The sequence below is a fragment of the Micromonospora halophytica genome, from assembly GCF_900090245.1.
In the GTDB taxonomy this organism is placed as follows: domain Bacteria; phylum Actinomycetota; class Actinomycetes; order Mycobacteriales; family Micromonosporaceae; genus Micromonospora; species Micromonospora halophytica.
This window is the reverse complement of record NZ_FMDN01000006.1, coordinates 57,672-115,342: the sequence shown is the minus strand read 5'-3', so window position 1 is coordinate 115,342 and position 57,671 is coordinate 57,672. Positions and strand designations below refer to the sequence as shown.

Sequence of the window (57,671 nt, the reverse complement as noted above, 5' to 3'; positions counted from 1 at the left end):
GGCGGGCACCGAGTCGACCGCGAAGACCACGTCGGTGGCGAGGACCGCGACCACCACGAGCGCGAGCGGGGTGAGCGCCCGCCTCCCGTTCTGCCGGACGATCATCTTCGTGCCGTGGTACTCCTCCACCACCGGCATGAACCTGCGCAGCAGGCGCACCGACCGCATCTTGCTGATGTCGACCTCCTGCTCGTGCCCGGAGAGGGCGTCGCGCAGCAGCTTGACCGCGGTGACGATCAGGATGACGGCGAAGAGCAGGAAGGCGAAGTCGAGGGTCTGCAGGGCGGCGGCGCCCAGGGCGATGAAGACCGCGCGGAGCGCCAACGCGCCGGTGATGCCGAAGAGCAGCACCCGCTGAGCCAGCACGGACGGGACCGCGAAGGCGGCCAGCAGCAGCATGAAGACGAAGAGGTTGTCGACCGAGAGGGACTTCTCCACCAGGTAACCGGTGAGGTACTCCACTCCCTGCCGCGAACCCCAGCGCGACCAGACCCAGGCGCCGAAGGCCAGCGGCAGCGCGATGTAGAACGCCGACCAGCCGAGGGCCTCCTTGATCGAGACCTCGTGCGGGCGGCGGGTCACCAGGAAGTCGAGCACCAGCAGGGCGAGCACGCCCGCGATGGTGACCGCCCAGAGCGTGGGCGTGCCGACCGAATGTAGATCGGCGGCCAGGTACGACACATCCGTCATGGAGCCTCCTCGAACACCGTGCCATGTTCGAGGTCTCCTTCACCCACACTTCGTGGGCAACCACCCGAGGCGTGCCTGGAGCACGCCGTACTGACCGGCATGGTTCGTGGGAAGTACTCCCCTCGTGCGGACCAGATTAGGGCAGGCTCAGACCGCCCGCCAATCCGGCACACCATCTGGTTGCCCTGGTCAACGGCTGTGTGCTGGCCCACGCGCCACCCCTGCGGTGCGCGCTCAGGCGCGGCGCAGCACGCTCGCGCCGGGGGCGAGCGCGGGTTCCACCATCTCCCGGTAGTCGCGCGGGAACTGGCCCACCATGTCGTCGAACTCACCACCGCTGACCGCCTCGCGCAGGGTGGTGAAGACCGCCCGTACGGCGTCACGGGCCGCCATCTCGTCGATCCCGGCCCGCCGCCCGACCCGGGCGACGAACTCGGCGGCGCCGAACCGGTCGGCCGCCTCGGTGCTCGGGGTGGGTTTGAGGACCAGTTGCAGCGGCGTGGGCAGCTGGGTGGCGAGGTCGAGCACCTCCCCCCCGGTGAGCCGCTCGGTGAGGGTCTCCAGGGTGGCGTGGATCAACTCCACGGCCCGCTCGGAGTCGACCCGGGTCCGCCGGGCCACCTGGTCGACGAAGGTGTCGTAGTTCATCGGGGCGCGCTCCCTTCGGCGTCGGAGGGGTCGCGTACCCGCCGCGCGGGGCCGGAAACGGCGCGAATTTCCGCCCGGACGGCGCGTGAGGCCGGGCCGAGGGGGTAACCGCCGCCGGTCGTGACCGGATATCGAGGCGGCGAGGGAGCTCACGCCATGGCGAGTTACACCGACGTCCTGCAGTACCTGTCCAGCCTGGACTACCCGGCGGAGAAGGACGACGTCGTGCGCGAGGCCGAACGGGAGGGCGCACCGCCGGAGGTGCTCCAGGCGTTGCGCGCACTGCCCCCGGTGGACTACGCCAACGGCACCGAGGTGGCCCGCTCGGCCGGCATCGACGCCGCGCCGGAGGTCGACGCCTCGCAACGGGCCGCCCAGGCCCGCGACCGGCACCCGCGGGTGTCCCAGCACCTGCGCGGCATCTGACCCGCCTGCGGTGACCACGGGCAGCGCGCCGGCGGCGGACGGCGGGCGACCCGGAGGGCGGAGGTGATGCCACGGGGACCGCACGGGCACACCCCGGCCGCCGTCCAGCTGACCGTGATGGGCGTGGTCGGGGTGGTGGTCGGCGGGCTCTTCGCCGCGCTGGTCTCCCCCGGCCTCGGCCCGCTCGTCGGCTGGGACGCGGCGGCGGTGAGCTGGCTGGTGCTGGTCTGGCGGACGCTGTGGCCGCTGGACGCCCGGCGCACCGGTGAGCTGGCGGTGCACGAGGACCCGAACCGGGCCGTGCGCGACGTGCTGCTGCTGGTGGCGTGCCTGGCCAGCCTGCTGGCCGTCGCCCTGGTGCTGATCGGCGCCCGCACCGCGCAGCCGGTGCTGTCCCGGGACCTGTACGGCGCGCTGGGGATGGCGAGCGTGCTGCTGTCCTGGTGCGTGGTGCACACCGTCTTCACCACCCGGTACGCCCGGCTGTACTACACCGGCCCGGACGGCGGCATCGAGTTCAACCAGCCGGGACAGCCCTGCTACGCGGACTTCGCCTACGTCGCGTTCACCGTGGGGGCCACGTTCCAGGTCTCGGACACGAACCTGACCAGTCATGAGATGCGTCGGACGGTGCTGCGGCACGCGCTGCTGTCGTACCTGTTCGGCGCGATCATCATCGCGGCGACGGTGAACCTGCTCGCCGGCCTGGCCCGCTGACGGGGCGCAACAGGCGGGCGCCCCCGGCCACGAACCGCGACCTGGGGCGCCACACGTACCTGTCGCTGGCGGGTCCACGCCCGAACCGGGTCGCGTACCGCCAGGCGGTGGATGTTCACCCGAACCGGGCGGGCATCACTGCCACGACCACCATACGGTACGGCATCCTCCGTACGGCTGATTTTCGGCCAAGTGTGGGCGGCGCCTCACCGCGACACCTCGGCGTACCGCTGCTCCAGGTCCACCCGGGCGAGCGCGCCGACCAGCCACGCCAGCCGCTCCGACTCCCCACTGCCGGCCAGTTCGGCCAGGTCGTCGGCGGAGCGCCCCAGGCCGAGGCGGCGGGCCGCGACGAGGGCCCGCCGGTCGGCGACCGGGGCCACCTCCCGCCACAGCGCCTGCGTCTCGCGCAGGAACAGGTCGGCCACCTGGGCGTCCACCCCGGGCAGCGCGGTCAGCAGCGCCCGCTCCCGCGCCGGGTCGTGTCCGGCGGTGGCGCGCAACCGGCGCAGGTCGCCGCGGTAGCGCTCGACGACGGTACGGGCCAGGTCGCCGAGCAGGTCGGCCAGCGCGTCGACGTCGCCGCGCTGACCGGCCTCGCGCAGCACGCGTACCCGGTCGGCGTGCAGCGAGCGGGCCAGCCGGGCGGCGCTGTCCCAGCCGCTGTCCGGCAGGGCGTGGGCGGCGTCCAGGGCCCGGCGGAAGTCTCCCCGGCGGGCCAGCAGCACCGCCAGGCAGAGCAGCTGGAACAGGCTGGACGGATTGTTGGTGACCCGGAAGCCGTACTGCTCGGCGAAGCCCCGGCCACCACCGGCGAGCCGGCGCACCAGGCGCTTCCGGTCCTCGGTACGCGCGATCACACTCGTCATACCGGCGACTACCCGCCCCGACGGTGGGTACTCCTGCCGGTCAGCCGCGCAGGCCGCCGTGCCGGTCGCGGGCCTTGAGCCGGGTGGTCGGCATCTCCGGGGCGGGCAGCGGCGGGGCCGCGTCGTCGGCGACCGTGCCGAAACGGCGGCCGGCCATCCAGTCCTCCCGGGCGGCGGCCACCTCCTCGTGCGAGCGCCCGACGAAGTTCCACCACATCACCAGCGGCTCTTCGAACGGCTCGCCGCCGAGCAGCATCAGCCGGCTGCCCGGGTCGGCGGCCAGCGCCAACCGGTCCCGCCCTGCGCCGAGGTAGAGCAACGCGCCCGGGGCGAGGGCCCGCCCGTCCACCTCCGCCGCGCCGGACATCGCCAGCAGGCCGTACTCGAAGTCGGGGCGCAACGGCAGCGTGGCCCGCGCCGGCCCGCGGGCCTCCAGTTGCGCGCCGAGCAGCGGGGTGTGCACCACCGCCGGGGAGCGTTCGCCGCCCCACTCGCCGACGAGCAGGGTCAGCTCCAGCTCGCCGTCGCGCCAGCGGGGCAGCTCGGCGTGGTGGGCGAAGCCGGCCGCGCCGGCCCGCGCCGGATCGGGCAGCGCCACCCAGAGCTGCACCCCGTGCATCACCGGCGGGTGGGTCGCGGGCGACCGCTCGGAGTGTGCGATGCCGTGCCCGGAGGTCATCACGTTGAGCTGGCCGGGGCGGATGGGCCGCACGTTGCCGAGGCTGTCGCGGTGCACGATCTCCCCGTCGAGCAGCCAGGTGACGGTCTGCAGGCCGGTGTGCGGGTGCGGCGGGACCTCCATGCCGGGCCGCTGCGCCACGTCGTCCGGGCCGAAGTGGTCGACGAAGCACCAGGCGCCGACCATCCGGCGCTGCCGCTGCGGCAGCAGCCGACGCACCGTGGTGTAGCGCCCGAGGGGAACGTCGTGGCCGGGCAGCAGCACGCTGCCCGGGTCGGCTGGAACCACACCGGGTGGTCGGGTCTGCGCCGGCAACGATTCGGTACGGTCCATCGCCCGACTCTATGCCGGGAACGCGGATCACGACGCGGACCGGATCAGGCGGCGCGGACCGTGACGGTGTGGGCGCCCGCGACCAGGTCGACGTACACCCGCCCGACCGAGCGGTCCCAGTTCGGGGAGCTGATGATCTCGCCGGGGCCCACCCCGTCGCGCCGGTCGTCGTACACGGTGACGCCGCCGGCGCCGGAGCCGGCGCGGACCCGGACCGGCGGCCGGCCGGGCGCGTGGACCACGAACTGGTCGACCCCACCGGTCATCCGCACGGTGAGGGTGCCCCGGGTCTCGGGCAGGCGCAGGTCGATCCGGGCCGCGCCGCCGATCACCTCCACCCCGGACAGCCGGGCGGAGCTCAGGTCGAGCAGGTGTTCGCTGACCCCGCCGACCAGGCGCAGCCGCCAGGTGACCCGGGAGGTGAGCACCACGTCGACGACGCCCCTGCCGGCACGGCCGCTCTCGACGAGGCGCACCTGCACCCGCTCGCCCAGCAGCTCGGGCCGGGGCAGCACGCCGGAGTCGGCCGGGCTGCTGATCTGGTACAGGTCGTCGCCGAGGTCCCCGGTGCGCAGCCGGAACGAGGTCAACCCGTCCGCCAGTTCGAAGGTGGCCCGCCGCCGGCCGGCCAGCGGGGCCGTCAGCGCCTGCTCGGCCGCCGCGGCCCGGGCCGTCCCGCCCCGGCCGGGTGCGGCGGGCGCGACCGTCGGCGCGGTCGGCCGGGCCCCGGAGAAGGCGACCCCGAGCCGGTCGGGGTTGGCCAGGGTGACGGTCACCGCCAGCGCGCCCAGGGCCAGCACCATGATCGCGGCGGCGGCGAGCAGTCGGGCCCCGCTCTGCCACGGCGACCGGTGCGGCGGCTCGTCCGCCGGCTCACCGGTGACCTGCACGACCGGCGCGGCGGACGCCCCGGTCGGCTCGACGGCCGGCGGCGTGTGGCCCGCCGCCTCCCCCGCCGTCGGACGATCGCTGCGATCCGGCTCCGCCATGTGCGCCCCTCTCACGGTCCCCACCGGGCAGTACGTGCGCGACGGACGATCGGATCACCCGCCCCCCGGCCGGGCAGCGGGTCGCGTCCGAGGTCGGCGGCGTCGCGCCCGTGCCGCGCGGACCGCACCCGGCACCGGCCGCGATGTCCCTGCCCCGCACGCTGAGGGCGTTGCGGGCGGCGGCGGGGCCGGGTCGGCCGGCAGCGCCCCCGGTCAGAGACCGGCGCAGGGATCACCGTCGACGGTGCAGCCGCGCGGCGACCGGCTGAGGGGGTCGCCGTCGCGGACGTCGAAGCTGATCGTCCTCGACCGCCCGGCCGGGACGGGCGTGCCGGTGAAGGTGACGGTCCGGCCGTCCTGCCGCCAGTCGGCCCCGCTGGCGCCGGTGACCGTGCCGGACGTGGCGAGCGTGACGACCACGGTCCAGCCCGTCGCCGGGGCGTCGCCGGGATTGTCGAGCACCACCTCGCCGGTCCAGCCGAACAGGCGGGTCGACGCGGTCTCGTAGCGGGCGGTCATCCCGGGGGGCGGGGTGACCGGTGCGGGGGTGCGGGAGGCCCGTGGCGAGGCGCTGCGGCTCGGGCGGGCGGTCGCCGCGCCGACGGAGCGGCCGGGGGTGGCCGGCCCGGAGGTCCGGGGCGGCCGGCTGGTGGCGCCGGCCACGGCCGGCGGCGGCAACGGGTCGACCCCGGCGGCGCGCTCCGGGGGGCCGGGCAGCACGGCCCACACCGCCACCGCGCCGGCGACCAGGACCCCGACCACCGCGCCGGCGACCCACCCCACCGCTCGCCGACTGCCCCGTCGCGCCGGGTGGTACGCCGGCACCAGCGGCAGCTCCGCCGTCGCGGCGCCCTCGCCCCGGCGCAGGTCGACCTCCCGGAAGGCCAGCCAGTCCAGGATGGCGGGCAGCCGCACGGTGAGGGCCTGCTCGTGGTGCCGCTCCCGGTCGGCGTGCAGTCCGGCGGGCCACCCGCCCTGTTCCAGGGTCTCGGTGACCGACAGCCGGCAACCCTCGGCGGTGGGGACCACGACACAGCTCAGGCGGCTGCGCCGGCCGGCCTCGTCGCACCGCAGCACCAGCGATTCCGGCGCCCGCCGGTCGACCACCTCGGCGTCGACGGCGACGTCGAAACCCGGTAGCCCGGCGGTGTGCAGCAGCAGCCGCTCCCCGGGCCCGGCGTCGACCTCGGCGAACCAGCGGGCGAGCAACTCCCGGTCCGTCAGTGCGCGCCACACCCGGTGCGGAGGGTGGGCCAGGTCGACCCGCGCGCCGATCTCGATCACGGCGCGACTCTACGGTAGAGCGTCCCCGGCCCGGCCCCGCGCTCTCCACCGCCACGACACCCCACGGCACCTCGCGCAGTTCGGACCCACCGGGAGGGCCCCGCCGTGCGTACACCGCTCACCATCGCCGTCGCCCGGCCGCCCTGTGTGCCGTACGACGTCGCCGACGCCCCGGATGGTGGTCTTCCCCGAGCTCTCCCTCACCGGGCACGAGCTGGACGCCGCGCCTCTCGACGGCCGCCTGCAAGGACACCGGCGTGGCCGAGCAGGCGGCGCGAACGGTGGCGCTCGGGGCCGGGCGCGGGACGGCGCGACGGCGCTGGTGTCGCCTACGGTGGACCGGTGACGGTGACCGGACAGCTGAGGCAGTTGTGGCGCTACCCGGTGAAGTCGATGCTCGGCGAGGCGCTCACCGGCGCCACGGTGGACGAGCGCGGCGTCGCCGGGGACCGCCGGTACGCCCTGCTGGACCGGGAGACCGGGCGGGTGGCCAGCGCCAAGCAGCCCCGGCTGTGGCGGCGCCTGCTCACCGTGCGCGCGTCCGGCGCCGCGCCCGACGTGGTCCGGCTCGACCTGCCCGACGGTGCCGCCCGATCCACCCGCGACGCCGACGTGGACGCCGTCCTGTCCCGGCTGCTGGGCCGCCCGGTCACGCTGACCGGCGACCCGCCGCCGGACGCCGTGCTGGAACGGGCCGACCCGGAGGCGGTACTGGCCGCCGGCCTCGACGCAACGGTGCCGACGACGCACGGGCCGGTGGGTGCCGCCGCCCCGCCGGGCAGCCTGGTCGACTTCGCGCCGGTGCACCTGCTCACCACCGCCACCCTGGCCGCAGCCGGCGGGGCCGACCCGGTCCGCTACCGGCCGAACCTGGTCGTCGAGAACACCGACGACGGGTTCGCCGAGAACGACTGGGTGGGCCGGGAACTGCGGATCGGCCCGGAGCTGGTGCTGCGAGTGCTGGCGCCGACGCCCCGCTGCGCGGTGCCGACCCTGGCGCACGGTCCGCTCCCCCGTGACCCGGAGGCGCTGCGCGCGCCGGCCCGGCTCAACCGGGTCGTCCCGCTGCCCGGGCTGGGCCCGCAGCCCTGCCTCGGGGCGTACGCGGCCGTGGTGCGGCCCGGCCGGGTCACGGTGGGCGACCGGGTCGAGCTGGGCTGAGCCGGGTCAGTCGTCGTCGGTGCCGCGTGAGCGGGGCCAGACCGCGAGCAGGTCCCGCAGGTCGGCGGCCGTCCCGTCGTCGATCCGATCCTTCTCGACCGCCTCGGCGAGCTTGCCGGCCAGCTCCCGCAGCCGCTTGATCCGGTCCTTGGGCTTGCCCTCCTCCAGCTCGGACAGCCGGTCGCGCAGTTGCTCGGCCGTCCCCGGGTCGACGTCGCCGGCCGCCTCGGCCCGGTCGAGCAGCGCCGCGAACTCGGCGGCGAGCTGGCGGGCCGTCCGGGGCGCGGGCCGCTCACCGCGCGACGGGGCGCTGGTGGTGGGTGGGGGCGCTTCGACGCTCGTCGGCTCCTCCGCCGGTGTCGCGGGGGCCGGGGCGGCCGGGGTGCGCCGGTCGGGCTCGTCGTCGAGGGCGAGCACGCCGACCAGGCCGACGAGCAGGGCGACACCGGCGGCGACGAGCACACCGAGGGCCTGGTTCGACCGCCGGGCGGCCGGGGCCGGCGGCGCGACACGGCCGGTGACGGGACGGGCCGCAGCGGCGGAGCGGTCGATCAGGGTGGGCGGATGGGCGGGCCCGGGCACGGTCGGCAGCAGCGCGGTCGGCGGGTCGGCCGGCGGGGCGGTGCCGAACCGGCCGGCGAGCTGTGCCGCGGTGGGCCGGCGGGCCGGGTCGGCGGCGAGGCAGGCCATGGTCAGCTCGGCGACGTCGGCGGGCAGCCCGGGCACGCGCAGCGGCGGCACCGGTGTCCGCGCGGCGTGCACCTCCAGCGCGTCCTCCCAGGTCTGCACGGGCAGCGGGGGCCGGCCGGTGAGGGCGCGGTAGAGCAGTGCCCCGAGGGCGTACACGTCGCTGGCCGGGTTCGGCGGGCCGGGCGTCAGCCGCTCCGGCGCGAAGTAGGCCGGGGTGCCCATCATCAGCGCACCGTCGGCTCCGGTCAGCGGGTGCCGGGGGCCGACCAGGGTGGCGATGCCGAAGTCGAGCACCTTCGCACCGGTCTCGGTGAGCATCACGTTGGCCGGTTTGACGTCGCGGTGCACCACACCGATCCGGTGCGCGGCGGCCAGGGCGGCGGCGACCTGGCCGGCGGTGCGGACCGCGTCCGGCCAGGCGAGCGGGCCGCCGGTGAGCCGGTCGGCGAGGCTGTGCCCCTTCACCAGCTCCATCACCAGGTACGGCACGACGACGCCGCCGGGCAGGCTGGCCTCGCCGTAGTCGTAGACCTGGGTGACGTGCGGATGGGTGAGCCGTGCGGCGGCGCGCGCCTCACGCTGGATCGCGGCGCGCAGCTCGCGGTCGCTGGCGAGCTGCCCGGCGAGCGCCTTGACCGCGACGGGCCGGTGCAGCACCTCGTCGTCGGCACGCCATACCTCGGACATCCCGCCCAGGCCGATCCGCTCGACCAGGACGTAGCGGTCGTGCAGGCGCAGGGCGGGCGTGAGCGACGACATGGTGGTCCAGTCTGCCTGCTGCGGTGATCGCGCACCAACCGCCGTGCCGAGTGACGACCCGGATGGGCGAAGTTTCCCGGATGTTCCGGGTGCCCGGGTCGTCGCCGCCGGTGCTCCGAGGGGTCAGGGCTTGCGGGCGACCCCGCCGTACATGCTGACCTCGACCACCGACGGGCGCGGCTGCGGCTCGGACTCGGCCCGCCACTCGGCGACCGAACGGATGCCCGGCTCGACCACGTCGAGGCCCGCGAAGAAGCCGGTGAACTCGTCGAGGGTGCGCAGGTTGATGATCCCGTGCGGGCCGCCGCCCTTCGCCGCCGCCTTCGCCTCCTCGGCGACCTGCGGGGGGAGGTACTCGTGGGTGGCGTGCGAGGCGGCGAGGTAGCTGCCGGGCGGCAGCGCGTCGAGCAGCCGGCGCACCGCCGCGTACGGGTCGTCGGAGTCCGGGACGAAGTGCAGGATCGCCACCAGCATCAGCGCGACCGGCCGGGACAGGTCGATCGTGCGCCGCAGGTCGGGGTGATGCAGGATCTTCTCCGGATCGCGCAGGTCGGCGTCGATGTAGGCGGTGGCGCCCTCGGGCGAACTGGTCAGCAGCGCCCGGGCGTGCGCGAGGACGATCGGGTCGTTGTCGACGTAGACCACCCGCGACTCGGGGGCGATCCGCTGGGCGACCTCGTGGGTGTTGTCGGCGGTGGGGATGCCGGTGCCGATGTCGAGGAACTGCCGGATGCCGGCCTCGCGGGCCAGGTAGCCCACCGCCCGCTGGAGGAACCGGCGGTTCTCCAGGGCACTGATCCGGATGGTCGGGAAGCGCTCGGCCATCGCGTCCCCGGACTCCCGGTCGGCCTGGAAGTTGTCCTTGCCGCCGAGCCAGTAGTTGTAGCGGCGGGCCGGGTGCGCCACCGAGGTGTCGATCCGGTCGCTCGGGTGGACGGGGCCCGGGGTGACACCCGGGGCGTCGGTGCTCACAGCTGCCTCCACGACTGTCGCTCCGCCTGCGACGACGACGTCCGTCCACTGTCGGCGGTCGCGGACCATCGTAGAGGCACCCGAGGCGTCGGCGTCGCCCTGGTCGGTCAGGCCGGGTAGAGCTCGTCGCGGATCCGGGCCAGGATCTCCGGCGTACGTTCCGGCGGCGCGGCCTCCACGCAGAGCCGCTCCATCGCCACCGCGTAGTAGTCGAGGTCCTCGCGCTTGTCGAGGTAGATGGCGCTGGTGAGCTGCTCGATGTAGACGATGTCGGGCAGGTCGTCGTCACCGAAGCGCAGGATGGTGAAGGCGCCTCCGGCGGCGGCGTGCCCACCGGCGTCGAACGGGATGATCTGGAGCCGGACGTGCGGCGAGCGGGTCGCCGCCGCCAGGGCGTCGAGCTGCTCGCGCATCACCTGCGGCCCGCCGATCGGCCGGCGCAGGGCGGCCTCGTCGACCACCGCCCACAACTGCGGCGGCTGGTCGCGGCGCAGCAGCTGCTGGCGGCGCAGCCGCAGCTCCACCCGCCGCTCGACCTCGTCGGCGGTGGCGTGCCGGTGGCCGAGCAGCACGACGGCGCGCGCGTACCCGGCGGTCTGCAGCAGCCCGGGGACGAACTGCACCTCGTAGGTGCGGATCAGCGACGCGGCCGCCTCCAGCCCGAGGTACGACTGGAACCAGCTGGGCAGCACGTCGCCGTAGCGGTGCCACCACCCGGGGCTGTTCGCGTCCCGGGCGAGCTTGAGCAGCGCCTCCCGCTCCTCGGGGGCGTCGACGCCGTAGAGGGTGAGCAGGTCGGCGACGTCACGTTCCTTGAAACCGACCCGACCCAGCTCCATCCGGCTGATCTTCGACTCGGAGGCGCGGATCTCCCAGCCGGCGCCCTCCCGGGTCACGCCGCTGGCCTCGCGCAGCCGCCGGAGCTGGGCGCCGAGCAGCATGCGCAGCACGGTGGGTCCGGTGGCCGGACCCCCCTCCGCGGTAGCCATCGCCACGTGCCGCCCTCCGCGTGCGCGCCCTGAGTCGAGCGGACAGCCCGACCCGACCGACGTGTAAGCATGCCATGGACCCACGGTGAGATGTACTGGCCCACGCGGATGATTCCGTCCCGCCTGCGGGAGTCGACCGGGTCAGTTGATCAGGTTGTCGAAGTCCCCGTCCTGAGCGCCGAGGACGAAGGCCGCGATCTCGGCCACGGTGTAGATCAGCGCCGGCCCTTCCGGGTGGCGCGAGTTGCGGACGGCGATGCCGGCCCCGCCGGGGAGCGCGGCCAGCTCGACGCAGTTGCCGCTGGGGTTGCTCCGTCGACTCTTCTGCCACCGCAACGGCGGTAGCTGGGTGACCGGTACGCCATTCTCAGGCTGCTGCATGAGGGGTCTTTCTGTGCGGTGAAGAGCCCGCCGGCGTCACATGTGGACGGTGAGGCGGCGAGAGGGTCGCGACGCCGGACCGGGCCGTGCTGCACGTGCATCTGCTATTGCATCTGCATCGGACAGCGAGCATGATAACGCACATGAACGGTACCCAGCCGTTCACTGTCAGTTACCCCGCCCGGGCAGCCACCTGGGGAAACGACGGCCCGGCCCGGCTCGACGGCCGACGCCGCCCGGCCGTCGACGACGCCGCGAGGGAGGTCTCGTGCCGGATCCGTTGAGCTTCGCGTCCGGCATCTCCGCGGCAGGCGCGCTGGTCTCCGTGTGGCAGCTGCGCCGCCGGGCGCTGCGGGCGGAGGCCGAGATCGCGTACCTGCAGGCCGAGCTCGCCGCGGAACGTCACGCCGCCAGTCACGACCCGCTGACCGGGCTGCCCAACCGTCGGGCGTTCCACCGCATCGCGGCGGCCCTGCTCACCGACGCCGGCGGGCAGCCGCTGATCGCCGTGGTGCTCGACCTCAACGACTTCAAGCAGGTCAACGACCGCTACGGCCACGCCGCCGGTGACCAGGTGCTGATCAGCGTCGCGCAGCGGCTGACCGCCTTCGCCGGGGACAACCTCGTCGCCCGGCTCGGTGGCGACGAGTTCGCCGGGCTGCTCAGCACCCCCTCGGTCGACAGACGCTGGATCGATCACGCCACCCGGCGGCTCTGTGAGGCGATGGCCGCCCCGATCCCGCTGGCCGGGTGCAGCGTCCGGGTCACCGCCTCGGTCGGACTGGCCCCGGTCACCGGCCCCACCCAGCTCACCGAGGCGCTCTGCGCCGCCGACGCCGCGATGTACCGGGCCAAGGGCGTCACCGGCCGCCGGGCGCCCCGGCAGCTCGTCGACGCCCCCCGCCTCGCGGAGTGCTGAGCCGGCCGGGGCCGCACGCCCAGGGCGCGTCCGGGGTCAGCGCCAGCCGTAGCCGGCGCGCAGCGCCCGGCCGACCCGGTCGAAGCGGTCCCGGTCCAGCACCGCGCCCTCCCGGCGGATGCTGTCCTCCCGCATGGTGAGCACCCGGTCCAGCCGTACCCAGCTCGGGCGGTTGTCCCGGTCCCACTCCCCCGGGCCGAGCGCCAGCCAGTGCCGCTGCCCGTCGCGCTCGCCCTGGCTGGAGAGCATCAGGCCGAACAGTGTCCGGCTGTGCCGGCCCACCACCAGCACCGGGCGGTCCTTGCCCTGCCGGGGGTCGTCCTCGTACGGCACCCAGGTCCACACGATCTCGCCGGGGTCGGCGTGGCCGTCCAGCTCCGGGGCGTACGTCAACTCCCGGCGCTGCAACGCGCTGACCTGGCGCCGACGGGCCACCTGGGCCGGGATCGCCCCCGGCGATCCGGCCGGCGCCACTCTCCCGGCGACCCGGCCGAGCCGGACCGCGACGTTTCTCAACAGACCTGCCACGGCGGGCAGCCTAGCCGTACCCGGGCCGGAACGCCGCCCGGCCGCCGTCCCGCCGCGCCGGTCAGCCCGGGCGGCGGGCCAGCACCAGCGTGGTGCGCAGGTCCAGGGTCACCGTGCCGCCGAACCCGTCCACCGCCGCGCCCACCACCGCCAACACCCGCTCCCGCAGCGCCGGCGGGCGACGCAGCTGCGGGGAGAAGGTGCTGACCAGCCGCCGGTAGGCGGCCGTGGACAGCGGCTCGTCCCGACGGAACGACTCGGTGCGCACGTCGGTGAAGAGCCCGCTGGCGGTGATCTCCGCGCCGAACCAGCCGTCCGGACGGTCGGACTGCCGGACCGGGTCCGCCGACTCGAACGCCGCCCGGATCGCCGCGCCCTGGGCCGGGTCGACGTAGTCGTAGCAGTGGGCGAGGACGGCCAGGGTGCCGCCCGGTGCGAGCGCGTCGCACGCCCGGACGCACCGGGTCGCCGGGTCGAGCCAGTGCCAGGCCATCGCGCAGACCAGCACCGGCACCCCGCCGGGCGGCGGCGTCCACGCCTCGAACCGGGCGCGCACCACCTCGACGGCCGGGAAGCGGGCCGCCAGCACCTCGGCCATCCGCCGGTCGGGCTCCACACAGGTGATCGGCGCGCCCACCGCGAGCAGGGTCCGGGTGGCGAGCCCGGTGCCTGCCCCCACCTCGACCAGCCGCGACGGCGTCCGGCGGTGATAGGCGAGGATGGTGTCGGCGACCGCGGCCGGATAGCCCGGCCGCGCCTCGTCGTAACTGGCCGCGACCTCACCGAAGACATCCGCCACGACCACCATCCTGCCAGGGGTCGGGCGGGCCAGGGGGACCCATGATCGAGCTGCCGGGCGATCTGCCCGTGGTCGAACGCACCGCCGTGCGACTGGTGGTGCGCGACGCGCGGGGGCACATCCTGCTGTTCCACACCCGCGACCCGGAGCACCCCCGGCTGGGCACCTGGTGGGAGCTGCCGGGCGGCGGCGTCGACCCGGGCGAGACGTACACCGAGACGGCCCTGCGTGAGCTGCGCGAGGAGACCGGGTTCGTGGTCACCGTCGACCGGCTCGGGCCGCCGTCCTGGCGACGCCGGGCCAGCTTCGTCCACCGGCAGCGGCGGCACCTGCAGGACGAGGTGGTGATGACGGTACGGCTCGACGCCGTCGCCCCGGACGTCGACGGCGCCGACCGGCTGGACTACGAGGTCGAGGACTACTTCGGGTTCCGCTGGTGGCCGGTCGGGGAGGTGGTGGCCGGCCGGGACCGGTTCTACCCGGGCCGGCTGCCCGAGCTGCTGACCCCGTTCCTGACCGGCGACCGGATCGACGAGCCGTTCGAACTCTGGTCCTGACCGGGATGCCGACCGGGCCACGGGCGGGCACAGTGGAGGGCATGACGACGACCCTGCACGCCCCGCTGGCCCGGTACGCCGCCCGGCTGCACGCCCGCATCGGTGACCGGCACCAGGTGGCCTCCCCGCTCGGCGCCTGGCTGCTGCTGGCCCTGGCCGCCCCGGCCGCCACCGGCGGGCTCCGCGACGAACTGGACGACGTCCTCGGCGTGGACGCGGTGACCGCCGCCGGGCTGGCCACCGCGCTGCTGGACGCACCACACCCGCTGGTGCCCTCGGCGACCGCGGTCTGGCACCGCCCGGGGACCGAGCCGGCAGGGCTGGACGGGTGGCGGGCCGGCCTGCCCCGAACGACCGCGACCGGCCCGCTGCCCGACCAGGCCGGGCTGGACGCGTGGGCCCGGGAGCACACCCTCGGCCTGATCGACCGCTTCCCGTTGACCGTCACACCCCTGGTGCTGGTGATGCTGGCCAGCGCCCTGGCCACCCGGATCTCCTGGGCCGACCCGTTCGACCTCGCCCCGGGTGCGGCGCTCGGCGGAGCCGGGCCGTGGGCGGGACGGCTCGAACGGGTGCTGCGCGCCCCGGAGTACGGTCACCGGGCCTGGATCGCGGCGACCGGTCCGGCGGGCGACGTCGCCGTGCACGCGGCATCGGCGGTGGAACGCGACGGGGCCGGGCTGGTGGTGCTGTCGGTGGCCGCCGACCCGGCCGTCGCCCCGGGCGACGTGCTGGCCGCCGCGTACCAGCTGAGCGGCGCGGCGCTCGACGGCGACGACCTGCCGGCGGACCGCCGGTCACTGTTCGACCTGCCGCTCGGTGCCGGGCCGGCCTGGTCGCTGCGGGAGGACAAGGTGCCCGTGTGGGCCCGCGACGGCCGGGAGGAGCGGCACGAGGCGGTGCTGCCCTGCTGGTCCGCGCGGGACGAGCACGAGCTGACCGACCCGGCGCTGGGCTTCCCGGCGGCGGCCCGGGCGCTGGGCGGGCTGCTCGGCGTGGCGGATCCGGGCGTCGAGGCGCGGCAGGCGGCGATGGCCCGCTACGGCCGGTACGGCTTCGAGGCCGCCGCGGTCACCGGGATGGCCGTGCTGGAGAGCCTGCCCCCGGACGGCGTACGCCGCACCGCCGAGCTGCGCTTCGGCCACCCGTACGCGGTGGTGGCGGTGGCCACCGACCGGCGGGGCGGGACGGGGCCCTGGCACGGCGTGCCGGTCTTCTCCGCCTGGGTGGCCGAGCCGGAGGAGCCGGCGACGGACGACCTGACGGACCCGCCCGTGCCGTGGTGAGGACGGGAGGTGGGGATCCGGGTCCCGGACGGATCCCCACCTCCCGTCCGGCTCAGGCGGGCACCGACTCCCGTTGGCGGTCGGCGGTTCGCGTGGCGAGCCGGCGTTCCCGCTCCTGCGCGCCGATCAGGTCGTCGGGCAGGGAGTCCGGCACCTCGATGTCGAAGCGGCGCAGCATCCGGGTCGCGAAGCCGCCGAGAGTGATCAGGACGAGGACCAGCCCGAAGCAGACGTACGCGAAGCCGATGCCGCGGCCCTCGCCGGTGCCGATCACCGCGCCCACCGACCCGGCGAGCGCCCCGTTCGGGGCGAGCATCGGTTCGAAGAGCCCGGTCGCCACCGGGGCGAGGACGGCGAAGCCGATCGGCAGGGTGGACCAGGAGATGGTCTGGTTCAGGCTGAACACCCGGCCGTGGAACCGCTGCGGCACCTTGACCTGCACGATCGTCGCGTAGATCGACTGCGCGGTGGTCATCGCCATGGCCAGCCAGAAGAAGCCGACGCAGACCATGGCGAGCGAGGCGTCCAGGCCGACCAGCACGCAGCCGACCGCGGTGCCGAGGTTGCCGATCAGCACACCGATCATCCGCCGGTGCCGGGGGCCGCCCCAGACCGCCATCAGCACGCCGCCGGCCACCGCGCCGACCGCCTCGGCCAGAGCGACCTGGGCCACCTGCGTCGCGGTGCCGAAGGAGAGCACCAGCGGCGTGGTGAGCACCAGCGCCGGGGCGAGGAAGATGTTGCCGAGGGCGAAGTAGCCGAGCATCAACCGGAACCCGCGGTGCTGCCACGAGTAGCGCAGACCGTTGGCGATGGCCACCAGCAGCCGTTCCCGGGGTCGCCAGCCGAGCAGGTCCGGGAACCGGACCACGGCCAGGGTCACCACCGCCACCAGGTAGCTGGCCACGTCGAGCAGGAGGATGCCCTTCAGCTCGATCGCGGCGAGCAGGCCGGCGGCGAAGACCGGCATGAGCAGCATCGCCACGCCGGTGGAGAGCTGGGTGATGCCCATCGCGTGGCCGAGATAGCGCTTCGGCACCAACTGGGGCACCGCCGACTGGAACGCGATCCGCTGGAACGACGCCGCCACCTGGCCCAACGCGACGAGGGCGTAGATGTGCCAGAGGGCGAGGGTGTCGCTCCAGAGCAGCCCGGCGAGCGCCAGCTGGACCGAGCCGGCGGTGCAACTCGCGATCATCATGATCTTCCGCCGGCTGATCCGGTCGGTGACCGCGCCGGCCACCGGCAGCATCAGCACGCCGCAGATCAGCGCCAGCGCCCAGAGCAGGCCCAGGTCGGCCACCGAGCCGGTACGGGTGAACAGCCAGATCGGCAGGGCGAACGCGGTCAGCGCCGAGCCGGTGGTGGAGACGAGCTGACCGACGGTGACCGCGACGAACCGGGCCATGCTCGGCTGCACCACCGGCCTCGCCGGCCCGTCGTCGACGCCGACCCGCTGATGGTCGGCGACCACCCAGCCGGCGTCCTCGCCCCGGGCGGCCGGGCCGAGCGCGGAGACGTCCCCGGCGGCCACGGCCGGGTGCGCCCGGGTGACGATCTCGGCCAGCTCCTCGGCGCGGTACTTGAGGAAGAAGTGCCCGGCCTGGTCGAGCACCACCAGGCCCAGCGTGTCGCTGAGGAACTGCCACTCGGCGTACCGCTCGGTGTGGTAGTCGGTGACCGGGTCCTCCGAGCCGACCACCGAGATGATCGGCGCGCGCAGCTTCGCCGCGCCCCGGTCGAGCAGGCCGGTGAAGTACTCCTCCGAGGCGCGGGAGTCGGCCCGCATGTTGCTGATGATCCGGTCGGCCTGCTCCGGGTCCAGCTCGTCGGTGTCCACCCCCATCGACTTGAGCCAGCTGGCGTAGTGCCGGTTGCTGCGCAGCCGTTCGAGCCGGGTACGCAGGGCGGCGAAGGCCCCCTTGGGACGGGCGAAGGGGAACATCGCACCGATGTAGAGGGCTTCCAACTCGCGACCGGCGGCCTCCACCTTGCGGGCCACCTCGGCGACGATGGCGCTGCCCACGCCGCAGTGGCCGTAGAGCGCGATCGGCCCCTCGACCCGTTCCAGGATCTCGTCGGCGACCCGGCGGGTCAGCTCCTCGAACGGCAACGCGTCCTCGGACAGGCCCACGTCGTGGCCGGGGATGGCCAGTGACCAGAGGGCGTGGCCGGCGGGCAGCGCGTCGGCCAGCGGCTGGTAGACGATGGCGCTGCCGCCGCCGTACGGGACGCAGACGTAGCTGAGCACCCGCTGCGCGGCGGGGATCGGCCTGGTCAGCTCGTAGAGCAGCCGGCGCGGTTCGTCGCCGCCGTCGCCGCCGCCGGTCATGAACGCGGCCAGGTCGCGGATGGTCCGCTGCTGGAACAGGTCCATCACGCCGACGGCGCGCCCGCCGTGCTCCGCCTTGCGGATCCGCGCCACGACCTGGGTGGCGAGCATGGAGTGCCCGCCGAGGTCGAAGAAGTCGTCGTCGATGCCGAGGGTGTCGACGCCGAGCACCTCCCGCCAGATGCCGGCGAGCAGCCGTTCGGTGTCGTCGCGCGGCTCGACCAGCGCCACCGACGCCTCCCGGGTCACCACCGGGGCCGGCAGCGCCCGGCGGTCGAGCTTGCCGTTGGGAGTCAGCGGCAGGGCGTCCACAGTGACGAACGCGGCCGGCACCATGTACTCGGGCAGGGTCTCCTTGAGCGCGGCCCGCAGCGCGGCGTGCTCGGCCGCCCCGACCAGGTAGGCGGTGAGCCGCTTGTCGCCGGGGGTGTCCTCGCGGACGATCACCACGGCCTCGGTCACCTCGGGCTGCTCGCGCAGCGCGCTCTCGATCTCACCCAGCTCGATGCGCAGGCCGCGCAACTTGACCTGGTGGTCGATCCGGCCGAGGAACTCGATGACGCCGGCGGGCCGGCCGCCCGTCGCGGCACCGGGTACGGCCGGGGCGACCACCCAGCGGGCCAGATCGCCGGTGCGGTAGAGCCGCGCGCCCGGCTGGCCGGAGAACGGGTCGGGGACGAACCGCTCGGCGGTCAGCGCCGGCCGGCGATGGTAGCCGCGGGCCAGCCCCACCCCGCCGATGTGCAGCTCCCCGGCCACCCCGACCGGGCAGGGGTCGCCGCGCTCGTCCAGCACGTGCAGCCGCAGGTTGGCGATCGGGCCGCCGATCGGCACGCCGGTCAGGCCGGACAGCAGTGCCGGGTCGCAGTGCCAGGCGCTGACGTCGATGGCCGCCTCGGTCGGGCCGTACAGGTTGTGCAGCTCGCACCAGGGCAGCCGGGAGGTGAAGTCGACCGCCGAGGCCAACGGCAGCTCCTCACCGGAGCAGATCACCCGGCGCAGCGCGGTCGCCGCCTCGACGCCCTCCTCGGCGAGGAAGACGGTCAGCATCGACGGGACGAAGTGGGCGGTGGTGACCCGCTCGGCGACCAGCAGGTCCCGCAGGTAGCCGGCGTCCTTGTGCCCACCGGGCCTCGCCAGCACCAGTCGGGCGCCCTCGCGCAGCGGCCAGAAGAACTCCCAGACCGAGACGTCGAAACTGGCCGGCGTCTTCTGCAGCACCGCGTCGTCGGCGCCGAGCCGGTACGTCTTCTGCATCCAGTCGAGCCGGTTGACGATGCCCCGGTGGGTGTTCGGCACCCCCTTGGGCCGACCGGTCGAGCCGGAGGTGTAGATGACGTACGCCAGATGCTGCGGGCCCGCCGCCGGAAGCGGATCGTCGGTGGGCCGGTCCGCCCAGACGGCCTCGTCGTCGAGGGCGAGCACGGTCGCGCCGGTGTCCGGCAGCACGTCGCGCAAGTGCCGCTGCACGAGCACCACCGGGGCGGCGGCGTCATCGACCATGAAGGCGAGCCGGTCCGCCGGGTACTCCGGGTCCAGCGGCAGGTAGGCCCCGCCGGCCTTGAGCACGCCGAGCAGACCCGCCACCAGCTCCACCGACCGCTCGGCGCAGACCCCGACCAGGGTCTCCGGCCCGACGCCGGCCGCCCGCAGCCGGTGGGCGACCCGGTTGGCCGCCGCGTTCAGCTCGGCGTACGTCGCCGACCGGTCGTCGATGGTGACGGCCACCGCGTCCGGGGTGGCCGCCGCGCGCTCCTCGATCGGCCCGTGCAGGGTCTGCGTGGCCGGGAACTCGGCGGCGGTGTCGTTCCAGGCGGCCAGCAGCTCCCGCTCGTCCGGGGCGAGCAGGTCCAGCGCGGAGACCGGGGTGTCCGGGGCGACGACGACCGACCGCAGCAGGGTGACCCAGCGCCGGGCCGTCCGCTCGACGGTCTCCCGGTCGAACAGGTCGGTGTTGAAGACCAGCTTGCCCCAGATCCCGTCGGTCACCTCGACGGCGTGCAGCTCGAAGTCGAACCGGGTGGCCCGCAGCTCCATCGGCGTCCACCGGAAGGTCACGTCGGCGCTGTCGGAGACCCCCTCGAAGCGGCCCATCTCGTAGTTCTGCAGGACGAACATGGCCTGGAACACCGGCGAGCGACTGACGTCGCGGGGCAGGCCCAGCTCGTGGACCACCTTCGCGAACGGCACCTCGGCGTGCTCGAAGCCGTCCAGCACCGCCCGGCGGGTGCGCTGGAGCAGTTCGGTGAAGGTGGGGTCGCCGGCCAGTTCGGCGCGCAGCGGCAGCATGTTGACGAACATGCCGACGACGTTCTCCAGCTCCGGCGCGGACCGGCCGGCGACGGACGCCCCGACGGCGAAGTCGTGCTGCCCGGCGTGCCGGGACAGCAGCACCTGGTACGCGGCGAGCAGCGTCATGAACAGGGTGCCGCCGCACTTGCGGGTCAACGCGGCGAGCCCGTCGGTGACCTCCCGGTCCACCTGGAACTCGACGAAGTCGCCCCGGTAGGTCTGGGTGGCCGGGCGGGGCCGGTCCAGCGGCAGCTCCAGCGGGGTGATCCCGGCCAGTCGCCGCTTCCACCAGTCCAGGTGCTCCCGGGCGGCCGGGCCGTCCAGCTCCTGGGCCTCCCAGTGGGCGAAGTCGCCGTACTGCACCGGCAGGGCGGGCGGCTCGCCGCCCCGGTAGCAGGTGATCAGGTCGCGCAGCAGCACGTCGACCGACCAGCCGTCACCGACGATGTGGTGCTTGCCGAGGAAGAGCACGTGGTCGTCGTCGGCGAGCCGGATCAGCAGGGCGCGCAGCAGCGGCCCGGTCGCCAGGTCGAACGGCTCGGCCGCGGCGGCCTCCACCAGCGCCTGCGCGGCAGCCTCGTCCGGGGCGTCCACGATGGTCAGCGGCACCTCGACGTGCTCGGCCACCACGACCGTGGGACGGCCGTCGGCGTCCGCCGGGAAGCGGGTGCGCAGCGACTCGTGCCGGGCGGTCAGGGCCGCCAGGGCGGCGCGCAGCGCCGTGCGGTCGAGCGGTCCGCGCACCCGCAGCGGCACCGCGATGTGGTACGCCGCCTCGCCGGGCGCGATCTGGTCCATGAACCAGACCCGCTCCTGGGCGTACGACAGCGGCACCGGGGCGCCCTCGGGCCGGGGCGTGACCCGGGCGGTCGGCGCGGCCTGCCGCCGGCGCAGCCGCTGGGCGATCAGCGCCGCCCGGGCCGCCTCGCGGGTGGGATCCTTCAGGTCCGTCATGCGGGGGTGTCCTTCTCGGCCGCCAGCAGCGCGGCGACCTCGGTGTCGGAGAGCTGGTCCAGCTCGGCGGTGATGCGCTGCTCGATCACCGCGGCCAGGTCGGCCACCACCGGGCTGCTGAACAGCGCCCGCATCGGCAGGTCGACGTCGACCTCGGCGCGGATCCGGGCCATCGCCCGCATGCCGCGCAGCGAGTTGCCGCCGAGGGCGAAGAAGTCGTCGTGCGCGCCCACCTTCTCCACCTGGAGGATGTCGGCGTACACCTCGGCCACCAGGATCTCGGCGTCGGTGCGCGGCGGGACGTGGCCGTCGCCGGACGCCGCCGCGGCCGGGGCGGGCAGCGCCGCCCGGTCGAGCTTGCCGTTGGGGGTCAGCGGCAGCGCGTCGAGCCGGACGAAAGCGGTCGGTACCAGGTGGGCGGGGAGTTCCCGGGCCAGCTCGGCGACGAGGTGGGCCTCCTCGGCGGTGCCGACGTGGTAGCCGACCAGCGTCGGCTCGCCGGAGTCGGCGCGCACCGCCACCGCCGCCTCACGGACCTCCGGGTGGGCCAGCATCACCGACTCGATCTCACCCAGCTCGATCCGCATGCCGCGCACCTTGACCTGGTCGTCGCGGCGACCCAGGTAGTCCAGGGTGCCGTCGGCGCGGCGGCGGGCCAGGTCGCCGGTGCGGTACATCCGCTGCCCCGGCGGCCCGTACGGGCAGGGCAGGAAGCGCTCCGCGGTGAGGGCGGGACGCCGCAGGTAGCCGCGGGCGAGCTGGTCACCGGCGACGTACAGCTCCCCGACCACGCCCGGCGGAACCGGGTTCAGCGCGGCGTCGAGCAGGTACACCCGGGCCCCGGCGGTGGGCCGGCCGATCGGCACCGGCCCGGCGGCCATCGGCTCACCGGGCCCGATCCGCGCGGCCACGCAGCCGACGGTCGCCTCGGTCGGGCCGTACTCGTTGACCACCGCCACGTCCGGGTGGGTGGCACGCCAGCCCGCCAGCTGCTCCCCGGTGAGCGCCTCCCCGCCGATCACCAGGTCGGTGGTCGGGGAGAGCTCCGCGTCGAGCAGCGGCAGGTGGCTCGGGGTGACCTTGAGGAAGCTGGGGCGACCGCCGGCCCGGGCCTGCGGCGAGTCGATCGCGGCCAACCGGACCGTGCCACCGGCGGTGAGCGGGCCGAGCAGGCCGGTGACGGTGAGGTCGAAGGAGACCGGCGAGTGCAGCAGCGTGGTGCCGGCCAGCCCCGGGTAGGTGTCCCGGGCCCAGGCCAGGTACGCGGCGAGCGCGCGGTGCTCCACCACCACGCCCTTGGGCCGCCCGGTGGAGCCGGAGGTGTACAGCACGTAGGCCGGGTGGTCGGCGCGCAGCGGGGCGGTCCGGTCGGCGTCGGTGAGGTCGGCGCCGGACCGGTCGGCGCCGGTCTCGCCGTCCAGCAGCACCGGGTCGCCGCCGACCAGGGCGGCGGTCTCCGGCAGGGCCAGCACCAACGCCGGCTCGGCGTCGGAGAGCAGGTACGCGATCCGACCGGCCGGGTAGCCGGTGTCCACCGGGACGTACGCGGCGCCGGCCTTGAGCACGGCGAGGACGGCGACCAGCAGCTCCGGCGCGCGCGGCAGGGCGAGCGCCACCCGGGTCTCCGGGCCGGCGCCCCGGGCCACCAGCACCCGGGCGAGCCGGTTCGCGGCGGTGTTCAGCTCGGCGTACGTCAGCCGCACGTCCGCGCAGACCAGGGCGGTGGCGTCCGGGGTGGCGGCGGCCTGCCGCTGCACCTCGTCCACGACGGTGGGCAGCGGGCCCGCCGTGCCGGCGCCGGCCCAGACGTCGAGGACCAGCTCCCGCTCGGCGTCGTCGAGCAGCGGCAGCGCGGAGACCGGCCGCTGCGGGTCGGTCACGGCCGCGTCGAGCAGCCGCACGTAGCGGGTGACCACCGACTCGGCGGTGGACCGGTCGAACAGGTCGGTGCGGTAGACCAGCCGGCTCTGCCCGGCCGTGACGTCGAAGGCCAGGTCGTCCTTGGTGGTGCCGAGTTCCACCGGGTCGAGGCCGGAGTCCGGGATGAAGTTCAGCGAGGTCTGGAAGATCGGCTGCACCGACGGGTCGCGCTGCGGGTCGATCGCCTCGACGATCCGCTGGAACGGCGTCTGGCCGTGCTCCATCGCATCGACCAGTCCGTCGCGGACCCGGCCGAGCAGCTCGGTGAAGCTCGGGTCGCCGCCGACGTCGCAGCGCAGCGCGACCGGGTTGACGAACATGCCGATCAGCGGCATCACCTCGGCGGTGTCCCGGCCGGCGGTGGAGACACCGACCACCACGTCGGTGTCGCCGGAGATCCGGGACAGCAGCGCCGCGAAGCCGGCCAGCAGCACCATGTACGGCGTGGCCGCCGCGCCGGCGGCGAGCTGGCCGATCCGGTCGAGGAGCCCGTCGGGCAGGTCGAAGCGGACCTCGTCACCGGCGAAGCCGAGCTGGGCGGGGCGGGGCCGGTCCAGCGGCAGACGGGTGACGGCCGGCGCGCCGGCCAGGTGCCGCTTCCAGAAGTCGAGTTGCCGGTCCAGCTCCGCGCCGGCGAGCTGGTCACGCTGCCAGGCCGCGAAATCGGCGTACTGGATGGGCAGCTCGGGCACGGCGGCGCTCGCGCCGGTCAGCGCGGCCCGGCTGAACGCGGCGAGCTCGTCGACCAGCAGCACCGCGGAGCGGCTGTCGAAGACGGCGTGGTGCACCACGAACAGCAGCAACCAGGCGTCGTCGAGGCGGACCAGCCGGGCCCGCCACAGCGGCGGGGCGTCCAGCGGGATCGGCGTGTGGGCGAGTTCGGTGCGCAGCGCGGCGAACCGGGCCGCGCGCTCGGCCTCCGGCCGGTCGCGCAGGTCCTCGGTGGGGATCGCCACGGGCTCGTGCTCCCGCACCACCTGCACCAGGGCGCCGTCGTCGGCACGCAGGTGGGTGCGGAGCGCCTCGTGCCGGGCCACGACCCGGTCGACCACCTCGGCCGCGGTGGCGGCGTCGACGCCGGCCGGGAAGCGCCACGGGGTGGAGACGTTGTAGACCGGGGACCCGGGGTCGAGCTGGTTGGCCAGCCACACCCGTTCCTGGGCGAAGGAGGCGGGGAAGGTCCACTCGCGGGTCACGACGAGACCTCCCGCACCGAGCGCGGACGCAGGTCGGTCCAGACCGCCTCGACGTGGGCCAGGCACTCCTCACGGGAGCCGGCGAACCCGGCGTCGTGCCACCCGGCGGGCAGGTCCCGGTCGGCCGACCAGATCGAGTACTGCTCCTCGTCGTTGCGGACGACCAGGAATCGGGGCTCGGCCATCAGTTGTCTCCAGCGCTCTCGGGGGTGTGCGGTTCGGCCATCGCGACGGCGATCTTGCGGGGGCCGGTGAACGGCTCCCGCGCGTGCGCGGCGGTCATGTTGTCGACCACCAGCACGTCGTCGCGGTGGTAGTCGAAGCGGACGCTGGCGGCCCGGTACGCGGCCCGCAGGTGGTCCAGCACGTCGGCGGGGATCTCGCCGCCGTCGCCGTAGTAGGTGTTCGAGGGCAGTCCGTCGGGGCCGAACATGGCGAGCAGCCCCTCCTGGTAGTCCTTCGGCAGGGTGCTCACGTGGAAGAAGGTGGCGTGGTTGAACCAGCGCGGGGTGTCCGAGCCGGGCCGGTGGTGCACCACGTCGCGGACCGCCCGGGTACGCAGGCCGTCGGCGCCGATCCACTCCAGCGCGATCCGGTTGCGCGCCGCGTACGCCTCGACCTCGGCCCGGTCGGCGGTGCCGAACACGTCCTGCCAGCGGGTGCCGAAGTCGGTGTGGAAGTTGCGCACCAGCATCCACCGCCGCCGGACGAACTCCGCCCGCACGTCCGGGTCGATCGCCTCGTACACCCGGCGGACGTCGGCCAGCGGGGTCGCGCCGAGGGTGTCCGGCGGGGTGATGCAGTAGAAGAACAGCGTCAGCGGCCAGGACGCCTGGTACGAGTTCTCGTTGTGCAGGAAGATCTCCTCGTCCGGCGGGTAGTCGGTCGAGGTGTAGACCCGGCCCTTGATGGCGTGCCGGGGCGAGGACCGTTCGGTGTAGGTCAGCGGCTCGCCGGAGAACGCCCGGACGACGGCGTCGAAGCCGTCCACCCCGCCGACGTCGAAACCGCGCAACAGCAGCCCGCCGTGCTCGGTGAGGGTGGCGCGCAGCTCCGCGCGACGCCGGCCGATCAGCTCGGTCAGCGGTGTGCCGTCGCTCTCGACGACCACCGGCAGCGTGGCGATCGTGTCGCTCATTGCTCTGTCACTCCTGTATCTCGACGTCAGGCGCGGGGCAGCCGCGGGATGGCGGGAACGGTGGCCGGGGTGGCCGGGGCGTCGGCGGGGGCGGCGGCGCGCAGCTCCTCGATCCGGGCGGCCAGGCCGGCCACGGTCGGGGTCTCGAAGAGACTGCGCATCGGCAGCCGCACCCCGGTCGCCTTGCGCATCGCGGCGATCAGCTGCACCGCGACCAGGGAGTTGCCGCCGAGGGCGAAGAAGTCGTCGTCGACCCCGACCTCGGCCACGCCCAGGCCGTCCCGCCAGACCCCGGCGATGGTGCTCTCCAGCTCGGTGCGCGGCGCGGCGGAGCCGGCTACGGCGGCGACCGGGACGGCCACGGCCGGCTCGCCGTCGGACTCCAGGCCGCTGGTGGTCACCCGGGACGACCGGCGACGGATGTCCTCGACGGTGCGGGTGGTGATGACCACCTGGGCGCCGAGACCGGCGCTGAGGCTGCGCCGGAACGCCTCGGCCCCGTCGACCGGCCGGATGTCCTCGGTGACCGCGTCGCCGGCCGGGGTGCTCTCCCCGTCCGCGGCTGCGGCGGCCAGGCCCCCCGTCACCGCGCCCTGGTCGACCCGACGCAGCACGAAGTCGCCGATCGCGACGAGTTCCCGGCCCTGCGCGTCGGTCAGCGACAGGTCGGCGGCGACCACCGCCGCGGTCGCGCTGGCCCGGTGCCGCAGGTGGCTGTGGAACTGCGCCGGCAACGCCCCGCGCACCACGATCCGCCCGTACGACAGCGGCAGGTAGGTGCCCTCGCCCTGGCCGCGGCCGAACGCGGTGGCCACGTCCAGCAGCGCCGGGTGCAGCCCCCAGGCGGGCAGGTCGCCGACCACCTCGGCGGGGGCGGCGACACGGGCCAGTTCCTCCCCCTCGCCCAGGTGGTGCTCCGCGAGGGAGCTCCACCGTGGGCCGAAGGTGAGCATGCTGGTACGGCCCCGGCCGAACGACGCGTCGTCGTCCACCCGGCGGCCGTCCACCACCGGCACCCGGGCCGGCGGGGCGGGTTCGGTGGTCCAGCCGGCCGCACCCCGCACATGGGTGCGCACCGTACCCGCGGCGAGGCTGCGCACCGCGAAGTCCACCCCCTCGTCGGTGGGGGTCAACTCGACCCGGTACTGGGCGACGCTGCCGTCCGGCACCGAGAACGGCTCCAGGAAGACCACGTCGCGCAGCTCGACCGCCGCGTCGGCGGTCGGGGCGGGCAGTGCGGCGACCACCGCGGCGCGCACCGACTCCAGGTGGGCGGTGCCGGGCACCACCGGCACCCCGCCGATGCGGTGCTCGTCGAGCAGCCAGTGGGTGCCGGCGGAGACCAGCCCGTGCAGGACGGTGCCGTCCGCGCCGACGACCTTGGTGGTGAGCACCGGATGGTCCACCGCGCTGGTGACGGTGTCCCGCCCGGCGGCCCGGAAACCGGCCGGCGAGTCGGTCTCCACGGCCATGCCGACCTCGGCCCAGCCGCCCCAGTTCTGCGACACCACCGGGGCGCGGAAGCCCCCGCCCGAGCGGGCGTACGCGTCGAGGAAGGCATTGGCCGCGCAGTAGTCGACCTGGCCGAAGCCGCCGACCACCGAGGTGATCGAGGAGCAGAGCACCACGAAGTCCAGCGGCAGATCGCCGAAGACCCGGGCCAGGGCGAGGGTGCCGGCGAGCTTCGGGGCGAGCACCCGCTCCGCCTCGGCCCGCTCCTTGACCTCGGCCATGCCGCCGCCGGGCAGGCCGGCGGCGTGCACGATGCCGTCGATCCCGCCGAACCGCTCCTCGGCGGCCTGCCGCACCCGGCGCAGGTCGGCCGGGTCGGTGACGTCGGCGGCGAGGACCAGCACCGACGCGCCGGCGGCCTCCATCCGGCGGATCGCCGCGATCGCCCGGCCGGCCCGGTCCGTGCCGCCGTGCACGGCGAGGTGGTCGTCCCACGCCTCGCGCGGCGGCAGGCCGGAACGGGCCAGCAGCACCAGCTTCGCCCGCACCCGACGGGCGAAGTCCTCGGCGAGGGTGACACCGATGCCGCCGAGGCCACCGGTGATGACGTACCGGCCGCCCTCGCGCAGCGGGCCCGGCCCGGCCTCCGCGTCCACGGTGACCTGCTCGTAGCCGGTCACCCAGCGGCGCCGCCCGCGCAGCGCCAGCTCGGCCCGCACCGGGTCGACCGGGCGGCGCAGCTCGGCCACCACCGGGTCCACGTCGGACGTGGCCGGGTCCGCGTCGAGCAGCCGGACGGCCAACCCGGGCAGTTCGACCGGGAGCACCCGGGCCAGGCCGGTGAGGGTGGCGTGCTCCGGCCGGAGCAGGTCAGTGCCGGTGACGTCGCCGATGCCGGAGGTGACCAGATCGAGGGTGCGGGTGCGCTCCTCGCCGGTCAGCCCGGCGCCGGCGAGCGCCTGCACCAGGTGCAGGGCGCTGAAGAAGCCCCGGTCCTGGGCGGTCCGGACGGCCTCGAGGTCGGTGCCGGCCGGCGTGCCGTCCAGGGCGAGGGCGTGCACCAGCCGGTCCGGCAGGTCGACGCCGAGGGCGGCCACCAGCGCGTCGTGGTCCTCCCGGACGCCCGGGCGCAGCCGGTAGCCGCCGTCGACGGCGGCGAAGCCGTCACCGGGGCGTACCACGGTCGGCTCGGCACCGGCGGCCCGCAGCGCCGCGACCAGCGCGTCGCCGCGCGGACCGTCGGCGAGGACCAGGCAGCGACCAATCGGCACGGTCCGCGGCTCGGCGGCGGCCTGCCGCCAGACCGGCACCGCGAACCACTCCGGCAGCGGGCGCGGGCCGGTCTCGACCGGCCCGGCCGCGACCTGCTCCACCGGGTCCGGGTCCACCCAGTAGCGACGACGCTCGAAGGGGTACGTCGGCAGCGGCACCCGACGCGCGGCCGGATCGGCGGCGAGGCGCACCCCGATCCCCGCGCACCACAGCGCGCCGGCACCGGCCAGCAGGGTGGCCAGGTCGCCGGTCGGCTCCCCCGGGCCGGGCAGGCTGGCCAGCGGGGTGAGCGCCCGCTGCGCCGGGGCGGCCTTGGCGACCTGCATCCGGGCCAAGTTGGCCAGCTGCCGGCCGGGCCCGCACTCCAGCAGGGCCCAGGTGCCCTCGCCGAGCAGAGTGGCCACGCAGTCGCCGAAGCGCACCGGCCGGCGCAGGTGCGCCGCCCAGTACGCCGGGTCGGTGGCCTGCTCGGCGGTGATCCAGGTGCCGGTGACGTTGGACAGGAACGGCACCGCAGGCGGACGCAGCGGCACCGCCGCCATCAACGCGGTGAACTCGGCGAGGATCGGCTCCACCATCGGCGAGTGGAAGGCGTGCGAGGTGCGCAGCGCCTTGCTCTTCCCCGTCAACGTCGCGGCGAACGCGGCGACCGCGTCGCTCTCGCCGGCCACCACGCAGGTGCCCGGGCCGTTGACGGTGGCGATGGCGAGCCCCTCGGGCAGGCGCTGCGCCACCACCGACTCGTCGAGGGGGACGGCGAGCATCGCGCCCGGCGGCAGGGACTGCATGAGCCGGCCCCGGGCGGCGACCACCCGCAGCGCGTCCGGCAGACCGATCACCCCGGCGACGGCGGCGGCGACGTACTCGCCGATCGAGTGGCCGATCATCGCGGCGGGCCGTACGCCCCAGCGCTGCCAGAGCGCCGCCAGGGCGTACTCGACGACGAAGAGGGCCGGCTGGGTGTAGCGGGTCTCGGTGAGCTTCTCCCCCGCCTGCGGGTCGCGGCCCAGGATCAGGTCACGGACGTCCAGGCCCAGTTCGGGGTGGAGCAGCTCGGCGCACTCGTCCACGACGGCGGCGAAGGCCGGCTCCTGCGCGTAGAGCTGCGCGCCCATCCCGGCGTACTGGGAGCCCTGCCCGGAGAACAGGTACGCGACGCGGGGCGCGGGGCCGTCGACGACGCCGGCCTGGCGGCGGCGCGGGGTCCGCAGCGCCGCCACCGCGTCGGACAGGTCGGTGGCGACCACGGCGACCCGGTGCGGGTGTTCCTGCCGGCCCACCCGCAGGGTGTGCGCGACGTCGGCGAGCAGCTCGGGCCCCCCGTCGGCGGCGTCCGCCAGGTGATCGGCGAGCTGCCGCACCGCGGTGTCCAGCGCGGTACGGGTCTTCGCCGAGACGTGCAGCAGGTGCGCCGGGCGGACCCCGCGCTCGGCCCGGTACGCCGCGGGCGCCTCCTCGAGCACCACGTGGGCGTTGGTGCCGCCGATGCCGAAGGAACTGACCCCGGCCCGGCGCGGGCCGCCGTCGGTGTCCCACTTGGTGAGGGTGTTCGCCACGTAGAACGGGGTGTCGGCGAAGTCGATCGCCGGGTTGGCGGTCTCGAAGTTGATGGTCGGCGGGATCAGACCGTGCTCCATGGCCAGCACCGCCTTGATCACGCTGACGATGCCGGAGGGCTGGCTGAGGTGGCCGATGTTCGACTTCACCGAGCCGATGCCGCACCAGCCCCGGTCGTCGGTGTCCTTGGCGTAGACGGTGGACAGCGCGCTGACCTCGATCGGGTCCCCCATCGCGGTGCCGGTGCCGTGCGCCTCGACGTAGCTGATGCTGCGCGGGTCGATCCCGGCCATCCCGACCGCCTGGGCGATGGCCTCCACCTGCCCGTCGATGCTGGGGGCGGTGAAGCCGACCTTCCCGGCGCCGTCGTTGTTGATGGCGTTGCCGAGCACCACCGCCCGGATCGCGTCGCCGTCGGCGATCGCGTCGGAGAGTCGCTTGAGCAGGGTGACCCCGACGCCACTGCCCCAGACCGTGCCGTTGGCGGCGGCGTCGAACGGCCGGCACCGGCCGTCGGGCGAGGTGAAACCGTCCATGCCGAGGTAGCCGACGTGCGGCAGCTCCAGGTTGACGCCGCCCGCGAGGGCCATGTCGCACTCGCCGTTGCGCAGCGCCTCGCAGGCCAGGTGGAACGCGACCAGCGAGGTGGAGCAGGCGGTGTGCACGGTCAGGCTCGGCCCGCGCAGGTCGAGGCGGTACGACACGTTGGTCGCCACGTAGTTGGGCGAGTTGCCGGTGGCGATGGAGACCGCGCCGTGCGGGTTGCCGCCGACCCGCTTGTTCCGCAGGACGTACCGGTTCAGGTAGGTGTTGCCGCCGGTGCCGGCGTACACGCCGACCGCGCCGTCGTAGCGGGCCGGGTCGTAGCCGGCGTCCTGCAGGGCGGTGTGGCAGCTCTCCAGGAACAGCCGGTGCTGCGGGTCGGTGATCTCCGCCTCCCGGGCGGTCATCCCGAACAGCTCGGCGTCGAACTCGTCGTACCCGTCGACCACCGGGGCCCGGTTGACCCAGCCGGGGTCGTCGACCTCCTCGACGGTGGCGCCCCGGGCGAGCTGGGTCTCCCGGCTCAGCTCGGTCACCGACTCGACGCCGTCGACGAGGTTGCGCCAGAACTCGCGGACGTCGGCCGCGCCGGGCAGCCGGGCGGCGAGCCCGATGATCGCGATCGGCTCGATGCCGTCGGCGGACAGGTCGGAGGTCATCGGGTTGTCGTCCATCTGCGTGTCCTTCATTGCGCGGTGCCGCCGGGGCGGCGGGGAGGGGTGCGGCGGGTGCGGCTGCGACGGGCGGCGGCCCGCAGCGCGGCGCGCGCCAGCTCGGGGCGGTCGGCGGCGCCGTCGAGGCTGGCGGCGAGCGCCCGGACGGTCGGGTGACGGAACAGGTCGAGCATGGTGATCGAGCGGCCGGTGGCGGCGGTCAGCCGGGCGTGCACCGCGGCCAGGGCGAGCGAGTGCCCGCCGATGTCGAAGAAGTTGTCGGCGACGCCGACCCGGTCGCGGCCGAGCACCTCCCGCCAGATGCCGGCGATCAGCTCCTCGGTGGCGGTCAGCGCGTCCGGCCCGACCGGCACCGGGACGGCGGGCGACGGCTCGGCGGCCGCGACGGTCATCGCGCCGAGCTGCGGCGTGCGCACGGTGGGCCGGGGCAGCGCCGCGGCGACCGTGTCGGCCGGGGCGTCCGGGTCGGCGGCGAGCGCGCCGACCAGTGCGGCCAGGTCCGCCAGGAGCCCGTCGATCCGGTCGGCGTCGAACAGGTCCGGGTTGTACACCACCTCGACGCCGAGCCGGCCGGCGGGTTCGACGACGTACACGGTGACGTCGAAGGGCGAGCCGGGCTTCGGCACCGGGACCGGCGAGCCGGCGAGCCCGGTCAGCGCCAGGCGGGGCGGGGCGAAGTTGAGCACGTTGAACAGCACCTGCACCAGCGGGGCTCGGGAGGTGTCCCGGCCGACGCCGAGCGCCTCGACGATCCGCTCCAGCGGCGCGCCCGGGTGGCTGGTCACCTCGTGCAGCTCGGCGGCGCACCGGTCGACCAGCTCGGCGAAGCTCGCCCCGCCGGTGCGCAGCCGTACCGGGACGGTGTCGATGAAGAAGCCGACCACGTCGTCGAAGGCGGCCAGCCGGCGGTCGGCGACGATCGCCCCGACCAGGTGGTCGTCGCCGCCGGTGAGCCGACGCAACAGCTCACCGAAGCCGGCGAGCAGCACCGCGGCGGGGGTGGTGCCGCGCCGGGCGGCCAGGGCGCGGACCGCGTGATCGGCGGTCTCCGGGAAGGACACCGCCGCCTCGGCGCCGGCGTAGGTCTGCACCGCCGGGCGGGGCCGGTCGCGGGGCAGCTCCAGCACGGTCGGCACGTCGCGCAGGTGCCCGGCCCACCATTCCAGGTCGGCCGCGCCCCGGCGGCGGTCCCGTCCGGCCCGCCAGACCGCGTAGTCGGCGTACCGGGCGGCCGGTGGCGGCAGGGCCGGCCGGTGCCCCGCGACGGCCCGCTCGTACGCGGCGGCGAGGTCGTCGTAGAGCACCGCCTCGGACCAGCCGTCGAAGACCGCGTGGTGCATGGTCATGGCCAGCACGTGTTCGTCGACACCGAGCCGGTAGACGGTCACCTGCCAGGGCGGCCCGGTGGCCAGGTCGAAGGCGTGCGCGGCCCCGTCGGCGAGCATCCGGGACAGCTCCGCCTCGGCGTCGGCGCGTCCGGTCAGGTCGACCACCGGCACGGCCACGTCGGTGGGCTCCGCGCAGACCGCGTACGGCACCCCTGCGGTCTGCGGGATCCGCCAGCGCAGCACGTCGTGCCGCTCGGCGACGGCCCGCAGCGCCACGCCGAGCGCGGCGACGTCCAGCGGCCCGCGCAGCCGGTGCGCGACGGCGATGTTGTACGGCGCGCTGGAGGGGGCGAGCTGGTCGACGAACCAGAGTCGCCGCTGCGGTGGGGAGAGCGTCGGCGGGTTGCCGGTGGTGAGCCCGTCGGACTCGGCCGGCGGGGCGGCGGCCGCCCGGCGGGCCAGCCCGGCCGGGGTACGGCCGGCGAAGACGTCCTCGGCGGCGATCTCCCGGCCGAGGGTGGCGCGCAGCGCGGCGACCAGCCGCATCGCGGCGATCGAGTTGCCGCCGGCGGCCAGGAAGTCGGTGTCGGCGTCGGGGACCGCCCCGAGCACCCGCTGCCAGGCCGTGGCGACCGCGCGGACGACCGGGTCGGCGTCGACGTCGGCGGTGCCCTCGCGTCGCGGCGGCCGGGTCGCCTCCGCCCGGGCGCGCAGGGCGGCCCGGTCCAGTTTGCCGCTGGCGGGGCTGGCCGGCAGCCGGTCGAGGCGGATCAGCCGGGACGGCCGCATCGCGTCGGTGAGCCGGTCGCCGGCCCAGGCGTGGACCGCCGCGTCGTCGGGGGCGTGCGCCGGGGTGAGGAACGCGACCAGTTCCGGGCCGGCGGGCCCGGACAGCAGCTCCACCGCCGCCTGGTCCACTCCCGGGTGCCCGGCGAGCACTGCCTCGACCTCGCCCAGTTCGACCCGCTGGCCCCGGATCTTGACCTGCCGGTCGAGGCGGCCGAGGTAGACGATCCGGCCGTCGGGCAGCTGCCGGACCCGGTCGCCGGTGCGGTACAGCCGGGCCCCCGGCTCGCCGGAGAACGGGTCGGGCACGAAACGCTCGGCGGTCAGCGCCGGCCGGTTCAGGTAGCCGACGGCCACGCCGGGCCCGCCGATCAGCAGCTCCCCGTCGACGCCGGTCGGCACCGGGCAGAGCGCGGCGTCGACCACGTACGCCTGGTAGTTCGGCAGCGGACGACCGATCGCCATCGGGTCGGCCGGCTCGCCGCGGACCTCGTCGGTGAGCGCCTGCACGCTCGTCTCGGTCGGCCCGTACGAGTCGAAGAACCGCCGGCCGGGCAGCCAGCGGCGGGCCAGCTCGGCGGGGACCGCCTCGCCGCCGCACATGATCAGCCGCCAGCCGGGGACCTCGGCCGGGTCGAGCACAGACAGCAGCGTCGGGCTGACCGCGCCGTAGTCGACCTCGTGGACGGCGACGAACCGGGCCAACCGCACCGGATCGGACCGGTCCTCCTCCCCGGCGAGCTGCACGGCGGCCCCGTGCACCAGCGGCACGAACAGGTCGATGACGACGGCGTCGAAGCCGAGCGATGAGATGCCGAGCACGCGGGCCGTCTCGTCGAGGCCGGTGTTCGCGGCGCACGCGAAGACGAACTGCACCACGTTGCGGTGGCTGACCACCACGCCCTTGGGCCGTCCGGTGGAACCCGAGGTGAACAGCACGTACGCCGGGTCACCGGGTCGGGCCGGGCAGGGCGCCAGCGGGGCCGGGCCGGTCGGGGTGACCACCTCGATCCCCGGCACGTCGGCGAAGGTGGCGGTCGCCGCGTCGCCCACCACCAGGCTCACCCCGGCGTCGGCGGCGATCTCGCGCAGCCGCTCGCGCGGGCCGTCCGGTTCCAACGGCACGTAGCAGCCGCCGGCCAGCAGTACCCCGAGCACGTCGACGACGAGCCGGGGTCGGCGGGTGCCGCAGATGCCGACCCGGGTCTGCCGGCCGACGCCTCGGGCCCGCAGCGCGGCGGCCACCCCGGCGGCCTGCCCGACGAGGTCCCGGTAGGTGAGCCGGTCGTCCCACTGCCGGACCGCCACGGCCTGCGGACAGCGGGCGGCCCGGGCGACGACCAGGTCGGCCAGCGTCCGGTCCGGCCAGGGCAGCTCCTCCCCGGCGGCGGCGCTCATGGACAGGATGTCGGTCACCCGTGTTCTCCCTGGTAGGTGGCGGGATCGGTGATCTGCAGGCGCAGTTCGCTGACGTGGCCGCGGCCGGCGGCGTCGGGCACCCAGGCGTCGGCCGGGGCCGGCAACAGTTCGGTGACCACCACCGCCACCTCGGGGCCGGTCCGGGCGGCGGCGTCGACCATGGCGCACAGCGACTGCGCGTACAGCGGCCCGGTCAGGTCGACGTAGCAGGGCTTGACCTCGGTGCCGACCTTGACGAACACCCGCTCGGGCAGGTCGTGCGCGGCCCGCCAGCGCCGGACCGCGAGGTAGCGGGCGGTCTCGTCACCGTGCCCGGCCAGGCCGCACCCGCCGGCCGTGGTACGCCAGGTACGCCGGGCCACCACCAGCCGGTCGATGGTGATCCGGGGCGTGTGCGGGGCCGGGTCGACCAGCTTGAAGGCGTCGATGAGCAGCGAGCCGAGCAGGTTCGCGAAGATCTCCATCAGCGGCCAGCGGGAGCCGTCGGGGAAGACCGCCGTCAGCTCGTGGCCGTCGCGCTGCACGACGACGGCGGTGGCCGGGACCAGCCGGTCGAGGTCGCCACCCCGCGCGGTGTCGATGCCGAGCTCACGGTCGGCGGGACCGGTGAGGGCGTGGGTGGTGCGGGTGGTCCGCCGGGGCCAGCTCTCCGGCCAGAGCACCCGCAGCCGGGCCGGGCCGAGGTCGACGTCGAGCGCGGCCCGCAGCGCCGCCGGGTCCGGGTGGAACGGGGTGAGCACCGCGCTGTCGTACGCCACGGCGGACGGGTGCAGCTCGCCGAGGACGAGCAGGAAGTCACCCCGGTCGATCGCGGCGGCCGAGGTGGCGCTGATCTGCACGTCGGGGTTGTGCATCCGAGCCGACGGCCAGCCGGGCCGCTCGGCGGCGAAGAGGGCGGCGGCCGGCCCGGCGAGGTCCTCGGCGCGCAGCCGCAGCTCGACACAGCCGGCCGGTGCCTCGCGCAGCCCGAACAGCTGAGCCCACCGGTCGGTGAAGCCGGCCCCGGCGCGGGCGACCGGGCCGTCCGGGGCGACCAGCATCCCCTGGGCCAGCGCCCAGATGTCGGCCAGCCGGACCGGGCCGTCGGCGGCGAGTTCGTCGTGCAGGTCGATGAGGATGTCGTGGCAGCCGGCGCCGATCTCGGCGGTGAGCCAGCGGGCGGCCCGGAGCACCACCGCGAGCGGGGCGGCGAGCGCGTCCAGCACCGTCGCGCCGATGGTGAACTCGAGGTCGCGGGCCGTCTCCTCGTAGCAGACGGTGCGTCCGGCGTACATCTGCCCGCTCTGCCGGGTCGCGGGGCGACCGGTCACCGCGGTGAACTCGGCGTTGAGGGTGGCCAGCGCGGCGCCGAGGCGGCCCGGGTCACCGGCGGCGGCCGCGACCGCGTCCCGGGCGGCCCGGAGCCGGTCGAAGCCGGCCGTGACGTCGGCGCGGACGCCGGGGTCGCCGACGGCGGCGACCCGCTCGGCGAGCACCCGTTCGGCGTCCGGGCTGTTCGGCAGGTTCGCCCCCCAGGTGAGCTGCCCCCGCTCGACGAGCCGGTCCAGCAGGAGGAAGACGTCGTCGACGCCCCGCGCGCCGCCCTCGGCGCGGATCCGCTCGGCCAGCTCGACCGCGGCGGTACGCCCGTCGCAGCCGGCGAGCAGCCGCGCCTCGACGGCCGACAGCGGGACCGGCGGGTGCAACGGCCGGCGGAGCCGGCGCCCCTGGACGGTCAGGTGCGGCGGCAACGCGGGCGCCCACCAGCGGCGCACCGCCAGGTCGTCGGCGAGCCGGTCGGCGTACGCGATGAGGGCCCACGCCTCGAAGACCACCTGCCGGCGGGTGACCAGGCCGGGCCCGGGGGCCAGCCGGGTACGCGGGTCGTCGGGGTCGAGGCGTCCCCAGCAGACCGGGCCGAAGAAGCCGATGGTCTCGGCCTTGCCGCAGTAACGCTGCCAGTAGCGCAGCAGGCTCAGCTCACGCTTGCGGCGGCGGACGTTGCGCACCGCCGGGTCGGTGTGCAACAGCCCGTCGAGGGCGATGAGCATGTCGGGGTTCTGCCAGGTGACGGCCTCGCGCAGCAGCGGGTCGGCGGCCAGCTCCCCGGCCACCGCGGAGGACTCTGCGAAGGCGTCCCGCAGCTGTTCGTCGACCAGTTCCGGGCTTCCCTCACCGGCCAGCAGCGCGTCGGCGGCGGCAGCCAGGTCGGGCGCGGCGAACCGGTCCAGCCCGGCGGCGGGGAACCCGGCGGTGCGCAGCACGACGTCCCGCCAGACCGACCAACCGGTGTCGCCGAGGGGGACGAGGTGGCTCATCGGCGCGGTCCCGCCGCGTCGGCGTCCACGACGTGCAGGCGCAGTTCACTGAGGTAGCGGCGACCGGCGGCGTCGGGCACCCAGGCGTCGTCCGGGCCGGGCAGCATCTCACCGACCACCAGCGGCACACCGTCGCCGTGCGTCATGCCCGCCGAGCGGACCATCGCGCAGAGCATGTTCGCGTACGCGGGGCTGCTCAGGTCCACGAAGCACGGCTTGGTCTCGCTGCCGAGCTTGACGTACACCTGCTCCGGCAGGTCGAGGCGGGCCCGCCAGCGGCGTACCGCCAGGAACCGGTCCCGCTCCCCGGTCACCGGGCCCAGCCCGCTCGCCCCGGCGGTGGTCCGCCAGGTGCGCCGGGCGACGACCAGCCGGTCCAGGGTGATCCGGGGCGTGTACGGGGCGGCGGCGACCAGCTTGAAGCCGTCCACCGCGTGCGCGCTGAGCAGTTCGGCGAAGACCTCGGTCAGCGACCAGCGCCGCCCGTCCGGGCCGGTGGCGACGAGCCGCCCGTCGGATTCGTCGACGGTGAGGTCCACGGTGGGCAGCACCCGGGCCGGGTCGACGCCGGGCGCGGGGCGGAAGGCCAGTTGCCGGTCCGCCGGGGCGGTCAGCGCCGCGGCGACCCGGCTGGTGTGCCGGGGCCAGTCGGTCGGGTACAGCAGCCGCAGCCGCGCGCCCACGTCGGCGGCGAGCGCCGCGCGCAGCCGCGCGCCGTCGGGGTGGCCGGCGACCAGGGGCGCGGTGTCGAAGGAGGCCCACGCGGCGTGCAGCTCGCCGAGCACCACGGTGAACTCGCCGCGCGCCAACGCCTCGGCGCCGGCGGCACAGATCTGCAGGTCGGGGCTGTGCAGCCGGGCCAGCGGCCAGTCCGACGGGGCGGGTGCCGGGAAGACCGCGTCGACCCGGTCGGCCAGGTCGGCGACGGCGAGACGCACCTCGGTCGCGCCGGTGGGCAGGTCGGCCAGACCGAAGAGACCGGCCCAGCGGGCGGCGAACTCGGCGGCGACCCGGTCGACCGGGCGCTCCCCCTCGCCCCAGAACATCCCCTGCGCCAGGAACCACAGGTCGGCGAGGCGCACCGGACCGTCGCCGGCCTCGGCGCGCAACTCGTCGTACAGCTCCCGGAAGACCGCCGTGTACGCCTCCTCCAGCGCCCCGACCAGCCACCGGGCCGCACGCAGCAGCACGTCGAGCGGGGCGGCCAGCGCGTCGAGCAACGGTCGGCCGAACGTCACGTCGAGGTCGCGGCCGGTGTCCTCGTAGCAGAGGGTACGGCCGGCGTACATCTGGCCCTCGCGGCGTTGCGCGGCCTGCCCGGTCAGCTCGGTGAAGGTCTCGTCGAGGGCGTCGAGCGCGGCGTGCAGCCGGCCCGGGTCGCCGGCCGCGGCGGCGACCGCGTCCCGCGCGACGACCAACCGGTCCAGCCCGGCCCGGGCGGCGGCGCGCACCGCCTCGTCGCCGATCGCGTCGATCCGGCCGGTCAGCACCCGCTCGGCCTCCGGGCTGACCGGCAGCGCGGCGTCCCAGGTGATCAATTCCCGCTCGACGAGCCGGTCGAGCAGCGCGTACCCGTCCTCCGGCCGGCGCAGCCCGACCGCCGGGTCGGTGACCAGCTCGACGGCGGGGCGGCCGTCGGCGGCGGCGAGCAGTGCCGCCTCGACCGGGGTGAGGGTCACCGGCGGGCGGCCCGGACGCAGCACGGTCCGGTCGCGCAGGCTCAGCTGCGGGGCGAGCAGCGGCGGCCACCACCGCCGGACGGCGAGGTCGGTGCCGAGCCGGTCGGCGTACGCGGCCAGCGCCCAGGACTCGAAGGGCACCCAGCGCCGCCGGGTCAGCCCGGGGCCGGGCCGGACGTCGGCGACCTCGGGTCGGGTCGGATCGACGGTCACCCAGCAGCCCGGGCCGAAGAAACCGACGGTCTCGTTCTTGCCGCAGTAGCGCTGCCAGTACTTGAGCAGGGTGCGTTCCCGGTCCCGGTGCTTGTTGTTGCGCCGCGGCTGCGGGCCACCGGCGACCAGGGCGTCGAGCAGGACCAGCGCGCCACGGTTCTGCCAGGTCACCGCCTCACGCAGCAGCGGGTCGGCGGCCAGTTCCGCGAAGCGCCGCGCGGCGGCGGCGGTGGCCTGCGCGAACTCCGTGTCGAACCGGTCCGCGCCGGCACCGGTGGTGATCAGCTCGTCGGCCGCGGCGGCGGCCCACGGCGCGGCGAACCAGGTCAGCCCGTCGGCGGGGAAACCGGTGGTGCGCAGCACCGCGTCCCGCCACACCGACCAGCCGGTGTCGCCGAGCGGCACCCGGTGCGCGTCCGTCGCGACGTCGGCGGGCGCCGCGACGGCGCGGAGCGCGGTGGCGAGGTCGGCACGGATCATGCCGAGCAGCTCGGACAGGCGGTCGGCGAGGAAGAAGTGCCCGCCGTCGATGTCGTGCAGGGTGAACCCGGCAGCGGTGTGTTCGCCCCAGCCCGCGCTCTGCTCCCGGCTCACCGCCCGGTCGTGCCGGCCGTTGAACGTCACGATCGGCACCGGCAGCGGCTCGCCGGGGACGTAGCGGTAGCTGTCCACCCGGCCGAAGTCGGCGCGCAGCAGCGGCAGCAGCAGCTCGACCAGCTCGGGGTGCGCCAGCAGTTCGGCGGGGAGGCCGCCCCCGTCGCCGAGGCGGCGCAGCAGCTCGGCGTCGTCCACCCCGGACAGTCCGTCGAAGAGGCTCGCCGCCGTGACGTGCGGCGCGCGGGCCCCGCCGACGTAGAGGCGCAGCGGCAGTGTACGGCCGGTCCGCCGCAGCTCCCGGACCACCTCGAACCCGAGCCGGCCGCCCATCGAGTGGCCGTAGATCGCGTACGGGCGGTCGGCCCGGTCGGCGATCGCGGCGGCCACCTCGGCGACGGTGAATCGCGGGTCCTCGCTGATCCGGTTCTCCCGCCCGGGCAGCTGCACCGGCAGCACCTCGACGTCCGCGCCGATCCCCTCCTGCCAGCGCCGGAACGCGCTCGCGCCGGCCCCTGCGTAGGGCAGGCAGAACAGCTGCGCCGGCGCCTGGGGTCGGCTTCCGGGCGAGACGAACCAGTTCACCGCGCGCCTTTCTGAGGGGGGTCGATCCAGTGCCGCCGGCGCTGGAACGGGTAGCCGGGCAGCCCGGTGCGGCGTACGCCCTCCGCCGGGTGCAGCGCGGCCCAGTCGACGTCGCCGCCGGCGACCCACCGGGCGGCCAGGTCGCGCAGCTCCCCGGCAGGGCCGGCGATCCGGGCGTCGGTGTCGAGCAGTTCGTCGAGAGCGGCCAGCACGCCGGGCAGGTCGGTGGCGACCACCGCGGCCCGGCAGGCGAACGCCCGCCGGCCCAGGGCGAGGGTGGCGGCGACCTCGGTCAGGACCGGCGGCGCGCCGGCCAGGTGGGCCCGCAGCCGGCTCACCGCGTCCCGCAGCGCCGCCGGGGTACGCGCCGACACCGGCAGCAGGCACGCGACGTCGTCGGACGCCTCGACCGGGTCGGCCGGGGGCGGCTGCTCCACCACCAGGTGCGCGTTGGTGCCGCCGACGCCGAAGGAGCTGACCCCGGCGACCCGGCGCGGCCCCTCCGGCCAGTCACGCGCCTTGGTGGGTACGTAGAAGGGCCCGCCGGCGAGGTCGATCTCCGGGTGCGGACGGGCGAAGTGCAGGTTCGGCGGGATCACCCCGTGCCGGACGGCGAGCACCGCCTTGATCAGCCCGGCGATGCCGGCCGCGGCGTCGAGGTGGCCGATGTTGGTCTTGACCGAGCCGAGCGCGCAGGATTCGGCGGGGGCGGCCCCGCCGTACACCTCGTGCAGCGCGGCGACCTCGATGGCGTCGCCGAGCGGCGTGCCGCTGCCGTGGGCCTCGATGAACCGGACCTCGCCGGGGGCGACCTCGGCGGCGGCCAGGGCGTTCGCGACGGCGGCGGCCTGGCCGGCGGGGCCGGGCACGGCGTAGCCGGCCCGGTCGGCGCCGTCGTTGGTGACCGCCCAGCCGGGCAGCACGGCGTGGATCCGGTCGCCGTCGGCCTGGGCGTCGGCGAGGCGGCGCAGCGCGACCACGCCCACCCCGGAGCCGAAGCCGGAGCCGTTGGCGGCCTCGTCGAAGGCGCGGCAGCGCCCGTCCGGGGAGGCCAGGCCACCGGCCCGGTAGCGCGGCCAGGTGACGTTGACCCCGCCGGCCAGGGCGATGTCGCACTGGTAGTCGGCGAGGCTCTGGGCGGCGAGGCAGACCGCGACAAGTGAACTGGAGCAGGCGCTCTGCACGGCGACGGCCGGCCCGGTCAGCCCCAGCCGGTACGCGACCTGGCCGGGCAGGTGGTCGGTGAACTGCCGCCCGATCAGCCGGGCCTCCCAGTCGTCCGGGTCCACCTCCCCCACCACGGCCGGGTTGTCCAGCAGGTGGAAGAGGAAGTACCGGTTGGCGGAGGTGGCCGAGTAGACGCCGATCAGGCCGGGGAAGCGGGTCGGGTCGTGCCCGGCGTCCTCCAGCGCCTCCCACGCGGTCTCCAGGAACAGCCGGTGCTGCGGGTCGGTCCGGGCGGCCTCCTCCGCCGCCATGTGGAAGAACTCGGCGTCGAAGTCGGCGACCCCGTCGAGCCGGCCGGCGGCCCGGACGTGCCGGGGATCGGCGCGAAGGCCCGGTCCGATGCCGAGCGCGGCCAGTTCCTCGTCGGTGTGGTCGTGGACGGAGTCGACCCCGGCGCAGATGTTCCACCAGAAGGTGGCCACGTCCGGGGCGCCGGGGAAGCGCCCGGCCAGGCCGACCACCGCGATCTCGTCGCCGGTGTACTCGCGGGCGAGGGCCGGCGGGGCGGCCGGCGCGGGCAGGGTGGGCGCGCGGTCCACGGTGGTCGCCGTGTCGAGCAGCCGGGCCTGCGCCGCCACCGTCGGATGGCCGAACAGCCGGACCATCGGCAGGGTCACCCCGAACCGCTCGGCGACGCGCTGCTGGACCTGGCCGAGCAGCAGGGACTGTCCGCCGGCGTCGAAGAAGCTCTCCTCGCGGCCGACCGCCGGGCGGCCGAGCACCGCGCACCAGATGTCGTGCAGCGCCCGCTCGGTCGGCGTCGCCGGCTCCTGGCCCGGGGCGACGTCGTGCGCCGGGTCGGGCAGGGCGCGTTCGTCGACCTTGCCGGTGACGGTGAGCGGGAAGGCGTCGAGCACGACGACCGCGCGCGGCAGCGCGTACTCCGGCAGTTCCCGGGCCAGCGCGGCGCGCAGCGCCGCCGGGTCGGGTGGACCGCCGGCCGGGGTCGCGTACGCCAGCAGCTCACCGTCGCGGGCGACGGCGCGGACGGCGGCCACGCCGGGCTGCCGGGCGAGGACCGCCTCGATCTCGGTCAGCTCGACCCGGAAGCCCCGGACCTTGACCTGCCGGTCGAGCCGGCCGAGACAGACCAGTTCGCCGCCGGGCAGCCGGGTGCCGAGGTCGCCGGTGGCGTAGGTGGGGACGCCGTCGGGGTCCACACCGAACCGGTCGCTGTGCTGGCCGAGGTATCCCGGGGCGAGGTGGGGGCCGCGCACCACGATCTCGTCGCTGCCCGGCGCCAGGCGCAGCTCGTACCCGGGCAGCGCCGCGCCGATCGGCAGCGGGCCGGTGGCGGTCGGGTCGGCCTCGGCGAGCGGCAGGACGTACCGGGCGGCGAAGGTCATCTCGGTGGCGCCGTAGCCGTTGACCAGGACGCAGTCCGGGGCGAACCGGCCGGTGCCGCGCGCGGCGTCGGCGTGGGTGGCCTGCTCGCCGCCGAGCAGCACCACCCGGACGGAGTCCAGCCGGCGCGGGCCGAGGGTGTCGAGCAGGAACCGGTAGACGGTCGGGGTGGAGTGGTAGACGGTGACCCGGTGCCGGGCGAGCTGCTCGACCGCGTACGCCAGCCCGTGCCGGCGCAGGTCGACGGGGACGACGGCGGCGCCGGTGAGCAGCGCCGGCCACAGGTCGGGGATGGCCGCGTCGAAGCTGAACGAGGCGAGCAGGCTGAGCCGGTCGTCCGGGCCGATGGACAGGGTGCGGATCTGGTTGTCCACGACGTGGAGCAGGTTGCGGTGGGTCTGCGCGACCGCCTTCGGCAGGCCGGTGGAGCCGGAGGTGAAGAGCACGTACGCGGGGGTGTCCGGGTCGACGGGCACGGGGCGCAGCGGGGCGGGCGCGGTGTCGTCGAGGACGACGACCGGGGTGTCCGACCGGTCGGCGCGCAGCCGCTCGGCCAGGTCCCGGTACGCGGCGGCGCAGGCGATGACGCGCACGTCGGCGGCGGCGAGCATGTGCCGCAGTCGCGCGACGGGGAACCCCGGGTCGAGCGGCACGTACGCGCCACCGGCGGCGAGGGTGCCGAGGATGGCGGCGACGGTCGGCGCGCCGTGCCCGGTGAGCAGGGCAACCCGGTCGCCGGCGCGCAGGCCGACGGCGGTGAGCGCGGCCGCGTGTCCCCCGGCGTCCCGGGTCAGTGTGGCGTAGTCGACCTCGTGGGCCTCGCCGAGGATCGCCGGCCGGTCGGGTCGATCGGACGCGACGGCCAGGAGACGTTCGATGATCATTGGTTGTGCCATCTCAGGGAGCGAGATCGGCTCCACTGTGGGCAGGCACGTGGGAATAGACGATTGTGATCATGATCCCCCCCAGGACTTCACGATGGAAGCAGGATATGGCTCCATGACCTGGGTGAAAGAGCATCGATCGGAGTCGGTCCGAAGGTCCGACGAGCAGGCGGTGATCGGCCGCCGAAATTCAACCGATCATCCCTCTAGCGTGTAGAGGAGTTTCAACGTAAGTAACCTTCGGCGAGCAATTCTCCGGCGAGCAGGCCCGCGGGCCGCTGTTTTTTCGCCCCAAACAGCACCTTAACGGCCGCTCAGGGTGACGATGAACGCCGGGCGTCACTCATCGTACCGCCGTGGTGGCGATCGGTCGACGCCTCGGGTGAAGCTTTCCGGCAACTGGGCGACGAGGTCCTGGAACTCCCCGACGGTCACGGTCTCCCTCAACGTGGCGAAGACGGCCCGGACACCGACCTGGGCGGTGGCCGGCTCGACGCCGGCCCGCTCGGCCACCCGGCGCAGGAACTCCAGCGGGCCGAACGTGTCGGGCCGCCCCGCGTCCGCCGGGCCGGTGAGATAGGCGCTCAGGTCGTCCGGGAACTGCGCGGCCAGGTCGTCGGCCTCGCCGGCCCGGACCCGCTCGGCCACCGTCCGCAGCACCGCCCGGGAGATCGCGGCCGCCTGCTCCGGTCGCAGCTCCGCCCGGCGGGCCACCGCGTCGACGAAGAGAGGAAAACGCACCGCGGCCTCCTGCCATCCACGAACTGTCGGGAGTCCGATGCCGCCCCCGACCCGGATCCGGTCGGGGTTCCGACACCGCGCCCGCCCGGCCTCGGATCGGCAACCCGTGCGCGGTTACCCGCCCCCGGCCGGCGCAAACGCCCTCCACCTCGGCCGGTGACGCGGGCCCGGGCCGGCGCGGGCCAGCAGGCCGGCGGCGGCGACGGCACAGCACGTCGCGACGACGGCCAGCAGGAGCGGGTAGCCGGCCGGGTTGCCCAGCGCGGTGGCCGCGGCGACCGGGGCCACCGCCTTGACGACCGTGACCGACGCGGCAAGCCGGCCGGCGATGCTGGCGTAGGCCGTCGCGCCGTACCGCTCGGCGAGCAGCGCGGGCGTGGCGAGGCCGGCCACGCCGAGACCTGGTCCGAAAACGACGACGCTGATCACGGCGCCGGCCCGGGTGCCGGCCAGCAGCGGGGCGGTGGCGACCAGGGCCCGCCGGTCGGCGTCGTCGGTCCGCCCCGACCGGCCGGACGGGCCGCCGGGCTGCGGGCGCCGCACCGCGAGGGCGGCGACGAGCCGCCACGCGCGGGCCCGGTGCCCGCCGACCCGTGGGGTCGGCGGGCACCGGGACGCTCGTACGCATCAGCTGCCGCAGCAGCCGACCCGCGCGCCGGAGGGGGCCGCGTCGAGCGTGACCAGGCTCAGCGGTGAGGAGAGCGGTCCACCGGCGACCCCGGTGGCGAGACCGCGCGCGGCCGGAGCCACGGCGGGGGCGGGACCGCAGCAGCTCTCCCCGGTGACGGAGTCGGCGGGGTCGCTGTTGCACACCCCGGTCTCGGGGAGTTCGAGCTGTACGTCGCGGGCGGCGTCCCAGTCGCCGGCGAGGGCGGCGACGACCGAGCGGACCTGCTCGTAGCCGGTGGCCATGAGGAAGGTGGGCGCGCGGCCGTAGCTCTTCATGCCGACGGCCCAGTAGCCGACCTCCGGGTGGGACAGCTCGTCGACACCGTGCGGGGGCACCGTGCCGCAGGAGTGCTCGTTCGGGTCGATCAGCGGGGCGAGCGCACGGGTGGCGCCCAGCACCGGGTCCAGGTCCAGCCGCAGCTCGGCGGCGACGGAGTGGTCCGGCCGGAAGCCGGTGGCCGCGACGATCCGGTCCACCAGCACCGACTCCTCGGCCCCGTCGGCGTGCCGCACCACCACCGCGACCCGGCCGCCGGTCGGGGTCAGGGCGTGCACCGAGAAGCCGGTGAGCAGGCGGATCCGGCCCGCGTCGACATGTTCGCGCAGCCGGGTGCCGAGCGCGCCCCGAGCCGGCAGCGCGTCGGCGTCCCCGCCGCCGTAGGTCCGGGTCGGGCTGGCCGACCGGATCGCCCAGGTCACCTCGGTGCCCGGCGCGGCAGCGGCCAGCTCGGCCAGGGACAGCAGGGTGTTGGCGGCGGAGTGTCCAGCGCCGACGACCAGGGTGTGCCGGCCGGCGAACCGGTCCCGGTCGGCGCCGAGCACGTCGGGCAGGGCGTGCTCCAGGAACGCCCCGGCGTCCTGCTCGCCCCGGGCGGGCAGGCCGGACGCGCCGAGCACGTTCGGGGTGCCCCAGGTGCCCGAGGCGTCGATCACCGCGCGGGCGAGCAGTTCGTCGCCGTCGGCGAGGCGGACCAGGAACGGCGCGCTCTCCCGGCCGGCGGTACGCAGCCGGTCCAGGCCGAGCCGGCTGATCGCCTGCACCCGGGCACCGAAGCGTACGTGCGGCTTGATCGCCGGCAGCTCGGCGAGCGGCTGCAGGTAGTCGGCGGCGAGCTCGGCCCCGGTGGGGAGGGCGTCGGGGTCGGGGGCGATCCAGCCGGCCACGTCGAGCAGCCGGCGGGCAGCGGCGTCGACGTCGTAGCGCCACGGGGAGAACACCCGTACGTGCCCCCACTGCCGTACCGCCGCGCCGGCGCTGTCACCGGCCTCCAGGACGGTGAAGGGCAGGCCACGCTCGTGCAGGTGCGCCGCGGCGGCGAGGCCGACCGGTCCGGCGCCGATCACCACGACGGGCAGCTCGTCCAGGACACTCATGGGACAACTCCTCTGTCTCGAAAACTGTCGAATCAAAAGGGCGCACGCGGCTCCGGTCGTGCCGGCCGGCGCGGGTCAGCCCACGACGGGGCTGCGGCGTTCCAGCAGCATCACGTCGCGCCAACGACCGTGGTGCCGGCCGACCCGCTCCCGGCTGCCGATGACCCGGAAGCCGGCCCGTCGGTGCAGGGCGAGGCTCGCCCCGTTCTCCGGGAAGATCCCGGACTGGATGGTCCAGATCCCGGCCGCCTCGGTGGCGGCGATCAGGGCGTCCAGCAGCAGCGTGGCCACACCCCGCCCCCGCGCGGCGGGGTCGACGTAGACGGAGTGCTCGACCACCCCGGCGTACACCGGGCGGGCCGAGGTCGGTGAGACGGCGACCCAGCCGAGCACGGTGTCGTCGGCGTCGACGGCGACGAAGCGGTGCGCGGCGTGCCGGCCCGCGTCGAACGCCGCCCAGGTGGGCGCGGCCGTCTCGAAGCTCGCATCGCCCCCGTCGAGCCCGGCCTGGTAGATCGCCAGGACCCGCTCGGCGTCCGCGACCGTCATCGGGCGGACGGTGACGCCGGCCATCAGCAGACTCCGTTCGGCTCGGGGGCGGGACGCCCCATGACGACGTCGGCGGCGGAGGGGAAGCAGCCGACGCAGGCGTCGTTGACGCGGTAGTGGCGGGCCGTGCCGACCGGCTCGACCAACACAAACCGCACCTCGGTCAGGATCTTGAGGTGCTGGGAGACGGTCGACTGGGCGAGCCCGACCGCCGCGACGACCTCCCCCACGCTCATCGGCCGGGCGTGCCGGGCCAGGTACTCCACGATCTGCACCCGGGTCGGGTCGGCCAGGGCCCGGAACCAGGACGCGTACGTCCGGGCCGTGTCCCGGTCGAGCAGGTCACCCATCTCCCACCTCATCATCGTCGATCGCCGATTGACGATCGACCCTACCCGGCCATCGCCACCACGCCCGACCGGACCCCCGTCGGCGGACCGCCTGTCTCGACGACCGTCGAATCAGAGACTTGCACGCTGATTAGACAGATGTCAACCTAGACTCATGCCGAAGCAAGGAACGTCGCTCACCATCGCCGACCTGAACGGGGACGCGCCCTGCTGCCCGCCCCTGGCCCGGGGTCGCGTACCGGCCGAGACCGCCGCGGTCCTCGCCCCCGCGTTCAAGGCGCTCGGCGACCCGGTACGGCTGCGACTGATGTCGATGATCGCCTCGGCCGAGGGCGGCGAGGCGTGCGTCTGCGACCTCACCCCCGCCTTCGACCTGACCGGACCGACGATCTCCCACCACCTGCGGACACTGCGCGAGGCGGGCCTGGTGGACGCCGAGCGGCGCGGCACCTGGGTCTACTACCGGGCCCGCCCCGGCATCCTGCGCCAACTGGCGGCACTGCTCACCGTCGAACCCGCCACCGGGCCGTAGCCACCGGCCCGCCACGCCGGACGGCCCGGAGGCGGGCGGGCCGCTCAGCCCGCGTCGCCGCGCCCGGACGCCGGCACACCTGCCCGCCGTCGCGGCCAACGGGACACCTGCCCGGCGAGCGCGGTGATCACGTACGCGGCGTCCCGGCCGACGCCGCGCAGCGTGTTGGAGGCGAAGGACCGCTGGAACTCCAGCCCGAGGTGGACGATCCCCGGACGGCTGGTGGAGACCCCGCCCACCTGCCGGGGTCCACCCCGCCGCGGGGCGCCGAGGGAGTCGAGGTACCCGAGGTCCGGGCGGTAACCGGTGGCGAAGAGGACCGCGTCGACCGGCTCGACGACCCCGTCGCTCCAGACGACGCCGTCGGGGGTGAACGCGGTGAACATCTCCCGGCAGGTGATCAGCCCGGAGGCGAGGGCGGCCCGGTGGACACCGGTGTCGATCACCGCCGGGTGCCGGACGACGCGGCGCAGGACGGCGGCGGGCAGCCGGTCCAGGCCGGTGACGTCCAGCCAGTGGTGCAGGTCCCGGCCACGGATCCGTTGCGGCAGGAACCGCACGGACCCCCTGGTGGCGAGGGTGACCTGCGCGTACGCCGCGATCTCGCGGGCGACCTGGACGGCGGAGTTGCCGGCGCCGACGACCACCACCCGCCGGCCGGCGTACCGGTCGGGCCGGCGGTAGCGGGCGACGTGCCGCAGGTCGCCGGCGAAGTCGTCCTGGCCCGGCAGCCGCGGCAGGTACGGGTTGCCGAAGGATCCGCTGGCGGCGACCACCCCCGCCGCGGCGATCCCCTCCCCCGCCTCGGTGCGGACCAGGTATCCCCCGTCGGGACGCGGGTGCACCGAGCGGACCCGGACCCCGGTGCGGATGTCGACGTCGAGACCGTCGGCGTAGCGGCGCAGGTACGCCACGACCTCATCCCGGCGCGGATACCGGTCCGGGTCGCCGCCGAACGCCATCCCGGGCAGCGCGCTGTAGCGCGCCGGCGAGAAGAGAGTGAGGCTGTCGTAGTAGCCCGGCCAGGAGCCGACCGGCTCCTCACCGGCATGCAGGACGACCGGTCGCAGGCCGGCGGAGCGGGCGGCCCGGGCTGCGACGAGGCCGGACTGGCCACCACCGACGACCACCACAGGTTCGGTTCGCGTAGTCACCAGCAGATCATATCGTCATTTCGTTAAATGACAATATGATGTCGGAGGGAGAAGGTGTGACCATGAGCCAGGCGGCGACCGGACAGTCGGACCCCACGAGCGGGGAGGGCGTCGACACGCCCGTCGGACTGGAACTCCGCACACAGGAGTTCCTGAGGGCCCTGGCCAGCCCCACCCGACAGCGGATCATGATGCTGTTCGCCCGGGGCGCCGAACTGTCGGTGGGCGAGGTCGCCGAGCGTGCGGGGATCAGCCAGGCCACGGCGTCGCAGCAGTTGACGCTGCTGCGACGGGGCCGGGTGGTCACCTCGCGGCGCGACGGGAAGACGGTCTGGTACCGGGCCGACCGTGACGGGGCGCTCGCCGCCCTCGCCGAACTCCAGTCATACCTGACCACCTGCTGCTGACCCCCCACGCGGGCAGCCCGCGCACCCACGCTTGACATCCGGCAGGAATATCAACAAGGATTGACTCAATGAGAATTGAGCTTCATTCCCTGCCCAGGCGGGCCCGGATCCACGCCGCGCTCGGCGAGGCCTCGCGGCTCGCGATCGTGGACGCGCTCACCGTCGGCGACGCCTCGCCCGGCGAGATCGCCCAGGCCCTCGACCTGCCGACCAACCTGGTCGCCCACCACGTGAAGGTGCTCACCGAGGCCGGCCTCGTCGTCAAGGCCCGTTCCGAGGGTGACCGGCGGCGCACCTACCTGCGACTGCGGCCGGAGGCGATGGCCGCGCTCGCCACGCCGCCGCTGCCCGGGGTGGACCGGGTCGTCTTCGTGTGCACGCACAACTCCGCCCGCTCCCAGCTCGCCGCCGCCCTGTGGCGACGTCGTACCCACGGCGCCGCCGCGTCGGCCGGCACCAGGCCGGCGAGCCGGGTCCACCCCCGGGCGGTGGCGGTCGCGAACCGCCACCGGCTGGATCTCGACCCGACCGGCACCGCGCACGTCGGCGACGTCGTCCGCGGCGACGACCTGGTGATCGCCGTGTGCGACAACGCCCACGAGGAACTCACCGGCCCGATCCGCCCCCGGCTGCACTGGTCCGTCCCCGACCCGGTCCGGGCGGACACCGACGAGGCGTTCGAAGCCGCGTACGCCGACCTCGCCGACCGCGTCGACCGCCTCGCCCCCGCCGTCCTCCCCCGGAGCCAGTCATGACCGACACCCGCCCTCACCTGCGCGCCGACCTCTCCGTCGACCAGCAGCTCGCCCTACGCACCGCGGCGACCCGGCTGGCCGCCGAGTTCGACGGCAGCTACGGCGCCGAGACCGTCGAACGGTTCCTGCACGCCAGCTACGACCAGTTCGCCACCGACAGCAGCATCCCCCACTACCTGCCGCTGCTCGCCGAACGCTTCACCCGGCAGCGCCTGCACGCCCTGGCCCGGGTCGAGGGCCACCACCGCGACGGTCGGCCGGTGGTGCTCTTCCTGTGCACCCACAACGCCGGCCGCTCCCAGATGGCCCTCGGGTTCCTGACCCACCTCGCCGGCGACCGGGCGGTGGCCTGGTCCGGCGGCAGCGAGCCCGGCAACCAGGTCAGCCCGGCCGCGGTCGCGGCGATGGCCGAACGGGGCATCGACATCTCGGAGGAGTTCCCCAAGCCGTGGACCGACGAGGTCGTCCGCGCCGCCGACGTCGTGGTCACCATGGGCTGCGGGGACGCCTGCCCGGTCTTCCCCGGCACCCGCTACGAGAACTGGGACCTCGACGACCCGGCCGGGCTCGACCTGGCGGGCGTACGACCGATCCGGGACGAGATCGAACGTCGCGTCCGCCGGCTCCTCGACGAACTGCGGATCACGACACCGTAGCGGGTCGACCGATCCGGGCAGAACGGGACTTCCGGCCCCGCGGCAGGCCCCCTGCGCCCCTGCCCGCCCTCACCCGCGCCGCCTAGCGTCGAGGGCGGAACGAGGAGGTCGCCATGCGGACGTGGCAGGTGCAGGACGTGATGACGACGGAGGTCGCGGCGGTCCGGGAGGGCACCGCGTACCGGGAGATCGTGGACGTGCTGACCGGCCGGCACGTGACCGCGGTGCCGGTGGTGGACGGTGCCCGGCGGGTGCTCGGCGTGGTGTCCGAGGCTGACCTGCTGCACAAGGTGGAACTGCTCGGTCGGCCGCACGAGCGGCGGATCCTCCCGAGCCGGCACGACCGGGAGGCCCGGGCCAAGGCCGGCGCGACCCTGGCCGTCGACCTGATGACCGCTCCGCCGGTCTGCGTCGCCCCCGACGCCACCATCACCGAGGCGGCCCGGATCATGGACCGGTGCCAGGTGAAGCGGCTGCCGGTGACCGACGACCTGGGCCGGCTGGTCGGCATCGTGACCCGGGGCGACCTGATCCGGGTGCACCTGCGCCCGGACGCGGACATCCGCCGGGACGTGGTCGGCGACGTGCTGCACCGGGCGCTCGGCGTCGCCGACGACGCGGTCGACGTGACCGTCCACGGTGGCGTGGTGACCCTCACCGGCCAGCTCGACCGCTGGTCGAGCGTGCACCTGGCGCTGCGCCTGACCGCGCGGGTCAGCGGGGTCGTCGAGGTGGTCGACGCGCTCGGGTACGCCATCGACGACGCGCCGCTGGGCGCGCTGCGCTTCGCCGCCACCCCCGCCGGCATCGCTTGACAGTGCCGGCCTCAGCCCTCGGCGAGGGCGTCGAGCAGCAGCGACGCCGTCCAACTGAACGCCGCCGGACCGAGCCCCGCCCGGGTGTCCGGGTGGAAGTACTCGTGGCAGCCACCGGTGGCCACCAGCTCCAGCGTGGACTCGCGCAGCCCGGCCGCCAGGTCGGGCCGGCCGTGGGTGAGCAGCCCGCGCCAGAGCGGCAAATCGTCACATGTCTTGTTATTTGTCAATCGTCGTCCTCGACGCGCCTTGCGTGCTTCGCAGTCGTCCGCCCCTCCTTCGGGCTGCTCGTCCTTCCCGCCGAGCCCGCTTTCGATGACCGCCCGCACCTGACCGGACACACGGTGAAGCACCCGCTCGATCATGCTGACGGGAAGGCTCGTCGTCCGTAGCATCGTTCGCGGACCCGCGTCGGCGGGTACGGGGGAGGCCGGCGGTACGCGCTGCGCGTGACGCCGGAGGTGCGCCAGCACCACTTGTCCGTATCCGCCACAGGCAAAGGGGCCGGCGATGGATCGCACACGTCAGGACACTCCGGCGAGCACCGAGGGTGAGGACTACACCCGCCGGCTGCAACGTCTCGGCGGCGCCCGCTGGAAGCAGCTCCTCGACGTGCAGGCGCCGTACCGGTGGAATCTGCGTCGCCTGCACCTCGGCCGCACCCTCGACGTGGGCTGCGGGCTCGGCCGGAACCTGGCCAACCTCGGCGGCGACGCGGTCGGGGTGGACCACAACCCGACGTCGGTCGCGCACGCCCGGGCCGCCGGGCACGAGGCGTACACGATCGAGGAGTTCTTCCGCTCCCCGCACGCCCGGCCCGACGCCTTCGACTCGCTGCTCGCCGCACACCTGCTGGAGCACCTCCCCGGCGGCCAGGCGCTGGAGGTCATCTCCTCCTACCTGCCGTTCGTCCGCTCCGGCGGCACCGTCGTCTTCATCACCCCGCAGGAGCGCGGGTACGCCAGCGACGCCACCCACGTCCGGTTCGTCGGCTTCACCGAGGCCGCGGAGGCTGCCCGTGACCTCGGCATGGCCGTGACCCGGCAGTACTCGTTCCCGTTCCCACGGGCGCTCGGCAGGCTCTTCACGTACAACGAGTTCGTCACCGTCGCCCGGGTGGCCTGACCGCCGCGCCGCCCGGCCGGACGGCGGCTACCGTGGCGGCATGGCCAACCCCACCCGCTGGGCGACCGAGACCGGTCCCGGGCACTCGCAGTGGTACATCGACCGTTTCCGCAAGCTTGCCGCCGACGGCGCGGACCTCGCCGGAGAGGCCCGCCTGGTCGACGCGACCGTGCCGCCCGGCTCGCGGATCCTCGACGCCGGCTGCGGCACCGGGCGGGTCGGTGCGGCGCTGGCCGCACGCGGTCACCGGGTCGTCGGGGTGGACGCCGATCCGGCGCTGGTCGAGGCCGCCCGGGCCGACCACCCCGGCCCGCGCTGGCTGGTCGGTGACCTCGCCGAACTGGACCTGGCCGCTGCCGGCGAGCCGGAGCCGTTCGACGCGGCGGTGGTGGCCGGCAACGTGATGGCCTTCGTCGCCCCCGGCACCGAGCAGGCCGTGCTGTCCCGGATCGCCGCGCACCTGCGCCCCGACGGGGTGGTGCTGGTGGGCTTCGGCACCGACCGGGGCTACCGGATCGAGGACTTCGACGCGGACGCCGTCGCCGCGCGGCTGCGCCCCGAGCACCGCTTCGCCACCTGGGACCTGCGCCCCTGGCGCGACGACGCGGACTTCGCCGTCAGCGTGCTGCGCAAGCCCGCGCGGTGACCGGCCGCCCGTCCCACCCCCGTCGACCGGGGCGGACGGGACGCTGACCAGCCCTCCGGACGTCAGGCGGGGGCGGCGACCGCCCGGGCGGCGGCCGGGTCGAGCGGGCTGCCCGCCGGCACCAGGCTGACCAGCCCGGCGGGCAGCCGCAGCGGGCGTACGTCGCGGTAGCCGAGCATCCCCAGCACCTCCGCGTCGGCCAGCACGTACCGCCGGCCCAGGTCGGTGACGACGGAGATCGCGCCGCCGGTGGCGCCGGGCGCCGCGACGGACTCGACGACCGCGCCCCGACCGGGCTCCACCACCACGTGGTCGGCCAGCACCCCGCGCCCGGTGGGGGCGGTACGGGCCACCGCGGTCAGGTCGGGCACCCTCGCCCCGACCCGTACGTCGTCGACCTCACCGTCGTCGCCCACCCGGACGCAGAGCCCGCCGCCGTCGACACCGGCCAGGCGCGGCGGGGCGGTCGGCGGCGCGGCGGGGCCGGTGGAGACGAGGGCGGGCAGCTTCGGCAGCGCGGCGAACCGGCCGAGACTGATCAGCTCGGGCTCGTCCTGGCCGGTGCGGGCCATCAGCAGGGCCGCCTGCAACTCGGTGATGCCGGCCAGGCCGTCCCGCAGGGCGACGGCGTACTGGCGACCACCGCCGGAGTTGCGCACCAGGTAGACGTCGCCGACCGCCGCGCCGGACACCCGGGCCGACCGCTGACCGAGGTCGGGCAGGGCCGGCGGGGCCAGGTCCGCCCCGGCCGGCAGGGAGTTGAGCAACGCCGGCGCGACCGGCACGGCCCGCTCCCGGGTGGCAGCGAGGGCCGCCAGCACCCGGGCGGTGTCACGCAGCAGGTAACGCCGCTCCCGCCAGAGCAGGTGCAGGCTGCCGTCCGGGTGCCGCAGCAGCACCCCCTCCTCGCCGGCCGGGCGTCCGCCGGTGGCGTCCCGCCCGATCAGCAGCGCCGAGCGGGGGGCCGCCCGGTCCGCCTGCGTCGGGACCAGGGAGCAGACCGTCCAGGGGGTCGTCGAGAGCCGTCCCGGTGCGGGCAGCGAGTCCGGTGCGTCGGCGATGCCCAGCGGCAGGCCCCGGGGCACCCCCTCGATGGAACGGCGGGAGACCAGCACGGTGCTGGACCGGTCGGCGCCGATGATCAGCAGCGCCGAGGCGTAGTTGCGCACCGGGTGCAGCTTGCCGTCCCGGTAGACGAACCGGGCGCCGGACTCCTTCTCCACGATCACCGCACCGGGATCGCGCCACTTGCTGCCGCCGCCGGCGAACAGACCGTAGAGGGCGAAACCGCCCAGGGCGATCGCGGCCACCAAAACGCTGGCCAGGCCCGCGCCGGCCAGCCGGCGGAACGGCGACTGCGCCGGGTCGGTCTCCCGCATGACCAGCGCAGCGACCGCCCGCTGGACGGTGAACTGGTACGAGTGCAGCTGGTCCTGCCGCGACGGCATGGTGTCCCTTCCGGCGAGTCGTCGGGGCACAGGATATGCGTTCCGTCGATGTCCCGTGGACCCTGCGTCGCCGGCCGGTCGCACCGTGGGCCGCGCCCGGGTGGCGTATAACCACGGGATGGACAGCAACGACTGGGACGCCCGCTACGCCGCCTCACCGGAGCTGGTCTGGACGGCCGAGCCGAACCGCTTCGTCGTCGAGGCGGTCGCCGACCTGCCTCCGGGTGACGCGCTGGACCTCGCCGCCGGGGAGGGCCGCAATGCGGTCTGGCTGGCCGGGCGGGGCTGGCGGGTCACCGCGGTGGACTTCTCCCCGGTGGCGGTGGACCGCGGCCGGGACCTGGCCGCGCGCCGGGGCGTACCGGTGCGCTGGCGGGTCGGCGACGTCACCACGGACCGCCCCGAGCCCAGCCGGTACGACCTGGTGGTCGTCGCCTACCTGCACCTTCCGCCGGCGCAGTTCGCGGCGGCCCTGGCCGGGGCGCGGGCGGCGCTGCGCCCCGGCGGCACGATCGTCGTGGTCGGGCACGACCGCGCCAACCTCGACGGCGGGGTCGGTGGCCCCCGGGATCCGGAGATCCTGCTGACCCCGGAGGCGGTGGTCGCCGGGCTCGACGGGCTGCCGGTGGAGCGGGCCGACACCGTCCGCCGGACGGTCACCGTGGACGACACGACCAGGGACGCGCTCGACACGCTGGTGGTGGCCCGCCGGCCAGCCTGACCCCCGCAGGGGTGACCCGGCCGCAGCCACGATCGCAGCCGCAGCGGCAGCGGCAGCGGCAGCGGCCGGGAGGATGCCGCTGGGGCGCTACGGACTTGATGGCGAATCTGGATCAGATCGCCGGAGGCGGCGATCCACGTCTGCGATCAGGTCGGTAGCGGGGTCCGACACACCCCCCGGCCTCCCGCGCACCGTGCCCCGGGAGGCGGCGACGCAGGGCCGAGATGGGCCCGGCGTGGTCAGGGGCGCAGGTGAAGACGGTCGATGACCCCGGCCACCTCGTGGTCCAGGGTCACCGCGTCGTCGGGCAGGTAGAGCGGGGTGAGGGTGCCGTCGATCAGGTGCACGTCGGAGAGGCACACGCCGGCCGCGGCCACCTTGATCCTTACCTGCCCGTGGCCGGGCTCGGGCATCGGCACCGTCTCCACCCGCAGCGCCCGGTCGGTCACGTGCAGCCGTCCGGCCAGCATCTCCGCCACCACAGCTCTCCTCCGTCCACCGGCATCCCGATCTTCACCCGGGTACCGGGGGTGGCGGCGGGACGCGTGCCGCACCGGAAATCCGCGCGGTTCCCGCCCGCACCGGTAGCATCCCGGCACGACAGGCGACGGCGAGGAGGCCGGGGTGGGCGCGCGTTTCGAGGAACTGGCCTGGCGGGAAACCCCGATCGGCACGATAAGCCTGCGCCGACGCCGCGACCCGGCACTCGACGTCGACGTGTACGAGGTGAAACTCGACGACGATTTCCTGATGTCCAGCCTCTTCCCCGTGGCCGAGATCGAGCTGGCCCGGCTGGGCCTGGCGCCGCTGGGCGGCAACGACCTCGACGTGGCGGTCGGCGGGCTCGGCCTCGGCTACACCGCCCGCACCGCGCTGGAGGACCCCCGGGTCCGGTCCCTGGTGGTGGTGGAGGCGATCGAGGACGTGATCGACTGGCACCGCCGGCAGCTGCTGCCGTTCGCCGCAGGGCTGGCGCCGGACCCGCGTACCCGGTTCGTGCGGGCCGACTTCTTCGCCGCGGTGGCCGACGGCGACGGCCTCGACCCGGAGCAGCCGGGCCGCCGGTTCCACGCCGTGCTGCTGGACGTCGACCACTCCCCCCGGCACGTCCTGCACCCCAGCCACGCCCCGTTCTACACGCCCGACGGGCTGCGCCGGCTGGCCGAGCTGCTGCACCCGGAGGGAGTGTTCGCGCTCTGGTCGGACGACCCGCCGGACGCCGACTTCGGCCGGGTGCTCGCCGAGGTGTTCCCGACCTCGCAGGCCCACGTCGTCGGATTCGCCAACCCGCTCACCGGGGGCGAGTCGGCCAACACGGTCTACGTGGCCCGTCGCTGACCTGGCCTTCCCACCCCTTTCCCGGCATGTCGCGCGGCCCGCCGGGAAGGCAGCCGGCAACTCGTCAGAAGGGTGCTGGACATGCGGGCCATGCTCTGGGTCATCGGCGTCGTCGGCGGCGCGCTCATCCTGCTCGGGCTGCTCCTGGAGGTGGCCCGCTGGCTGGTCGTCATCGGGGCGATCGCGCTGGTCGCGGTGATCGTGCTGGCGTTCGTGCGGGGCCGGCAGATGATGCAGCGCCACTCCCCCGGCCGGCGCTGACCCGGCGGCCGTACCGGGTGCGTCTGCGGCGGGGACGCATGTCGGCAAGCCGACAGGACCGCAACCGTGCGGGCCGGTCGGGCGTGGGTCGGTCATGACTCGACGCCCGGCACCACCGGGCCCGACACGGGGAGCACCCTCATGGCCCACCTCGCTCGACGCATGATGCTGGCGGCAGCCGTCGCCGGACTGCTGTCCACCTCTCTCGGTGTGGCCGGCTCCGGGGCGGCCTCTGCCGCGCCCAGGACCGCCGCCCGCGCCTGCACCATCACCACCCTGCCGTTCCCTGCCGACGTCTACCGCGCCGACGCGCAGGCCGTCGACCCGACCGGCCGGTTCGCCGCCGGCACGGCCCTGCGGGTCGGCGAGGAGGGCAACCAGCTGATGCTGCTGGTCTGGGCCCGCGGGCGGCTCACCACCGTGGAGTCGCCGCTGGCCGACTCGGTGGCGGACGTCAACGCCCACGGCGTGGTGGTCGGCAACGGCTGGATCGGCGGCCACGCCCGGCCGTGGGTCTACCGGGACGGAAAGATCGAACTGCTGCCGACCCCGTCCGGCTACGCCGCGGCGGCGGCGATCAACAAGGCGGGTGACATCGTCGGCTGGGGCGAGGAGCCCGGAATCTGGCGGAAGGTGCCGCTGCGCTGGCCGGCGGCCCGCCCCGGCACGGTGGAGGTGCTGGAGGCTCCGGCCGAGGCCACGCCGGTGGGGATCACCCGGAACGGCACCGTCGTCGGTTCCGCCGGGGACTTCGCGGAGTGGACCGGC

At 75.3% G+C, this 57,671-nt stretch carries 47 protein-coding genes (2 of these 47 cut by a window edge); 17 read left to right on the top strand and 30 right to left on the bottom strand.

Annotated elements, in window-relative coordinates:
• On the bottom strand, positions 1-690 hold the 5' portion of the coding sequence (locus GA0070560_RS11330; RefSeq protein ID WP_091294657.1) for a TerC family protein. It extends 327 nt beyond the left edge of the window; only the first 690 of its 1,017 coding nucleotides appear in the window; it begins with the start codon at positions 688-690; its stop codon lies off the left edge, out of view.
• 234 nt (positions 691-924) lie between these two features.
• On the bottom strand, positions 925-1,338 hold the full coding sequence (locus tag GA0070560_RS11325) for a DUF2267 domain-containing protein (RefSeq protein WP_091294656.1): 414 nt from the start codon (positions 1,336-1,338) through the stop codon (positions 925-927).
• A 156-nt stretch (positions 1,339-1,494) separates the two neighbouring features.
• On the opposite strand from GA0070560_RS11325, the gene GA0070560_RS11320 reads away from it, so the two are divergent.
• Complete coding sequence (locus GA0070560_RS11320; RefSeq protein ID WP_088978646.1) at positions 1,495-1,764, top strand: DUF2795 domain-containing protein; 270 nt, start codon at positions 1,495-1,497, stop codon at positions 1,762-1,764.
• 66 nt (positions 1,765-1,830) lie between these two features.
• Complete coding sequence (locus tag GA0070560_RS11315; protein WP_211565809.1) at positions 1,831-2,481, top strand: DUF1345 domain-containing protein; 651 nt, start codon at positions 1,831-1,833, stop codon at positions 2,479-2,481.
• Positions 2,482-2,687: 206 nt separating this feature from the next.
• Here the strand turns inward: GA0070560_RS11315 and GA0070560_RS11310 are convergent, their stop codons facing one another.
• The 4 genes from GA0070560_RS11310 to GA0070560_RS11295 all read right to left on the bottom strand — a co-directional run bounded on the left by GA0070560_RS11310 (position 2,688) and on the right by GA0070560_RS11295 (position 6,635).
• The gene (locus GA0070560_RS11310) at positions 2,688-3,350 is read right to left on the bottom strand and encodes a hypothetical protein (protein WP_091294655.1); all 663 of its coding nucleotides are present in this window, start codon (positions 3,348-3,350) and stop codon (positions 2,688-2,690) included.
• Between the two features lie 40 nt (positions 3,351-3,390).
• On the bottom strand, positions 3,391-4,362 hold the full coding sequence (locus GA0070560_RS11305) for a pirin family protein (RefSeq protein WP_091294654.1): 972 nt from the start codon (positions 4,360-4,362) through the stop codon (positions 3,391-3,393).
• Between the two features lie 44 nt (positions 4,363-4,406).
• The gene (locus GA0070560_RS11300; RefSeq protein ID WP_245675471.1) at positions 4,407-5,351 is read right to left on the bottom strand and encodes a hypothetical protein; all 945 of its coding nucleotides are present in this window, start codon (positions 5,349-5,351) and stop codon (positions 4,407-4,409) included.
• A 213-nt stretch (positions 5,352-5,564) separates the two neighbouring features.
• Entirely contained in the window at positions 5,565-6,635 is a 1,071-nt protein-coding gene (locus GA0070560_RS11295) for an SRPBCC domain-containing protein (protein WP_091294653.1), read from the bottom strand.
• 342 nt (positions 6,636-6,977) lie between these two features.
• Between GA0070560_RS11295 and GA0070560_RS11290 the strand changes: the two genes are divergently transcribed.
• Positions 6,978-7,796 (top strand): MOSC domain-containing protein, encoded by an 819-nt coding sequence (locus GA0070560_RS11290; protein ID WP_245675470.1) that lies wholly within the window; start codon positions 6,978-6,980, stop codon positions 7,794-7,796.
• Positions 7,797-7,802: 6 nt separating this feature from the next.
• On the opposite strand, the gene GA0070560_RS11285 is transcribed toward GA0070560_RS11290, so the two are convergent.
• From GA0070560_RS11285 to GA0070560_RS11270, 4 genes are all read right to left on the bottom strand, one after another.
• On the bottom strand, positions 7,803-9,245 hold the full coding sequence (locus tag GA0070560_RS11285; protein ID WP_091294652.1) for a protein kinase domain-containing protein: 1,443 nt from the start codon (positions 9,243-9,245) through the stop codon (positions 7,803-7,805).
• A 123-nt stretch (positions 9,246-9,368) separates the two neighbouring features.
• Positions 9,369-10,217, bottom strand: a complete 849-nt coding sequence (locus GA0070560_RS11280; RefSeq protein ID WP_091294651.1) for an SAM-dependent methyltransferase — start codon at positions 10,215-10,217, stop codon at positions 9,369-9,371.
• Positions 10,218-10,324: 107 nt separating this feature from the next.
• The gene (locus GA0070560_RS11275; protein WP_170839364.1) at positions 10,325-11,212 is read right to left on the bottom strand and encodes a helix-turn-helix domain-containing protein; all 888 of its coding nucleotides are present in this window, start codon (positions 11,210-11,212) and stop codon (positions 10,325-10,327) included.
• Positions 11,213-11,347: 135 nt separating this feature from the next.
• Positions 11,348-11,587 (bottom strand): DUF397 domain-containing protein, encoded by a 240-nt coding sequence (locus GA0070560_RS11270; protein WP_091294650.1) that lies wholly within the window; start codon positions 11,585-11,587, stop codon positions 11,348-11,350.
• A 268-nt stretch (positions 11,588-11,855) separates the two neighbouring features.
• Between GA0070560_RS11270 and GA0070560_RS11265 the strand changes: the two genes are divergently transcribed.
• Positions 11,856-12,506: a GGDEF domain-containing protein gene (locus GA0070560_RS11265; RefSeq protein ID WP_091294649.1), complete on the top strand. Its 651-nt coding sequence runs from the start codon at positions 11,856-11,858 to the stop codon at positions 12,504-12,506.
• 36 nt (positions 12,507-12,542) lie between these two features.
• On the opposite strand, the gene GA0070560_RS11260 is transcribed toward GA0070560_RS11265, so the two are convergent.
• Together GA0070560_RS11260 and GA0070560_RS11255 are read right to left on the bottom strand one after the other, a co-directional pair.
• On the bottom strand, positions 12,543-13,034 hold the full coding sequence (locus tag GA0070560_RS11260) for a type II toxin-antitoxin system PemK/MazF family toxin (protein ID WP_091294647.1): 492 nt from the start codon (positions 13,032-13,034) through the stop codon (positions 12,543-12,545).
• Between the two features lie 61 nt (positions 13,035-13,095).
• Positions 13,096-13,833, bottom strand: a complete 738-nt coding sequence (locus GA0070560_RS11255; RefSeq protein ID WP_170839363.1) for a class I SAM-dependent methyltransferase — start codon at positions 13,831-13,833, stop codon at positions 13,096-13,098.
• A gap of 41 nt (positions 13,834-13,874) precedes the next feature.
• Between GA0070560_RS11255 and GA0070560_RS11250 the strand changes: the two genes are divergently transcribed.
• Positions 13,875-14,390 (top strand): NUDIX hydrolase, encoded by a 516-nt coding sequence (locus GA0070560_RS11250; protein ID WP_170839362.1) that lies wholly within the window; start codon positions 13,875-13,877, stop codon positions 14,388-14,390.
• Between the two features lie 41 nt (positions 14,391-14,431).
• Positions 14,432-15,676 (top strand): hypothetical protein, encoded by a 1,245-nt coding sequence (locus GA0070560_RS11245; protein ID WP_091294643.1) that lies wholly within the window; start codon positions 14,432-14,434, stop codon positions 15,674-15,676.
• Positions 15,677-15,728: 52 nt separating this feature from the next.
• Here GA0070560_RS11245 and GA0070560_RS11240 read toward each other — a convergent pair whose 3' ends face one another.
• The 14 genes from GA0070560_RS11240 to GA0070560_RS11175 form a co-directional block, all read right to left on the bottom strand.
• The gene (locus tag GA0070560_RS11240) at positions 15,729-21,254 is read right to left on the bottom strand and encodes a non-ribosomal peptide synthetase/MFS transporter (protein WP_091294640.1); all 5,526 of its coding nucleotides are present in this window, start codon (positions 21,252-21,254) and stop codon (positions 15,729-15,731) included.
• Complete coding sequence (locus GA0070560_RS11235) at positions 21,251-24,370, bottom strand: non-ribosomal peptide synthetase (RefSeq protein ID WP_091294638.1); 3,120 nt, start codon at positions 24,368-24,370, stop codon at positions 21,251-21,253. Before GA0070560_RS11235 ends, GA0070560_RS11240 begins: the two co-directional genes overlap by 4 nt.
• Positions 24,367-24,555, bottom strand: coding sequence for an MbtH family protein (locus tag GA0070560_RS11230; RefSeq protein ID WP_091294635.1), 189 nt, complete (start codon positions 24,553-24,555; stop codon positions 24,367-24,369). The genes GA0070560_RS11235 and GA0070560_RS11230 overlap by 4 nt, the downstream gene beginning before the upstream one ends.
• Complete coding sequence (locus tag GA0070560_RS11225; RefSeq protein ID WP_091294633.1) at positions 24,555-25,508, bottom strand: TauD/TfdA family dioxygenase; 954 nt, start codon at positions 25,506-25,508, stop codon at positions 24,555-24,557. The genes GA0070560_RS11230 and GA0070560_RS11225 overlap by 1 nt, the downstream gene beginning before the upstream one ends.
• Before the next feature lie 26 nt (positions 25,509-25,534).
• Positions 25,535-31,006 carry a type I polyketide synthase gene (locus GA0070560_RS11220; protein ID WP_281183933.1) on the bottom strand — a complete coding sequence of 1,824 codons (5,472 nt, stop codon included), beginning with the start codon at positions 31,004-31,006 and terminating at the stop codon, positions 25,535-25,537.
• Positions 31,007-31,017: 11 nt separating this feature from the next.
• The gene (locus GA0070560_RS11215) at positions 31,018-34,536 is read right to left on the bottom strand and encodes a non-ribosomal peptide synthetase (RefSeq protein WP_091294631.1); all 3,519 of its coding nucleotides are present in this window, start codon (positions 34,534-34,536) and stop codon (positions 31,018-31,020) included.
• Positions 34,533-36,836 carry a lantibiotic dehydratase gene (locus GA0070560_RS11210; RefSeq protein WP_091294628.1) on the bottom strand — a complete coding sequence of 768 codons (2,304 nt, stop codon included), beginning with the start codon at positions 36,834-36,836 and terminating at the stop codon, positions 34,533-34,535. Before GA0070560_RS11210 ends, GA0070560_RS11215 begins: the two co-directional genes overlap by 4 nt.
• Positions 36,833-39,907 carry a thioesterase domain-containing protein gene (locus GA0070560_RS11205; RefSeq protein WP_091294626.1) on the bottom strand — a complete coding sequence of 1,025 codons (3,075 nt, stop codon included), beginning with the start codon at positions 39,905-39,907 and terminating at the stop codon, positions 36,833-36,835. The genes GA0070560_RS11210 and GA0070560_RS11205 overlap by 4 nt, the downstream gene beginning before the upstream one ends.
• Positions 39,904-43,374 carry an AMP-binding protein gene (locus GA0070560_RS11200; protein WP_091295001.1) on the bottom strand — a complete coding sequence of 1,157 codons (3,471 nt, stop codon included), beginning with the start codon at positions 43,372-43,374 and terminating at the stop codon, positions 39,904-39,906. The genes GA0070560_RS11205 and GA0070560_RS11200 overlap by 4 nt, the downstream gene beginning before the upstream one ends.
• 327 nt (positions 43,375-43,701) lie before the next feature.
• The gene (locus tag GA0070560_RS11195) at positions 43,702-44,103 is read right to left on the bottom strand and encodes a DUF2267 domain-containing protein (protein ID WP_091294624.1); all 402 of its coding nucleotides are present in this window, start codon (positions 44,101-44,103) and stop codon (positions 43,702-43,704) included.
• A 114-nt stretch (positions 44,104-44,217) separates the two neighbouring features.
• Positions 44,218-44,646 (bottom strand): hypothetical protein, encoded by a 429-nt coding sequence (locus GA0070560_RS11190; protein ID WP_091294621.1) that lies wholly within the window; start codon positions 44,644-44,646, stop codon positions 44,218-44,220.
• 84 nt (positions 44,647-44,730) lie between these two features.
• Positions 44,731-46,146 carry an FAD-dependent oxidoreductase gene (locus tag GA0070560_RS11185; protein WP_091294618.1) on the bottom strand — a complete coding sequence of 472 codons (1,416 nt, stop codon included), beginning with the start codon at positions 46,144-46,146 and terminating at the stop codon, positions 44,731-44,733.
• A gap of 75 nt (positions 46,147-46,221) precedes the next feature.
• On the bottom strand, positions 46,222-46,719 hold the full coding sequence (locus GA0070560_RS11180) for a GNAT family N-acetyltransferase (RefSeq protein WP_091294616.1): 498 nt from the start codon (positions 46,717-46,719) through the stop codon (positions 46,222-46,224).
• A complete protein-coding gene (locus GA0070560_RS11175; protein ID WP_425412625.1) occupies positions 46,719-47,045 on the bottom strand; it encodes an ArsR/SmtB family transcription factor in 327 nt (108 codons plus the stop codon). Before GA0070560_RS11175 ends, GA0070560_RS11180 begins: the two co-directional genes overlap by 1 nt.
• Positions 47,046-47,199: 154 nt before the next feature.
• On the opposite strand from GA0070560_RS11175, the gene GA0070560_RS11170 reads away from it, so the two are divergent.
• A complete protein-coding gene (locus tag GA0070560_RS11170; RefSeq protein ID WP_091294611.1) occupies positions 47,200-47,577 on the top strand; it encodes an ArsR/SmtB family transcription factor in 378 nt (125 codons plus the stop codon).
• 44 nt (positions 47,578-47,621) lie between these two features.
• Here GA0070560_RS11170 and GA0070560_RS11165 read toward each other — a convergent pair whose 3' ends face one another.
• Positions 47,622-48,731 (bottom strand): flavin-containing monooxygenase, encoded by a 1,110-nt coding sequence (locus tag GA0070560_RS11165; RefSeq protein WP_170839361.1) that lies wholly within the window; start codon positions 48,729-48,731, stop codon positions 47,622-47,624.
• Positions 48,732-48,793: 62 nt separating this feature from the next.
• On the opposite strand from GA0070560_RS11165, the gene GA0070560_RS11160 reads away from it, so the two are divergent.
• The 4 genes from GA0070560_RS11160 (at position 48,794) to GA0070560_RS11145 (ending at position 51,364) form a co-directional block, all read left to right on the top strand.
• On the top strand, positions 48,794-49,138 hold the full coding sequence (locus tag GA0070560_RS11160) for an ArsR/SmtB family transcription factor (protein WP_211565807.1): 345 nt from the start codon (positions 48,794-48,796) through the stop codon (positions 49,136-49,138).
• Between the two features lie 68 nt (positions 49,139-49,206).
• Positions 49,207-49,893: an arsenate reductase/protein-tyrosine-phosphatase family protein gene (locus GA0070560_RS11155; RefSeq protein ID WP_091294606.1), complete on the top strand. Its 687-nt coding sequence runs from the start codon at positions 49,207-49,209 to the stop codon at positions 49,891-49,893.
• Positions 49,890-50,549, top strand: coding sequence for an arsenate reductase ArsC (locus GA0070560_RS29895; protein WP_091294604.1), 660 nt, complete (start codon positions 49,890-49,892; stop codon positions 50,547-50,549). The genes GA0070560_RS11155 and GA0070560_RS29895 overlap by 4 nt, the downstream gene beginning before the upstream one ends.
• Positions 50,550-50,662: 113 nt before the next feature.
• Positions 50,663-51,364, top strand: a complete 702-nt coding sequence (locus GA0070560_RS11145; protein ID WP_091294601.1) for a CBS domain-containing protein — start codon at positions 50,663-50,665, stop codon at positions 51,362-51,364.
• Positions 51,365-51,375: 11 nt separating this feature from the next.
• On the opposite strand, the gene GA0070560_RS11140 is transcribed toward GA0070560_RS11145, so the two are convergent.
• Complete coding sequence (locus GA0070560_RS11140; RefSeq protein WP_245675469.1) at positions 51,376-51,594, bottom strand: MGH1-like glycoside hydrolase domain-containing protein; 219 nt, start codon at positions 51,592-51,594, stop codon at positions 51,376-51,378.
• A gap of 280 nt (positions 51,595-51,874) precedes the next feature.
• Between GA0070560_RS11140 and GA0070560_RS11135 the strand changes: the two genes are divergently transcribed.
• The gene (locus GA0070560_RS11135) at positions 51,875-52,489 is read left to right on the top strand and encodes a methyltransferase domain-containing protein (RefSeq protein ID WP_091294599.1); all 615 of its coding nucleotides are present in this window, start codon (positions 51,875-51,877) and stop codon (positions 52,487-52,489) included.
• A 40-nt stretch (positions 52,490-52,529) separates the two neighbouring features.
• Positions 52,530-53,135, top strand: coding sequence for a class I SAM-dependent methyltransferase (locus GA0070560_RS11130; protein ID WP_091294597.1), 606 nt, complete (start codon positions 52,530-52,532; stop codon positions 53,133-53,135).
• Between the two features lie 62 nt (positions 53,136-53,197).
• Here GA0070560_RS11130 and eccB read toward each other — a convergent pair whose 3' ends face one another.
• Positions 53,198-54,583, bottom strand: a complete 1,386-nt coding sequence (gene eccB, locus GA0070560_RS11125; protein WP_091294595.1) for a type VII secretion protein EccB — start codon at positions 54,581-54,583, stop codon at positions 53,198-53,200.
• A 118-nt stretch (positions 54,584-54,701) separates the two neighbouring features.
• Here eccB and GA0070560_RS11120 point away from each other — a divergent pair, with 118 nt between their 5' ends.
• Positions 54,702-55,304 (top strand): class I SAM-dependent methyltransferase, encoded by a 603-nt coding sequence (locus GA0070560_RS11120; protein ID WP_091294593.1) that lies wholly within the window; start codon positions 54,702-54,704, stop codon positions 55,302-55,304.
• Between the two features lie 239 nt (positions 55,305-55,543).
• Here GA0070560_RS11120 and GA0070560_RS11115 read toward each other — a convergent pair whose 3' ends face one another.
• Positions 55,544-55,774, bottom strand: coding sequence for an alcohol dehydrogenase catalytic domain-containing protein (locus tag GA0070560_RS11115; protein ID WP_211565813.1), 231 nt, complete (start codon positions 55,772-55,774; stop codon positions 55,544-55,546).
• Positions 55,775-55,928: 154 nt separating this feature from the next.
• Between GA0070560_RS11115 and GA0070560_RS11110 the strand changes: the two genes are divergently transcribed.
• From GA0070560_RS11110 to GA0070560_RS11100, 3 genes are all read left to right on the top strand, one after another.
• On the top strand, positions 55,929-56,642 hold the full coding sequence (locus GA0070560_RS11110; protein WP_091294591.1) for a polyamine aminopropyltransferase: 714 nt from the start codon (positions 55,929-55,931) through the stop codon (positions 56,640-56,642).
• Between the two features lie 81 nt (positions 56,643-56,723).
• Positions 56,724-56,903: a hypothetical protein gene (locus tag GA0070560_RS11105; RefSeq protein WP_091294989.1), complete on the top strand. Its 180-nt coding sequence runs from the start codon at positions 56,724-56,726 to the stop codon at positions 56,901-56,903.
• Positions 56,904-57,044: 141 nt separating this feature from the next.
• Positions 57,045-57,671, top strand: the 5' portion of a protein-coding gene (locus tag GA0070560_RS11100; protein ID WP_139131477.1) for a hypothetical protein. 378 nt of this gene lie beyond the right edge of the window; the window shows 627 of its 1,005 coding nt (coding positions 1-627); it begins with the start codon at positions 57,045-57,047; the stop codon falls past the right edge of the window.

Coding starts and splice junctions, on each gene's coding strand:
- GA0070560_RS11115 (WP_211565813.1), bottom strand. CDS start 55,774: ATGCTGGCCGGACGGCTGCACGTGACCGACCGGGCGCTGCGGGTGGAG.
- GA0070560_RS11180 (WP_091294616.1), bottom strand. CDS start 46,719: ATGGCCGGCGTCACCGTCCGCCCGATGACGGTCGCGGACGCCGAGCGG.
- GA0070560_RS11200 (WP_091295001.1), bottom strand. CDS start 43,374: ATGGCACAACCAATGATCATCGAACGTCTCCTGGCCGTCGCGTCCGAT.
- GA0070560_RS11305 (WP_091294654.1), bottom strand. CDS start 4,362: ATGGACCGTACCGAATCGTTGCCGGCGCAGACCCGACCACCCGGTGTG.
- GA0070560_RS11225 (WP_091294633.1), bottom strand. CDS start 25,508: ATGAGCGACACGATCGCCACGCTGCCGGTGGTCGTCGAGAGCGACGGC.
- GA0070560_RS11105 (WP_091294989.1), top strand. CDS start 56,724: ATGCGGGCCATGCTCTGGGTCATCGGCGTCGTCGGCGGCGCGCTCATC.
- GA0070560_RS11135 (WP_091294599.1), top strand. CDS start 51,875: ATGGATCGCACACGTCAGGACACTCCGGCGAGCACCGAGGGTGAGGAC.
- GA0070560_RS11175 (WP_425412625.1), bottom strand. CDS start 47,045: ATGGGTGACCTGCTCGACCGGGACACGGCCCGGACGTACGCGTCCTGG.
- GA0070560_RS11285 (WP_091294652.1), bottom strand. CDS start 9,245: ATGTCGTCGCTCACGCCCGCCCTGCGCCTGCACGACCGCTACGTCCTG.
- GA0070560_RS11210 (WP_091294628.1), bottom strand. CDS start 36,836: ATGAGCCACCTCGTCCCCCTCGGCGACACCGGTTGGTCGGTCTGGCGG.
- GA0070560_RS11300 (WP_245675471.1), bottom strand. CDS start 5,351: ATGGCGGAGCCGGATCGCAGCGATCGTCCGACGGCGGGGGAGGCGGCG.
- GA0070560_RS11315 (WP_211565809.1), top strand. CDS start 1,831: ATGCCACGGGGACCGCACGGGCACACCCCGGCCGCCGTCCAGCTGACC.
- GA0070560_RS11160 (WP_211565807.1), top strand. CDS start 48,794: ATGAGCCAGGCGGCGACCGGACAGTCGGACCCCACGAGCGGGGAGGGC.
- GA0070560_RS11120 (WP_091294593.1), top strand. CDS start 54,702: ATGGACAGCAACGACTGGGACGCCCGCTACGCCGCCTCACCGGAGCTG.
- GA0070560_RS11245 (WP_091294643.1), top strand. CDS start 14,432: ATGACGACGACCCTGCACGCCCCGCTGGCCCGGTACGCCGCCCGGCTG.
- GA0070560_RS11250 (WP_170839362.1), top strand. CDS start 13,875: ATGATCGAGCTGCCGGGCGATCTGCCCGTGGTCGAACGCACCGCCGTG.
- GA0070560_RS11170 (WP_091294611.1), top strand. CDS start 47,200: ATGCCGAAGCAAGGAACGTCGCTCACCATCGCCGACCTGAACGGGGAC.
- GA0070560_RS11320 (WP_088978646.1), top strand. CDS start 1,495: ATGGCGAGTTACACCGACGTCCTGCAGTACCTGTCCAGCCTGGACTAC.
- GA0070560_RS11185 (WP_091294618.1), bottom strand. CDS start 46,146: ATGAGTGTCCTGGACGAGCTGCCCGTCGTGGTGATCGGCGCCGGACCG.
- GA0070560_RS11270 (WP_091294650.1), bottom strand. CDS start 11,587: ATGCAGCAGCCTGAGAATGGCGTACCGGTCACCCAGCTACCGCCGTTG.
- GA0070560_RS11155 (WP_091294606.1), top strand. CDS start 49,207: ATGAGAATTGAGCTTCATTCCCTGCCCAGGCGGGCCCGGATCCACGCC.
- GA0070560_RS11145 (WP_091294601.1), top strand. CDS start 50,663: ATGCGGACGTGGCAGGTGCAGGACGTGATGACGACGGAGGTCGCGGCG.
- GA0070560_RS11240 (WP_091294640.1), bottom strand. CDS start 21,254: ATGACGGACCTGAAGGATCCCACCCGCGAGGCGGCCCGGGCGGCGCTG.
- GA0070560_RS11220 (WP_281183933.1), bottom strand. CDS start 31,006: ATGGACGACAACCCGATGACCTCCGACCTGTCCGCCGACGGCATCGAG.
- GA0070560_RS11230 (WP_091294635.1), bottom strand. CDS start 24,555: ATGGCCGAGCCCCGATTCCTGGTCGTCCGCAACGACGAGGAGCAGTAC.
- GA0070560_RS11130 (WP_091294597.1), top strand. CDS start 52,530: ATGGCCAACCCCACCCGCTGGGCGACCGAGACCGGTCCCGGGCACTCG.
- GA0070560_RS29895 (WP_091294604.1), top strand. CDS start 49,890: ATGACCGACACCCGCCCTCACCTGCGCGCCGACCTCTCCGTCGACCAG.
- eccB (WP_091294595.1), bottom strand. CDS start 54,583: ATGCCGTCGCGGCAGGACCAGCTGCACTCGTACCAGTTCACCGTCCAG.
- GA0070560_RS11325 (WP_091294656.1), bottom strand. CDS start 1,338: ATGAACTACGACACCTTCGTCGACCAGGTGGCCCGGCGGACCCGGGTC.
- GA0070560_RS11310 (WP_091294655.1), bottom strand. CDS start 3,350: ATGACGAGTGTGATCGCGCGTACCGAGGACCGGAAGCGCCTGGTGCGC.